General features: G+C 70.0%; 71 protein-coding genes (1 of these 71 running past the window's edge). 54 read left to right on the top strand and 17 right to left on the bottom strand.

Annotated elements, in window-relative coordinates:
* The 48 genes from QSK37_RS50300 to QSK37_RS50060 all read left to right on the top strand — a co-directional run.
* Positions 1-265 carry the 3' portion of a hypothetical protein gene (locus QSK37_RS50300; RefSeq protein WP_285636920.1) on the top strand. 221 nt of this gene lie to the left of the window's left edge, so the window shows 265 of its 486 coding nt (coding positions 222-486); its start codon lies off the left edge, out of view; the stop codon is at positions 263-265.
* Entirely contained in the window at positions 265-1,131 is an 867-nt protein-coding gene (locus QSK37_RS50290; protein WP_432705688.1) for a WhiB family transcriptional regulator, read from the top strand. Before QSK37_RS50300 ends, QSK37_RS50290 begins: the two co-directional genes overlap by 1 nt.
* Positions 1,131-1,340, top strand: coding sequence for a helix-turn-helix domain-containing protein (locus QSK37_RS50285; RefSeq protein WP_285636917.1), 210 nt, complete (start codon positions 1,131-1,133; stop codon positions 1,338-1,340). The genes QSK37_RS50290 and QSK37_RS50285 overlap by 1 nt, the downstream gene beginning before the upstream one ends.
* Complete coding sequence (locus QSK37_RS50280; protein WP_285636914.1) at positions 1,337-1,891, top strand: hypothetical protein; 555 nt, start codon at positions 1,337-1,339, stop codon at positions 1,889-1,891. The genes QSK37_RS50285 and QSK37_RS50280 overlap by 4 nt, the downstream gene beginning before the upstream one ends.
* The gene (locus QSK37_RS50275; protein ID WP_285636911.1) at positions 1,884-2,255 is read left to right on the top strand and encodes a hypothetical protein; all 372 of its coding nucleotides are present in this window, start codon (positions 1,884-1,886) and stop codon (positions 2,253-2,255) included. The genes QSK37_RS50280 and QSK37_RS50275 overlap by 8 nt, the downstream gene beginning before the upstream one ends.
* Positions 2,252-2,539: a hypothetical protein gene (locus tag QSK37_RS50270; RefSeq protein ID WP_285636907.1), complete on the top strand. Its 288-nt coding sequence runs from the start codon at positions 2,252-2,254 to the stop codon at positions 2,537-2,539. The genes QSK37_RS50275 and QSK37_RS50270 overlap by 4 nt, the downstream gene beginning before the upstream one ends.
* Before the next feature lie 93 nt (positions 2,540-2,632).
* Positions 2,633-3,013, top strand: coding sequence for a hypothetical protein (locus QSK37_RS50265; RefSeq protein WP_285636904.1), 381 nt, complete (start codon positions 2,633-2,635; stop codon positions 3,011-3,013).
* Positions 3,006-4,022, top strand: coding sequence for a hypothetical protein (locus tag QSK37_RS50260; protein ID WP_285636901.1), 1,017 nt, complete (start codon positions 3,006-3,008; stop codon positions 4,020-4,022). Before QSK37_RS50265 ends, QSK37_RS50260 begins: the two co-directional genes overlap by 8 nt.
* Positions 4,019-4,561, top strand: coding sequence for a hypothetical protein (locus QSK37_RS50255; RefSeq protein ID WP_285636898.1), 543 nt, complete (start codon positions 4,019-4,021; stop codon positions 4,559-4,561). Before QSK37_RS50260 ends, QSK37_RS50255 begins: the two co-directional genes overlap by 4 nt.
* Positions 4,558-4,806: a hypothetical protein gene (locus QSK37_RS50250; protein ID WP_285636895.1), complete on the top strand. Its 249-nt coding sequence runs from the start codon at positions 4,558-4,560 to the stop codon at positions 4,804-4,806. Before QSK37_RS50255 ends, QSK37_RS50250 begins: the two co-directional genes overlap by 4 nt.
* Positions 4,803-5,240, top strand: a complete 438-nt coding sequence (locus tag QSK37_RS50245; protein ID WP_285636893.1) for a hypothetical protein — start codon at positions 4,803-4,805, stop codon at positions 5,238-5,240. Before QSK37_RS50250 ends, QSK37_RS50245 begins: the two co-directional genes overlap by 4 nt.
* Positions 5,237-6,061: a hypothetical protein gene (locus QSK37_RS50240; RefSeq protein WP_285636892.1), complete on the top strand. Its 825-nt coding sequence runs from the start codon at positions 5,237-5,239 to the stop codon at positions 6,059-6,061. The genes QSK37_RS50245 and QSK37_RS50240 overlap by 4 nt, the downstream gene beginning before the upstream one ends.
* Positions 6,062-6,078: 17 nt before the next feature.
* A complete protein-coding gene (locus QSK37_RS50235) occupies positions 6,079-6,906 on the top strand; it encodes a hypothetical protein (RefSeq protein ID WP_285636890.1) in 828 nt (275 codons plus the stop codon).
* Positions 6,907-6,980: 74 nt separating this feature from the next.
* Positions 6,981-7,499 (top strand): hypothetical protein, encoded by a 519-nt coding sequence (locus QSK37_RS50230; RefSeq protein WP_285636888.1) that lies wholly within the window; start codon positions 6,981-6,983, stop codon positions 7,497-7,499.
* Positions 7,496-7,654: a hypothetical protein gene (locus tag QSK37_RS50225; protein WP_285636885.1), complete on the top strand. Its 159-nt coding sequence runs from the start codon at positions 7,496-7,498 to the stop codon at positions 7,652-7,654. Before QSK37_RS50230 ends, QSK37_RS50225 begins: the two co-directional genes overlap by 4 nt.
* Entirely contained in the window at positions 7,651-7,905 is a 255-nt protein-coding gene (locus QSK37_RS50220; protein ID WP_285636882.1) for a hypothetical protein, read from the top strand. Before QSK37_RS50225 ends, QSK37_RS50220 begins: the two co-directional genes overlap by 4 nt.
* Positions 7,906-7,990: 85 nt before the next feature.
* Entirely contained in the window at positions 7,991-9,823 is a 1,833-nt protein-coding gene (locus tag QSK37_RS50215) for a UvrD-helicase domain-containing protein (RefSeq protein WP_285636879.1), read from the top strand.
* Between the two features lie 56 nt (positions 9,824-9,879).
* A complete protein-coding gene (locus tag QSK37_RS50210; RefSeq protein WP_285636876.1) occupies positions 9,880-12,450 on the top strand; it encodes a phage/plasmid primase, P4 family in 2,571 nt (856 codons plus the stop codon).
* A 361-nt stretch (positions 12,451-12,811) separates the two neighbouring features.
* Complete coding sequence (locus QSK37_RS50205) at positions 12,812-13,180, top strand: hypothetical protein (RefSeq protein WP_285636873.1); 369 nt, start codon at positions 12,812-12,814, stop codon at positions 13,178-13,180.
* On the top strand, positions 13,155-14,045 hold the full coding sequence (locus tag QSK37_RS50200; RefSeq protein WP_285636870.1) for a hypothetical protein: 891 nt from the start codon (positions 13,155-13,157) through the stop codon (positions 14,043-14,045). The genes QSK37_RS50205 and QSK37_RS50200 overlap by 26 nt, the downstream gene beginning before the upstream one ends.
* Complete coding sequence (locus QSK37_RS50195) at positions 14,042-14,353, top strand: DUF6221 family protein (protein WP_285636867.1); 312 nt, start codon at positions 14,042-14,044, stop codon at positions 14,351-14,353. The genes QSK37_RS50200 and QSK37_RS50195 overlap by 4 nt, the downstream gene beginning before the upstream one ends.
* Positions 14,354-14,534: 181 nt before the next feature.
* Positions 14,535-14,684, top strand: coding sequence for a hypothetical protein (locus tag QSK37_RS50190; protein ID WP_285636864.1), 150 nt, complete (start codon positions 14,535-14,537; stop codon positions 14,682-14,684).
* A gap of 198 nt (positions 14,685-14,882) precedes the next feature.
* A complete protein-coding gene (locus QSK37_RS50185; RefSeq protein WP_285636862.1) occupies positions 14,883-15,413 on the top strand; it encodes a hypothetical protein in 531 nt (176 codons plus the stop codon).
* 158 nt (positions 15,414-15,571) lie between these two features.
* Entirely contained in the window at positions 15,572-16,537 is a 966-nt protein-coding gene (locus QSK37_RS50180; protein WP_285636859.1) for a hypothetical protein, read from the top strand.
* A gap of 340 nt (positions 16,538-16,877) precedes the next feature.
* The gene (locus tag QSK37_RS50175; RefSeq protein WP_285636856.1) at positions 16,878-17,504 is read left to right on the top strand and encodes an HNH endonuclease; all 627 of its coding nucleotides are present in this window, start codon (positions 16,878-16,880) and stop codon (positions 17,502-17,504) included.
* Entirely contained in the window at positions 17,504-18,085 is a 582-nt protein-coding gene (locus QSK37_RS50170; protein WP_285636853.1) for a P27 family phage terminase small subunit, read from the top strand. Before QSK37_RS50175 ends, QSK37_RS50170 begins: the two co-directional genes overlap by 1 nt.
* Positions 18,006-19,535, top strand: a complete 1,530-nt coding sequence (locus QSK37_RS50165; RefSeq protein ID WP_285636850.1) for a terminase TerL endonuclease subunit — start codon at positions 18,006-18,008, stop codon at positions 19,533-19,535. The genes QSK37_RS50170 and QSK37_RS50165 overlap by 80 nt, the downstream gene beginning before the upstream one ends.
* 8 nt (positions 19,536-19,543) lie before the next feature.
* Positions 19,544-19,924: a hypothetical protein gene (locus QSK37_RS50160; RefSeq protein ID WP_285636848.1), complete on the top strand. Its 381-nt coding sequence runs from the start codon at positions 19,544-19,546 to the stop codon at positions 19,922-19,924.
* Complete coding sequence (locus tag QSK37_RS50155; protein ID WP_285636845.1) at positions 19,921-21,162, top strand: phage portal protein; 1,242 nt, start codon at positions 19,921-19,923, stop codon at positions 21,160-21,162. Before QSK37_RS50160 ends, QSK37_RS50155 begins: the two co-directional genes overlap by 4 nt.
* Before the next feature lies 1 nt (position 21,163).
* A complete protein-coding gene (locus QSK37_RS50150) occupies positions 21,164-22,072 on the top strand; it encodes an HK97 family phage prohead protease (RefSeq protein WP_285636842.1) in 909 nt (302 codons plus the stop codon).
* Between the two features lie 62 nt (positions 22,073-22,134).
* A complete protein-coding gene (locus tag QSK37_RS50145) occupies positions 22,135-23,379 on the top strand; it encodes a phage major capsid protein (RefSeq protein ID WP_285636839.1) in 1,245 nt (414 codons plus the stop codon).
* A 76-nt stretch (positions 23,380-23,455) separates the two neighbouring features.
* The gene (locus tag QSK37_RS50140; RefSeq protein WP_285636836.1) at positions 23,456-23,851 is read left to right on the top strand and encodes a hypothetical protein; all 396 of its coding nucleotides are present in this window, start codon (positions 23,456-23,458) and stop codon (positions 23,849-23,851) included.
* Positions 23,851-24,141, top strand: coding sequence for a hypothetical protein (locus tag QSK37_RS50135; RefSeq protein ID WP_285636833.1), 291 nt, complete (start codon positions 23,851-23,853; stop codon positions 24,139-24,141). Before QSK37_RS50140 ends, QSK37_RS50135 begins: the two co-directional genes overlap by 1 nt.
* A 13-nt stretch (positions 24,142-24,154) precedes the next feature.
* A complete protein-coding gene (locus tag QSK37_RS50130; RefSeq protein ID WP_285636830.1) occupies positions 24,155-24,958 on the top strand; it encodes a head-tail connector protein in 804 nt (267 codons plus the stop codon).
* The gene (locus QSK37_RS50125) at positions 24,958-25,416 is read left to right on the top strand and encodes a hypothetical protein (RefSeq protein WP_285636828.1); all 459 of its coding nucleotides are present in this window, start codon (positions 24,958-24,960) and stop codon (positions 25,414-25,416) included. Before QSK37_RS50130 ends, QSK37_RS50125 begins: the two co-directional genes overlap by 1 nt.
* A 7-nt stretch (positions 25,417-25,423) precedes the next feature.
* A complete protein-coding gene (locus QSK37_RS50120; RefSeq protein WP_285636826.1) occupies positions 25,424-25,846 on the top strand; it encodes an HK97 gp10 family phage protein in 423 nt (140 codons plus the stop codon).
* Positions 25,847-25,858: 12 nt separating this feature from the next.
* Positions 25,859-26,182, top strand: coding sequence for a hypothetical protein (locus QSK37_RS50115; protein WP_285636824.1), 324 nt, complete (start codon positions 25,859-25,861; stop codon positions 26,180-26,182).
* On the top strand, positions 26,182-26,433 hold the full coding sequence (locus tag QSK37_RS50110) for a hypothetical protein (RefSeq protein WP_285636821.1): 252 nt from the start codon (positions 26,182-26,184) through the stop codon (positions 26,431-26,433). The genes QSK37_RS50115 and QSK37_RS50110 overlap by 1 nt, the downstream gene beginning before the upstream one ends.
* Positions 26,434-26,436: 3 nt before the next feature.
* Positions 26,437-26,925 carry a phage tail tube protein gene (locus tag QSK37_RS50105; RefSeq protein ID WP_285636818.1) on the top strand — a complete coding sequence of 163 codons (489 nt, stop codon included), beginning with the start codon at positions 26,437-26,439 and terminating at the stop codon, positions 26,923-26,925.
* Positions 26,922-27,425, top strand: a complete 504-nt coding sequence (locus QSK37_RS50100) for a hypothetical protein (RefSeq protein WP_285636815.1) — start codon at positions 26,922-26,924, stop codon at positions 27,423-27,425. The genes QSK37_RS50105 and QSK37_RS50100 overlap by 4 nt, the downstream gene beginning before the upstream one ends.
* Before the next feature lie 68 nt (positions 27,426-27,493).
* Entirely contained in the window at positions 27,494-27,754 is a 261-nt protein-coding gene (locus QSK37_RS50095; protein WP_285636812.1) for a hypothetical protein, read from the top strand.
* Positions 27,741-31,160: a hypothetical protein gene (locus QSK37_RS50090; protein WP_285636809.1), complete on the top strand. Its 3,420-nt coding sequence runs from the start codon at positions 27,741-27,743 to the stop codon at positions 31,158-31,160. The genes QSK37_RS50095 and QSK37_RS50090 overlap by 14 nt, the downstream gene beginning before the upstream one ends.
* Before the next feature lie 7 nt (positions 31,161-31,167).
* On the top strand, positions 31,168-32,103 hold the full coding sequence (locus tag QSK37_RS50085; protein WP_285636806.1) for a phage distal tail protein: 936 nt from the start codon (positions 31,168-31,170) through the stop codon (positions 32,101-32,103).
* Positions 32,104-32,113: 10 nt separating this feature from the next.
* On the top strand, positions 32,114-33,034 hold the full coding sequence (locus QSK37_RS50080; protein ID WP_285636803.1) for a hypothetical protein: 921 nt from the start codon (positions 32,114-32,116) through the stop codon (positions 33,032-33,034).
* The gene (locus QSK37_RS50075) at positions 33,031-34,200 is read left to right on the top strand and encodes a hypothetical protein (RefSeq protein WP_285636800.1); all 1,170 of its coding nucleotides are present in this window, start codon (positions 33,031-33,033) and stop codon (positions 34,198-34,200) included. Before QSK37_RS50080 ends, QSK37_RS50075 begins: the two co-directional genes overlap by 4 nt.
* Positions 34,197-34,823 carry a hypothetical protein gene (locus QSK37_RS50070; RefSeq protein WP_285636797.1) on the top strand — a complete coding sequence of 209 codons (627 nt, stop codon included), beginning with the start codon at positions 34,197-34,199 and terminating at the stop codon, positions 34,821-34,823. Before QSK37_RS50075 ends, QSK37_RS50070 begins: the two co-directional genes overlap by 4 nt.
* 14 nt (positions 34,824-34,837) lie before the next feature.
* Entirely contained in the window at positions 34,838-37,225 is a 2,388-nt protein-coding gene (locus tag QSK37_RS50065) for a glycosyl hydrolase family 28-related protein (RefSeq protein WP_285636795.1), read from the top strand.
* A 35-nt stretch (positions 37,226-37,260) separates the two neighbouring features.
* A complete protein-coding gene (locus QSK37_RS50060) occupies positions 37,261-37,593 on the top strand; it encodes a hypothetical protein (protein ID WP_285636792.1) in 333 nt (110 codons plus the stop codon).
* Positions 37,594-37,706: 113 nt separating this feature from the next.
* On the opposite strand, the gene QSK37_RS50055 is transcribed toward QSK37_RS50060, so the two are convergent.
* On the bottom strand, positions 37,707-38,036 hold the full coding sequence (locus QSK37_RS50055; RefSeq protein WP_285636789.1) for a hypothetical protein: 330 nt from the start codon (positions 38,034-38,036) through the stop codon (positions 37,707-37,709).
* Positions 38,037-38,042: 6 nt separating this feature from the next.
* On the opposite strand from QSK37_RS50055, the gene QSK37_RS50050 reads away from it, so the two are divergent.
* The 5 genes from QSK37_RS50050 (at position 38,043) to QSK37_RS50030 (ending at position 39,886) form a co-directional block, all read left to right on the top strand.
* Complete coding sequence (locus QSK37_RS50050) at positions 38,043-38,195, top strand: hypothetical protein (protein ID WP_285636786.1); 153 nt, start codon at positions 38,043-38,045, stop codon at positions 38,193-38,195.
* A complete protein-coding gene (locus QSK37_RS50045) occupies positions 38,195-38,938 on the top strand; it encodes a CHAP domain-containing protein (protein WP_285636783.1) in 744 nt (247 codons plus the stop codon). The genes QSK37_RS50050 and QSK37_RS50045 overlap by 1 nt, the downstream gene beginning before the upstream one ends.
* A gap of 87 nt (positions 38,939-39,025) precedes the next feature.
* Positions 39,026-39,229, top strand: a complete 204-nt coding sequence (locus QSK37_RS50040; protein ID WP_285636780.1) for a hypothetical protein — start codon at positions 39,026-39,028, stop codon at positions 39,227-39,229.
* Positions 39,230-39,326: 97 nt separating this feature from the next.
* Positions 39,327-39,545, top strand: a complete 219-nt coding sequence (locus QSK37_RS50035; protein WP_285636777.1) for a DUF8825 domain-containing protein — start codon at positions 39,327-39,329, stop codon at positions 39,543-39,545.
* Positions 39,542-39,886, top strand: coding sequence for a hypothetical protein (locus tag QSK37_RS50030; protein ID WP_285636774.1), 345 nt, complete (start codon positions 39,542-39,544; stop codon positions 39,884-39,886). Before QSK37_RS50035 ends, QSK37_RS50030 begins: the two co-directional genes overlap by 4 nt.
* A gap of 70 nt (positions 39,887-39,956) precedes the next feature.
* Here the strand turns inward: QSK37_RS50030 and QSK37_RS50025 are convergent, their stop codons facing one another.
* The 6 genes from QSK37_RS50025 to QSK37_RS50000 all read right to left on the bottom strand — a co-directional run bounded on the left by QSK37_RS50025 (position 39,957) and on the right by QSK37_RS50000 (position 43,852).
* A complete protein-coding gene (locus QSK37_RS50025) occupies positions 39,957-41,126 on the bottom strand; it encodes a methyltransferase domain-containing protein (protein ID WP_285636772.1) in 1,170 nt (389 codons plus the stop codon).
* Positions 41,123-42,097, bottom strand: coding sequence for an ATP-grasp ribosomal peptide maturase (tgmB, locus tag QSK37_RS50020; protein ID WP_285636769.1), 975 nt, complete (start codon positions 42,095-42,097; stop codon positions 41,123-41,125). The genes QSK37_RS50025 and tgmB overlap by 4 nt, the downstream gene beginning before the upstream one ends.
* A gap of 1 nt (position 42,098) precedes the next feature.
* On the bottom strand, positions 42,099-42,371 hold the full coding sequence (locus tag QSK37_RS50015; RefSeq protein WP_285636766.1) for a hypothetical protein: 273 nt from the start codon (positions 42,369-42,371) through the stop codon (positions 42,099-42,101).
* A 102-nt stretch (positions 42,372-42,473) separates the two neighbouring features.
* Entirely contained in the window at positions 42,474-42,845 is a 372-nt protein-coding gene (locus QSK37_RS50010; protein WP_285636763.1) for a helix-turn-helix domain-containing protein, read from the bottom strand.
* A gap of 213 nt (positions 42,846-43,058) precedes the next feature.
* Positions 43,059-43,286: a hypothetical protein gene (locus QSK37_RS50005; RefSeq protein ID WP_285636760.1), complete on the bottom strand. Its 228-nt coding sequence runs from the start codon at positions 43,284-43,286 to the stop codon at positions 43,059-43,061.
* Complete coding sequence (locus QSK37_RS50000) at positions 43,283-43,852, bottom strand: ATP-binding protein (protein ID WP_285636757.1); 570 nt, start codon at positions 43,850-43,852, stop codon at positions 43,283-43,285. The genes QSK37_RS50005 and QSK37_RS50000 overlap by 4 nt, the downstream gene beginning before the upstream one ends.
* A 623-nt stretch (positions 43,853-44,475) precedes the next feature.
* Between QSK37_RS50000 and QSK37_RS49995 the strand changes: the two genes are divergently transcribed.
* Entirely contained in the window at positions 44,476-45,864 is a 1,389-nt protein-coding gene (locus tag QSK37_RS49995) for an NsdA family TPR-like regulatory protein (RefSeq protein ID WP_285636755.1), read from the top strand.
* Here the strand turns inward: QSK37_RS49995 and QSK37_RS49990 are convergent.
* The 10 genes from QSK37_RS49990 to QSK37_RS49945 all read right to left on the bottom strand — a co-directional run bounded on the left by QSK37_RS49990 (position 45,806) and on the right by QSK37_RS49945 (position 53,032).
* The gene (locus tag QSK37_RS49990; protein WP_285636752.1) at positions 45,806-46,381 is read right to left on the bottom strand and encodes an NUDIX domain-containing protein; all 576 of its coding nucleotides are present in this window, start codon (positions 46,379-46,381) and stop codon (positions 45,806-45,808) included. The two genes, QSK37_RS49995 and QSK37_RS49990, sit on opposite strands and share 59 nt — an antisense overlap.
* 54 nt (positions 46,382-46,435) lie before the next feature.
* Positions 46,436-46,843 (bottom strand): sigma factor-like helix-turn-helix DNA-binding protein, encoded by a 408-nt coding sequence (locus QSK37_RS49985; RefSeq protein WP_285636749.1) that lies wholly within the window; start codon positions 46,841-46,843, stop codon positions 46,436-46,438.
* A 159-nt stretch (positions 46,844-47,002) separates the two neighbouring features.
* Positions 47,003-47,389 (bottom strand): hypothetical protein, encoded by a 387-nt coding sequence (locus QSK37_RS49980; RefSeq protein WP_285636746.1) that lies wholly within the window; start codon positions 47,387-47,389, stop codon positions 47,003-47,005.
* A 147-nt stretch (positions 47,390-47,536) separates the two neighbouring features.
* Positions 47,537-47,791 carry a hypothetical protein gene (locus QSK37_RS49975; RefSeq protein WP_285636743.1) on the bottom strand — a complete coding sequence of 85 codons (255 nt, stop codon included), beginning with the start codon at positions 47,789-47,791 and terminating at the stop codon, positions 47,537-47,539.
* A gap of 308 nt (positions 47,792-48,099) precedes the next feature.
* Positions 48,100-50,427, bottom strand: coding sequence for a DNA translocase FtsK (locus QSK37_RS49970; protein WP_285636737.1), 2,328 nt, complete (start codon positions 50,425-50,427; stop codon positions 48,100-48,102).
* The gene (locus QSK37_RS49965; RefSeq protein WP_285636734.1) at positions 50,427-50,786 is read right to left on the bottom strand and encodes a hypothetical protein; all 360 of its coding nucleotides are present in this window, start codon (positions 50,784-50,786) and stop codon (positions 50,427-50,429) included. The genes QSK37_RS49970 and QSK37_RS49965 overlap by 1 nt, the downstream gene beginning before the upstream one ends.
* Positions 50,773-51,033, bottom strand: coding sequence for a hypothetical protein (locus tag QSK37_RS49960; RefSeq protein ID WP_285636730.1), 261 nt, complete (start codon positions 51,031-51,033; stop codon positions 50,773-50,775). Before QSK37_RS49960 ends, QSK37_RS49965 begins: the two co-directional genes overlap by 14 nt.
* The gene (locus QSK37_RS49955; RefSeq protein ID WP_285636727.1) at positions 51,030-51,350 is read right to left on the bottom strand and encodes a hypothetical protein; all 321 of its coding nucleotides are present in this window, start codon (positions 51,348-51,350) and stop codon (positions 51,030-51,032) included. Before QSK37_RS49955 ends, QSK37_RS49960 begins: the two co-directional genes overlap by 4 nt.
* Positions 51,347-51,634 carry a hypothetical protein gene (locus tag QSK37_RS49950; RefSeq protein ID WP_285636726.1) on the bottom strand — a complete coding sequence of 96 codons (288 nt, stop codon included), beginning with the start codon at positions 51,632-51,634 and terminating at the stop codon, positions 51,347-51,349. The genes QSK37_RS49955 and QSK37_RS49950 overlap by 4 nt, the downstream gene beginning before the upstream one ends.
* A gap of 135 nt (positions 51,635-51,769) precedes the next feature.
* The gene (locus QSK37_RS49945; protein WP_285636724.1) at positions 51,770-53,032 is read right to left on the bottom strand and encodes a hypothetical protein; all 1,263 of its coding nucleotides are present in this window, start codon (positions 53,030-53,032) and stop codon (positions 51,770-51,772) included.
* Positions 53,033-53,162 lie beyond the last annotated feature (130 nt).

Genomic DNA, 53,162 nt, shown 5'->3' with positions numbered 1-53,162 from the left:
AATCAACGCACGCGCGGACATCGGCGTGCTCGTCGTGCGCCGTGCCGGCGTCGGCGACCCGAACGCGGGCCGCTGGTGGGCGATCATGCCGATCCACGACCTGGAGCACATTCTCGCGGCCGGCCTCGCGCGGCTGTTCGACGAGCCGCAGGAGCCGTTCGTCGTGGACAACGCCGCGCCCGTCCGCATGCTCCTGGCCGACGTTGTGCAGCTGCTCCGCGCCGCCGGCTACGGCGACCCGCTCTCGACCGATGCGGATGCGTGATGTCCGGGTGGGAGACCGAAGCCGCATGCCGGGGCATGGACCCCGAACTGTTCTTCCCCCTCGGCCCGCCGCCCGACTCGACGCTCGCGGTGTGCCGGTCGTTGTGCCGGGTCCGCGAAGCCTGCCTCGACGAGGCGCTCGCCCGGGGCCGTCACGGCGTCTGGGGCGGAACCACCAGCGGCGACCGGCGCAGCATGCGCCGGTCCGCTCTCCTCACGCTCACGTCCCGCGCGACCCCGGAGGTCACACCCATGTCTGAACCGAAGTCCGACACCCCCGAGATCACCGAGGCGCTGCTCGACGGCCGCACCGTCAAGGACGTCGCCTTCGCGTTCGACGTACCGCGCCAGCAGATCACCGCGCTCATCAGCCGCACCGAAGGGTGGAGCCTCGACGCCCGCACCGACATGGTCGTGATCGGCAGCCAGCACGGCGAGAGCCCGGTTGACCTGTCTGGGCACGACCGGCCTGACGACGACGTCGACGAGCAGGAGCCCGACGTTGACCTGTCGGGCCTGGAGAACCTGCTCCGCCGCGGCGAGGAGTCAGAGGTGCCCGCGACCCAGGCCGCCGCGAAGAAGGTCCGTGCCGCCGTCGAGGACCTCCAGCAACGGGTCGAGACCGAGGCGGCCGAGAAGCGTGTCCTCGACGAGATCGCCGAGCTGGAGGAGCAACTCGCCGCACGGCGGGCGAAGCTGAAGGAGATCCGCCCCGGCAAGTCCACCACGCGCCGCCCGGCCGGCGACGGCCCCACGCCGAAGGAAGTCCGCGCCTGGGCGGCCGAACGGGGCATCGAGTGCTCGCCGATCGGCCGGGTGCCCCAGGCCATCGTCGACCAGTACCTGGCCGCGAAAGCCGGTGCGTGATGGGCCAGCCGCATCCGCTCATCGCCGAACTCGTCGACGAGCGGCGCCGCCAGGAGCTCACCCAGGAGGCCGTCGCCGCGCTGGCTGGCCTCACCCAGGGCTGCGTCTCCGGGGTCGAGACCGGCCGCGACGCGCGCCTGTCCACTCTCCTCAGCCACGTCGACGCGCTCGGCTTCGAGCTCACCCTCGTCCGGAAGAAGGACGCGTGACGGCGATCGAGGACATGACCGTCGCCGAGCTGCGCGAGGACCTGAAGCTCGCCAGCCGGGAAGCGTACGACGCGCAGCGCACGGTCGAGTCGCTGCTGATGGACCGGGCACGGTGGGAGCGGGAGACCGCCGCGGCGATCCGCCGCCGCGAATGGGAGAACGTCGCGACCCGCGACGACCACTACGCCAAGGCCGAGATCCAAGCCCGTGTGCAGCCGCTCGACGGTGTGCTGTACCGCATCGAGCAGCTCGGCGAACGCGCCGGCGCGGCCGACATCAGGGCGCTGAAAGACGCGGCGCGTGCGGCACGCAACCGGATCGCCTGGGCTCGCGACACCGCCCCGGACACCACCCTCGCCGACGCTGCCCAGGCCGAGACGATGCGGCTGCGGCAGGTCGTCACCGAGCAGGGTCGTGCGCTACATGCCGAGCTGGCGACCGGTGCGCTGCCGTGCCGGTGCCCTGGTTGTGAGCTGATCCGGGCGATGGACGCCGACGCCCCGTCCGTGCGCGAAGTTCTCGCGGCCGCCAGTGAGGTGACCGATGGCTGAGCTGCTGTGCACCCACTGGGTCGCCGCTGAGAGGCGCCGCTGCGGCGCGACCGGCGCACGCCCGTACCTGTCCGGGCTGCGCTGCCCCGGCCACACACCCGCAGCCCTGGCCGATCGGACGGAGCCGAACGAGGCGACGCCGTGCGTGCCGAGCCGCTGCTACTGCGGCAACCCGGAATGCCCCGCGTACACCACGTACGAACTCCGCGACCGGTACGCGGCCGCCGCCGACTCCTGGGCCGCGGTCGACGCCCGCGCCATCGCGTCCGGGAAACGCCGCTCCAGCCCCACCCAGTACGCCGCCGCGAAAGCCGCCGTCGCCGACCAGCGCGACCGCGACGCACGACTCAGGAGGACCGCATGAACAAGCTGACACCGAGGGAACGGGACCTGTTGCAGGTCATCCGCGACGTCTCGCCGTGCCCCGCGGGCTGCCCGTGCCAGTCGCTGAAGCGAGGCCTCGCGGACCGGCTCCGCGCCGAACACCCCGACATCGACGACGTCACCATCGCGCGGATCCTGCTGACCGCCGTCGGGTGCATCACCGCCGCGTCGGTGCTGCACCAGCTGGACGGGCCCCGCACTGCCGCTATCGCGTCCGGCGCCGCCGTCGAGCTCGCCGCCCTGGAGCTCGACCACCCCAGCTGAACGACCCGGTTGTCCACAGGGTGTGAACACCCCAGTGACAGCGACCCCGCGAACCCGATGCAGTGCCCACAGAACCAACCGCCTGGAGAACCGATGACCACGAAGAACGACTCGACGGCCAGCCCGCCGGCGAAGGTCGTCAATCTCGACGACATCGCCGGCCTCGTCGACGCCGACCGCACCTTCACCGCCGAGATCGACCGCCTTACCGAGGCGCACAAGGCCCGTGTCGCGGAGATCGAAGAGGCCCGCGACGGGATCCGCGAGCAGATCCAGCGCCGCATGGCCGACGCCACCGAGGGCCACATCGCCGGCCGCCCCGTCATCCGCTGGGCGAAGAAGAAGCCCGGCAGCCACCTCGACCAGAAGGCCCTGAAGCGCGACCACCCGGAGATCGTCGCCAAGTACACGGTGCCGTCGAGCGCCGCCCGGCCGTACGTGCTCCTCGACCTGGAGGACGGCGACCGTGGCTGACATCGACCCGCGCGTCATCCTCGACACGCCCATGGGGCCGAACGACGCCGGCGCGGCCACTATCCGCGACTACCTGACCCGGCTGCTGGCCGAGCTGTGGAAGGACGGCGAAGGATTCAGCGGGAAGCGCCCGTTCGGGAACTCCAGTTGGGAAGGAGAGCTCCTCTCCGCTCTCGCGAGGGCCGGCCACATCACCGGCACCCTCGACGAAGACGGCTACCTCGACGACGCGGACGAGGAGACGGGGTACGCGCTCATCGCCGCGGCGATCCGGGCGCTCGGTGCGCCAACCGAAGACACCGCAGCCGCGGCCGAGGTTGCCCGGCTGCGCGCGGGCGAGGCCGACGACCCCAGCCCCGCCGACACGATGCCAACGCCCGCGCAGTGGATCCGCCGGTGGAACGACGCGACCGCCGAGCGGCGCCTGGAGGTCATCACCCGCATCTTCGGTGAGCTCGACCGCGCGAGGCGCTGTTTCGAGATGGACCACGAGAACCGCCTCGCGGAGGCCGAGCGGGTCGCCCGCCGCCTCGCCGTCGCACCGACCCGTTGGGCGTACGACCAGGCGTGCAAGGCGCTGTGGAGGCACCGCCAGCGGGCCGACGTCGCCGAGGCCGCCAACGCCCGCGTGCGGGCCATCGTGCAGGCCCTGGTCGACGACGTCCGCGCAAACACCGACGAGCCCGGCGAGCTCATCAACGCCCAGCTGCTCCTCGACGCCGTAGCCACCGCGCTCCTGCCCGCGGACGGGCTCACCACCCCACCGCAGCCGGCCACACCCGACCTGACCGACGGCGAGGTGAAGTTCCTCGCAGACCTCATCGGCGGCACCGGCGACTTCGTCTGGGGCGGCCTGGCCGTACAGCACGGCATGGACCTGCGGGACGTCGAGCAGCTCTACCGGAAGCTCGCCGGCCACACCGACCCGTCAGCCGAGGCCGCGCCGCGCGAAGGCTGCGTCGACCACATGCCCACCCCCAACCCCGACTGCGAGGCCTGCACCCGATGAACGCCTTCCGCCGCGCCCTCCGCGAGTTCTTCCACCGGCCGCCCGCCGAGGTCGACATACGGCCGCTCGACATCGCCCAGGCCCGCGCCGAAACCAAGGCCGCGCGCGCCGAGCTCGCCGCCGCCCGCGACAAACTCACCGCCGCCGAGACCGAGCTCGCGCGCCGCAGCGCCGGCCTACCCGTCGACCTCGACGTGGTCCGCCGCAGGAACGGCCGAGCGCTCCGCGAGGTCCAGGCCGTCGTCGACGGAGGCTCCGGCAGGTGGCGATGCAGCGTCCCCGGCCGGCCCGGCTACGACACCGACTCCATCGTCAACGCGGCCCTATTCGACGAGCAGTACCTCATGCGTGAGGTCGGCCGGCTCCGCGACCTCGTCACCGAGATCCTCGGCCGCTTCACCCAGCCCGGCCACCCCGGCGAGCCGTGCCGCAGTACCGGCTGGATCAGCGAGAAGCAGCTCACCGCATGGCGGCAGGCCGCTGGGCCCTCGTACGCCACCGGCGGCACCGTCAACGCACCCGCTGGAGGTAACCGATGAGCCGCGCCAAGGCGCACACCCGCGTCGGTGCCACGCTCGCCGTTACGGTCTTCGCCCTCGCAGGCTGCGGCGGCGACCGACCCGGGGAACCCGACGGGCAGCCGACCGCCCCGCACACCAACATCGACAACGGCCAGGGGCTGACGGTCGTGCACGTCAAGGTCGACGGGGGCCGCCTGGTCACCTGCGTGATCTACGACGGCACGAACCGCGGCGGCCTGTCCTGTGACTGGAGCGCCCGATGAGCGGCCAGGAGGTGGTTTCCGGGCCCGGCGCGATTGTCACGCACGGCGAGCTCCCGGTCGGGTACGTCCCGCCGTCGGCGAGTGTCCGGCCGCCGGCGTCCGAAGCGCTGGACCTGGCCGCCGTCCGCGACCGGATCAAGCGCGCGTACACGGAGGTCGGTGAGGTCTCCGCCCAGGGCGCGCACCGCCGCTGGCGGATGAGCATCCCCTCGCGGCCCGACCGCGACAGCGACCTCATCATCTCCGCCGCGCTGAACGACGCGGAGCTGCTCGCCGCCGAGGTCGAGCAGCTCCGCGCGCAGCGGGATGCCGCTCTCGCTCTGCACCAGCCGGATGACGAGGGCCGCTGCAAGAAGTGCGTCCAGTCGTGGGCGCACGAGGAGACCGAGGCGGCGCCATGCCGTACAGCCCGGGCGCTGGGAGCCGGGCAGTGACCGCGCCGACGTTCACCCAGCCCGAGGCCGGCGCCGTCGACCTCGGGCAGCCCGGCGCCGACGAGAACGACGCCGTCGCCGGCGAGCTCGCGCACATCATCCGCGACGCCTCGACGAACGCCCCCCGCTCCCGGCAGTCCCACATCGGCCCGTCGGAGGTCGGCGACACCTGCGACCGGAAGATCGCATACAAGCTGCTCGACTGGGACAAGGCGAACACCGGCAACGACCCGCTCGCGTCCATCATCGGCACCGGATTCCACGGCTGGGCCGAAGAGGCGTTCTCGCGGCCCGAGCTGGGCGGCCGGTTCATCGTCGAGCAGCGCCTCACGATCGCGCCGCCGCTCATGCCCGGCGGGTCCTGCGACCTGTACGACCGGCTCCACGACCGCGTCATCGACTGGAAGGTCGTCGGTGACTCCGTCATGCGCAAGTACAAGAGCGAGGGGCCGCGGCGCAAGTACGTCGTGCAGGCCAACGTGTACGGGCTGGGCTGGGAGTTCCTCGGCTACAAGCCGCGTGAGGTCGCCCTCGCGTTCGTGCCCCGCACCGGCTACCTGTCCGGCCTGTGGGTGTGGAAACAGCCCTACGACCGGCAGGTCGCGCTCGACGCTCTCCGCCGCATGTACACGATCCGCGACCTGATCATCGCCCTCGACCCCGAGGCGAACCCAGCGATGTGGTCGCTGATCCCCGCCGACCCGGGCTGGGACTGCAAGTACTGCCCCTACTTCAAGCCCCGCTCCACCGACCTGAGCGAAGGCTGCCCCGGCAACCTTCCGCCCAAAAACCCCACCACCGCACAGGCCAAGGCCGCATAGGAAACAGGGAGAAACACATGTCCATGCCCACCTTCGGGCAGCCCAGCTCCGGCGACTGGTTCAAGCCCGCCGACGCGTTCGGGCACCTCATCCTCGTCACCAAGGTGCACGAGATCGGCACGAAGTACGACAACCTCGCCAGCGCCGACAAGCCGCACGCGGTGTTCGACATGGTCGACCTCGACACCCCGAACCCCGTCCTGCAGCAGCACGTCAACGACTCCCACCCCGGGGTCGTCGGCAAGCTGGGCAAGGCGCTCCGGACCGGAGAGATGGTCCTCGGGCGCATCACCCAGGCGCCCGGCAAGGGCGACAACCTCGCATGGGTCCTCGGGCCGTTCACGCCCGGCCAGGACGACCACCGCGCCCAGGCGTGGCTGGCGGCGAACCCGATGAACAACTTCGGCCAGCCCGCCCAGCAGGCCGCGTCGAGGCCAGCCCCGGCGCCCCAGCCGCAGCAGTACGCCCAGCAGGGGCAGCAGTACCCGGCGCAGGGGGCCGCGCCCCAGCAGTACGCGCCGGCCGCCCCGCAGCCCCAGTACGGGCAGGCGCCTCAGCAGTACCCGGCCCAGGCCGCGGTCCCCGCGCCGCAGCCGCAGTACGGGCAGCAGGGCGTCCCGCCTCAGCAGGCCGCGCCCCAGCAGTACGCCCAGGCGCCGCAGGCCGCCGCTCCGGCACCCCAGCCGCAGCAGCAGTACGCGCCCGCCCCGCCCGCGCCCGCCGCGCCGCAGCCGCCGGCGGGCGGCCAGCCGTACGACGTCAACCAGATCACCCCGGAGGCCCAGGCACTCCTCCAGCAGCTGCAGAACGGCGGCCAGCTCCCGCCCGCGCCCCAGGGCGCCTGACCCACACCCACCAGGGGCGGGCCGCACCTTCCCCGGCGGCCCGCCCCGCCACCCACCCGACAAGGAGCACCCGAGTGCAGATCGAAGTGAAGGTCGGCGACGTCGACCTCAGCACCGCCATCCGTGGCTACTACGGACCGAACGACGAACCCGCGACGCTCGCCGACCTCGTCGTCACCGAGCTCGCCTCCCGGTTCATGCAGACCGACGACTGGTCGACGCTCCGGCGCCGAATCCGCGAGATCCGCGACGAGGAGATCCGCGCGCAGATCACCCCGATGATCGCCGAAACGATCGCCAAACCCATCCAGCGGACCGTCGCCTACGGCGACCCGATCGGAGAGCCCATCTCCATGCGCGAGGTCGTCGTCGACGAGGCCCGCAAGATCCTCCAGGGCACCCCGAAGGGCAGCTACGACCGGAACGCCCAGCCGCTCGGCCGGCAGCTCATCCACGAGATGGTCAGCAGGGAACTGAAGACCGAGCTCGCCGACGCCATCAAGGCCGAGCGGCAGAAAGTCGTCGACGCCGTCCGCGCCCAGGCCGCCGAGCTGATCACCGAGGCCGTCACGAAGGGCGTGACCGGCCGATGAGCGACGTCAGCAGCGTCCGGGACCGGCTCGTCGGTCTGCTCACCGGCGAGACCGACTTCGACACCGAGAACGTGAGCGCCATCGACGGTGAACCGGACGTCCTCGGCCTGGAGGTCGACGGCGAGCTCTACTTCCTGAAGGTCATCCCCGCATGAACGACCAAGACGTGCCACAGCCGTCGACCATCACCGTCACTGGCGTCCCGGCGTCGGTCTCGTTCGAACAGGTCCAGCAGGCCGTCCGCCTGCTCGGCATCGACCCGGCCAACGTCGCCGAAATGTCGTTTACCACGTCCGCTGTCCACGTCGAGGTCTTCAGCGACGGCAAGCCGCGTACGCCGGGCCACCGCTGGACGCACGACGGCAAGAACATCGCCACGCATCGCCTGACCATCCCCGTCACCTGATGGTCGCCCCGTCACCAGGCCCGGCCTGGCGCCCGCCCACGACGGAGACGGGGCACGAACACCACCCCGACGACAGGAGACGACCTTGACCTTCCCGTTCACGCAGCCCGCCGAACTCGACCCGGGCCCGCCGATGTTCACCCAGCCCGTTGACGAGCCCGCGCCGCCGATGTTCGCCCAGCCGGCCGAGGAACAGCCGGGAGCCAGCAGCCTGTGCCGTGACTGCCACGTGCCGCCTGGCCGCCCGCACGACGACGGCTGTGACGTCGCTCGCTGCACCGTGTGCGGCCACCAGCGAATCACCTGCAGCCACGGCCCTGAGCCCATCGGCTGGGGCGAAATCTGGAGCGGCACGCTGCCAGCACCCGCACCTCCGGCGCCGGGCCTGCCCGCGTTCCTCCAGCCCGCCGACGAGCAGCCCGCGCCGGCCGCCCCGGCGCTGAGCGGCTTCACCATCGCGCAGCTCACCGGCCGCACCCCGACCGACGAGCAGCAGGCCGTCGTCGACGCGTTCGCCGCCGGGAAGCACCTCGTCGCCGAGGCCGGCGCCGGATCCGGGAAGACATCCACGCTGGAGATGCTCGCCGCCGTCGCGACCGGCCGCCGCGGCACGTACTTCGCGTTCAACCGTGCCATCGCCGACGAGGCCCGCCGCCGCTTCGGCCCCTGGGTCACCTGCTCGACCGCGCACAGCCTCGCGTACCGAGCCCTCGGCAACCAGTTCTCCCACCGGTTGAACGGGCCTCGTGTCCCCGCTCGCGAGACCGCGCGGATGCTGAAGATCACCAAGACCATCAAGACGCCCGCCGACCGGATCCTCACCCCCGCGATGCAGGCCCGGATCGTCTCCGACACGGTCACCCGCTTCTGCTACTCCGACGCCGCGGTGATCGAGCCGTGGCACGTGCCTCGCGTGCCCGGCCTGGATGACCACGCGACCGTCACGATGCTCCGCCAGACGCTCCTGCCGTACGCCCGCCGCATGTGGGACGACGTCACCCACATCGACGGGCAGCTCCGGTTCGCCCACGACCACTACCTGAAGATGTGGCAGCTGTCCGGGCCCGTTCTGCCCGCCGACTACGTCATGCTCGACGAGGCCCAGGACGCCAACCCCGTCATCGCCGCGATCGTCGCCGCCCAGGGCCACGCGCAGCGGATCCTCGTCGGCGACCGAGCGCAGGCCATCTACGGGTGGCGGGGCGCCCGCGACGCCATGGCCGGCTTCGACGGCGAACGCCTCCGCCTGTCCCAGAGCTTCCGGTTCGGCGACCCGATCGCCCGCGAGGCGAACAAGTGGCTGAGCCTCCTCGACACCGACCTTCGCCTCACCGGCTACGACCAGATCACCTCGACCATCGGCGCCCTCGAGGAGCCGACCGCGATCCTGTGCCGCTCCAACTCCGAGACGATCCGGCAGGTCATGCTCGCGCTCGCCGCGGGGAAGCGGGTCGCGCTCGTCGGCGGCGGCCGCGAAGTCCGCAAACTCGCCGAGGCAGCCGTCACCCTCAAGGCCGGCAAGGGCTGCTCCCACCCCGAGCTGTACGCCTTCCGCACGTGGGCCGAACTCCAGGAGTACGTCGAGCAGGACAGCGACGGCTCGGACCTGAAGACGTTCGTGAAGCTCGTCGACGAGCACGGCCCCGACGTGATCATCGACGTCATCGAGCACCTCGTCATCGAGCAGCACGCCGACGTCACCGTCTCCACCGTCCACAAGGCCAAAGGCCGCGAGTGGACGACCGTGAAGATCGCGAACGACTTCCCGCGGCCCACAAAGGTCACCGGCGGCGAGGGCGACGGCGAGGAGGACCAGGGCGTGCCCGCCGAGGACGCCATGCTCGCCTACGTCGCCGTCACCCGCGCCCGCGAAGGCCTCGACCGGACCGGCCTCGCCTGGATCGACCACTACGCCTGACCCTCGCCCACCTGCATCCCTGTCCCCGACATACCGCGCACCCGCAGGAGCTCCACTTGAGCGACGACGCCGACGCCACCCAACCCGCGGACCTCACCACCGCGGCCCTCCATATCCACGACGTCGGCATCGCCGTCCTCCCCGTACGAGGAGACGGCACCAAGGCGCCCGCCGTGAACTGGCGCGACTACCAACACACCCCGCCCACCCGCCAGCAGGTCGAGGACTGGGCCCGCCGGCACCACGGCGTCGGCGTCATCACCGGCGCCGTGTCCGGCGAACTGGAGATGCTCGAACTCGAGGGCCGCGCCGTCGACGCCGGGCTACTCACCGAGCTCCTCCAGCTCGCCGGAGCGGCCGGCCTTGGCGACCTCCTGCAGCAGCTCCTCACCGGCTACCTCGAACGCACACCGTCCGGCGGCGTCCACATCCTCTACCGCGTCACCGGCGCGGCCGCCCGCCCGAACACGAAGCTCGCATCCCGGCCGGCGTACGAGCACGAACTCACCGACGACGAACGCCGCACCCGCGAACGGCAGCCCGGCAAGGTGTTCCGCCGGGTGCTCCTGGAGACCCGCGGCGAGGGCGGGTTCGTCGTCGTCGCACCCACGGCCGCGCGCTGCCACCCGACCGGCCGCCCGTGGGAACTCCTCGCCGGCGGCCCCGCGACCATCCCCACCATCACCGGTGAGCAGCGCGACGCCCTGTACGAGCTCGCGAAGGCCTTCGACCAGACACCGCCGCCGCCCGAGCCGATCCGCTTCCTACAGCCGTCCGACGACCGCGAGCACGCCGCCGGCGGCATTTCCCCGGGCGACGACTACGAAGCCCGCACCGACTGGGCGGACATCCTCGGCCCCGCCGGATGGACGCTCGTGTTCCACCGCGGCACGACCCGCTACTGGCGGCGGCCCGGGAAACGCGACGGCCTGTCCGCGACCACCGGTGCCCGCGACGACCGCGACCGGCTGTACGTCTTCACCACCTCGACCGAATTCGAGGCGGAGGTGCCGTACACGAAGTTCGGCGCGTACGCCCTGATGAACCACGCAGGGGACCACTCCGCGGCCGCCAAAGCTCTCCAGGCCGCCGGGTACGGGCAGCGCCCGCCCGAGCCCTCCCGGCCCGTCCTCGGCCCGCAGCCGATCCCCACGGGCCTCGGCGTCGACGGCAGCCTGGCCACCGTCACCGAACTGAACCCCGGCCAGGCGCAGCCGCTCACGCTCGTCGAGGAACGCACCTACGAACGCTCCGACGACGGCGCCGCCCTCGCCCTCGTCGACCGGTTCGGCGACGTCATCCGCTTCTGCCCCGACCGCGGCCGCTGGCTCACCTGGGACGGCACCCGCTGGCACTGGGAACCCAGCAGCGGCGGCCTCGTACGCGAGTACGCGAAACGCGTCGCCCGCGGCCTGCCCGAAGGCCCCGACAAGGAAGCCGAGCGGCACAAGAAGCGCGCGCTGTCCGCCGTCGGCACGAGTGCCATGCTCCTCCAGGCCGAGACCGACACCCGAGTCGTCGTCACCCTCGACGACCTCGATAACCACCCCTGGCAGCTGAACACCCCCGCCGGGATCGTCGACCTCCGCACCGGCGACCTCCTGCCCGCCGACCCCGCCATGCTCCACACCCGCATCACCGCGTGCGCTCCCGACCCGAACGCCGACACCAGCCTGTGGAACGCGTTCCTCGGCACCACGTTCAACGCCGACGCCGACCTCACCGGGTACCTCCAGCGGCTCGTCGGATACTCCGCCACCGGCGCCGTCACGAAGCACGTACTGCCGTTCGCGTTCGGCTCCGGAGGTAACGGCAAGGGCGTCTTCCTGGAGAGCCTCACGAGCGTCCTGGGCGACTACGCCACCACCGCGCCGTCCGGCTTCCTCATGGCCAAGGCGCACGCCGCCCACGAGACCGAGATCGCCCGTCTCGCCGGCGTCCGCATGGTCGTCTGCTCCGAGGTCGACGAAGCCGACCGGTTCGACGAGGCGAAGGTGAAACAGCTCACCGGCGGCGACACGTTGACCGCGAGGTTCATGAGGGCCGACCACTTCAGCTTCCAACCCACACACCACCTCTGGCTGATGGGCAACCACCGGCCCGTCGTACGCTCTGGCGGCCGCGCGTTCTGGCGCCGCCTTCGCCTCATCCCGTTCGTGCATGAGGTGCCCAAGGACCAGATCATCGACGACCTCCAGGGCATCCTTTCCCGCGAACACGGCCCCGCCATTCTCGCGTGGATAATTCGCGGCGCCGTCGAATTCGCCAAAGGTGGACTCAACGAACCGGAGTCGGTCAAGGCCGCTACGGCGGAATACGAATCCGACCAGGATTCCATCGGTCAATTCGTGCAGGAATATTGCAACGTCGGCGGCGGAGACCTTGTCCGCACACGGGTGTCGAAGTTCCGCGAGGAATACGAACGGTTCTGCTTCACCGAGGGCGAGGACCCCAAGTCGGCGAAGGCCCTCACGACCGCCCTCGCGCGCTACGGCGTCGCCTCCACCAAGGGCGCCAAGGGCGCTCGGTTCTACACCAACATCTGCCTCCTGGTGCCCGAGGACGGGCCGGACGACACGCCACCCGACGACGATCCGCCACCCGCCGAACAGCTGGGATGGAGGTGACCACGGTGATGGGTGGCGGATTCCCCGGTGGCGAAAGCGCCACCCGCCCCCCGCGTCATCCACAGGTACGATCCGCCACCCGTGCGGCATGGATCGATACGGAAGGATCCGCCACCTGGCGCGCGATCGCTGCAGCGCAGAGGCAAGGATGCGGCGAAGGATCGGCCACCCGAACCATCGTCAACAGGCCGTGGAAAACCGCCACCGAAACGAGTTATCCACATGCCGTAGGTGGCAGGTGGCAGTTTTCCCCCAGTTATCGCCTATGCGCGCGCGTGCGTATACGCGCATCGTGCTCAACAGGAGCACCTGCCACATCCGCCACCCCGGCCGCTGAGACCCCGGCAGCGGAGTCGGCCGCATGAGCGCGTTGCAGAACCCCGCCCGCGCCCTCCAGGCCGTGCTCGTCGCCTGCGGCCGCTGCCGCTGCGCCGTCATCCACGCCCTCGACGCCCCGGTCTGCGCCTTCGAGGTCCGCCTTGACCCCGAACCACTCACCGAGATCGAAGAACTCCAGGCGCTCATGTCCGGGCGAATGACATACGACCTCATCCGCGTCGGCCACCACCACGAAATCGCCTACCGCGACCAATGGCGAATACGGAAACGTAAATACCCAGTGCTCGTCACCCACCAATGCCCCGGCCGAATCCCCGCCACCGTCGCAACACGAATCACGACCTCGACCACGAAAGGCGACCGGAATGCACCACAGCGACCGCCGTTCTGAAGAAACACCGGCCGAGGCCCTCGCCCGACTCGTCGGCGAACTCGTCGACACCGTGCAGACCACCGCCGAGGTCACCCGCTACCGACGCGTCCGCCGCGGCCCCGACCGCACCATCGCCGTCATCGACCTCACCACCCACCGCACCCGCGCACCCGGCATCATCGACCAGCTCCACGCCATCCAGGCCGCCGCCAAGACCGTCGCCGTCGACCGGTACCGGTGGGTCCGCAACGACGACGACCCCTGCCCGTCCGGGACGGTGTGCGCCCACGGCCGCTGGGTGTACCTCCGCACCGAACGCCGCCCGGCCGCGCCCTACGGCATCGTCACCATCGGCGACGCCATACCCCAGGGCAGCCCCGGATGGGACGCCGACGGCGCCCTGTCGCCCATGCCCAGCGGCAAGAGCTTTGAGTCCCGGTCGCCGGCGACCGCCGCCCTCGAGCTCCTCCTCGACATCCGCGCAGGCGTCACCGAGCTCCGCGAACAGCTCGGCGCGACCACACCGCAGCCGTCCACCAAGCGCGGGCTCCGCGAGCTCGTCGGCCTCGTCCTGGCCGTCCACGAGGACGACGCGCACCGGGTCGCCGGCCGCGTCCGCTCCTGGGTGTCCACCGCGAAGATCCTGCTCGGCTATGAGGCGCCCATCGTCGCCCTGCGCGACATGTACTGCCGGTACTGCGGCGGACAGCTCATGGTCCGCGCCGACGCCTCCAGCGCCGTCTGGTGCGACGGGTACGTGCCAATCCACGGCCCTGCCCGCGAAGGCGGGACGTGGCCCATCGACTGGGTCCGCTGTGGTGCTTCCTGGCCCCGCGGCTCCTGGGTCGCGCTCCTCGACGAGATGAAAGGCTTGAGCGCATGAGCGATCTGGCGGAGTTCCTGCGGGCCCGCCTCGACGAAGACGAGCGTGACGCGCAGGAGACGGAGCGCCTCGTTGAGAGCGGCATGGAGGTACCGGGTGCCGTGACCTACAGCCCGGAACGCGTGCTGCGCGAGGTCGAAGCCAAACGGCAGCTTGTGCGCGAGATCAGCACCCTGACCGAGTTCGACTGGGGTGAGCCGGACGGCTCGATGCGGAGCGACTACGTCGAGGCTTTCCGCCGCGTGCTGCGCATACACGCCCTGCCGTACGCCGACCACCCGGACTACCGCGAGGAGTGGCGGCCATGAGCGAGCCGTGGATCCCCGTCGTCGCTTGGTCGGCCGAGCCGAGCCGGAATGCCGTACGTCTGGAGATTGTCCACGATCCGGACGTCGGGACCCTGGCCGAGCTCACCGCGCCCGACGGTCGGCGCTTCTACGGCTGCGATCCAGGGCCCACTTGTCGGTGGCCTGCGCGACAATGATCGGCATGTACCCGCGGCCCAACCCGATCTGGGACGGCGTCCGCGACGACGCCCTCACCGCCCTTGAGACCGCCGTCGCCGCCGGCTCCCACGTCGACCCTGCCCGCCTCGCCCGCATCCTCGCCCAGGTGACCCAGCGGGCAGGCCAGGGTTGACCCGCCCGCCGATCCTCGTCGACGTCGCCCAGGCCGTCGAGTGGACCGGACGCCCCGCCGGCACCCTCCGCCGCTGGGTCCACGAGAAGCGCATCACCCGGTACGGCACGGCCCGCCGGATGCTCCTTGACCTCCGCGAACTACCCGAGAGGGCAACGCAATGTAACGCACCGCTGCGAACCGGCGGATGATGAAACCGTGAGCGTACTTCAGTTCATCGATTCCCTCGTCGGCCGCCTTGCATGGCCGATCGTCGCACTGGCGCTCGGGCTGGTGTTTCGTCGGCCGCTTTCGAACCTCATTGGCCGATTAAACAAGCTGCGCTGGGGCGAAAAAGAAGCAGTACTGGAGCTGGCTGGAGCAACCAGCGAAGTTGAAGAGGCGGTGAAGGATGCCGCAAAACCGTTGATCGAAGGCCATCCCGAGAACGAAGAAGAGCGACTCCAAAGTATCGAGCGCCTTGTACAAGAAGCCGCGTCCCTTGGCTTTCGGTACGGCACGGCGGGCGTGAAGGCGATGCCAACAATTGGGATCCAGTGGTACGACGGGGAGCCCGTGGTCACTATCGCTGGCGTGGACGCTGTCCACATGGAGCGAATTATGAACGACACGGAGGATATGCTGGACAGACTCGCAGAGGTCCACGGCGGCGTGTATCGGGAGAGTCTCCAGATGCTTCGATCTATGAAGCCGAAGCGGAGACCGGTGCCTCCCAACAAGCGGGGATAGCAACGCAAGATAACGCATCGTGACGACGAGCTTGACGCTGTGACCAGCAGCGAACGATAATTGCCACCGGGCGAACTATGCCCACACTCCGAAACCCGGCCCTCGCGCCGGGTTTTCGCATGTCGGACCTCATCACGGACGGGCGGAGGGTGTGGCACATGGCCGCTGTCGGCTACACCAAGGGAGACCCCAGCAAGGTCGACGTCGTCACCGTCGGTGAGATCGGCGGACCCGCCGGCCCGCTCGACGCAGACGGCCTCATCCCCGCCGGCCAGATCCCCGGCGGCGGCGGAGGAGGCGGCGGGGGAGTGTCCATCGGTGGCGACCTCGGTGGCACCACCAGCAGCCCCCAGGTCATCGCCACCCACCTGTCCAGCCCCCTCCCACTCATCCAGGGCGGCACCGGCGGCGGCTCCGCCTCAGCCGCACGCACCAGCCTCGGACTCGGCGGCGCAGCCCTCCTCGACGTCGGCACCGCCACCGGCACCGTCGCCGCCGGCGACGACAGCCGCCTGACCAACGCCCGCACCCCCACCGCCCACGCCTCCAGCCACGCCGCCGGCGGATCCGACGCCGTCACCCCCGCGTCGATCGGCGCAGCCACAGACCACGGGTACAACCCCGCCGACTACGGCCTGCTCGCCTGGGTGGGTGACCCGGGCTACCTCGCAGGTGCCGTCGCCGTGCCAGCCGGGATCGTGCACCTGATGAAGATCAAGATTCCTAAGGCCATGACCATCACCAACCTGGTGTTCTACATGGCTAACTCGATCACCCTGACCAGCGGACAGAACTTCGCCGCCGTCTTCGACACCAGCGGAACCAGGCTCGGCATCACCGCTGACCAGTCCAGCAACTGGGCCACGGCCGGATCAAAGGTATGCGCGCTGACGTCGCCGGCCGCTGTCTCGGCGGGGTTCGTCTACGCCGCCATCCTGTTCAACGGAAGTTCGCCCCCTCAGATGGGTCGATACGGGCAGAACACGATCTACGACAACGCCAGCATCGGCTCGCTCGTCCGCTTCGGCCAGTACGGCAGCGGGCTCACCGCCATGCCGACCAGCCTCACGATGGGCAGCATGACTGCAAACAGCACGGCCGCGTTCTGGGCTGGGGCGTCGTGACGGTGCGTGAGTCGCATCGCGCTCCGTGTTTCCGCAGGTCAGAGGCCTGATCGTCGCGCTGCGCTATTTCTGCAGGTCAGGGGGCATGATCAAATCTTCAGGGCCCGCGACCTGGAGACCTCGGCCGCAGGGGATTTTTTTCGCGTACGGGTCTGGAGCTCACGGAGCGTGATCCGGGGGTGCCATGGGTCAGCCGATGCCCCGCATTTGCCCAGGATGCCGGCAGCGTGTCGTCGGTGAGTGCAAGCCGTGCGCGGCCGCGCGCCGCGTCGAGCCGAAGCGTCGATCGCGCGCCGGGTACGGCCGGAACGAGCGACGGCGGCGCGCTGATCACGTCCGCGTGCACGTCGAGCAGTACGGGTGGGTGTGCCCCGGCTGGCGGCGTGACCCGCACCCGGCGACGGACCTCACCGCGGACCACGTCAACCCGCGCGCGGCGGGCGGGCGGATCGACGGGCAGCTGCGCGTGCTGTGCCGGTCCTGCAACTCGAGCAGGCAGGCCGAGCTCGACACCCCGGTCGTTCCCGGCCTCGCGCTGACCCTCGTCGCTGGGCCGCCGGCGGCCGGCAAGAACGCGTACGTCCGGGAGCACGCGGCCAAAGGTGATCTGGTCATCGACTACGACGCCATCGCGGTCGCCCTGCAGCTCGATGGGACCGGCCTGTACGAGCACATCGACGCGCATGGACCGTTCGTAGCCGAGGCCCGCGACGCCGTGCTGGACCGGCTGGTGCTCGGCAACCACGACGTGCGGCGCGCCTGGGTGATCAGCACCGCCGCGAAGCGGACCGTCCGGGACTCCTACCGGCGCCGGTACGGCGCGCGCGTCGTCGTGGTCCTGGCCGCCGAGGAGCTCTGCCTCCGGCGGGCGATGGCCGAGCGGCCCGAGCAGTGGCGCCGGTATGTCCGGGAGTGGTTCGACGCGTACGAACCCGACGAGCGTGACGAGATCGTCAGGGGGACGTGATGGGCGGTCGCGGCCCGAGCCGGAAGGACCCCGAGAAGCGGCAGCGCCGCAACGAGCCGGTGTTGCTCGTGCCCGCCGACGACGACCAAGAACTCGAGGTACTCCCGGTCGAGCCAGCCCCACCGCCCGCGCCGGCCGGGCTGCTGAAACTGACCCGCGACCGGTGGGTCGAGTTCTGGGCGTCGCCGGTGGCGAAACTCGCCGACCGGGTATCCGACCTCCCCGCGCTCGAGCGGCTTTTCGGCCTGTACGACGACCTGGAGCGCTGCGCCCGGACCGTACGGAAAGCCGGCCACATGATCGAGGGCAGCAAAGGGCAGCTGGTGATGAACCCGCTGCTGCGGCACATGCAGACCCAGGCCGCCGAGATCCGCCAGCTCGAAGACCGCTTCGGCCTGTCCCCGCGCGCCCGCCTCGGCTTGAACTTCACGCTGGGGCAGACCGCGAAGACCCTCGCCGACCTCAACTCCGAGTTCGTGGGGGGCGGTGACGTCGACGACGATGACGACCCGCGCCTCGACGACGCCCTCCCGGGGGAAGTCGTCACCGACGACGGCCCGTCCGCTCAGCGCTCCGCGTAGTCTCGGCTGGCCCTCGTACGGCCGGATCGTCTGCGCGTGGATCGAGAAGAACTGCGTCTACGGCGACGGCGACTACTTCGGCCAGCCCGTACGGCTCCAGCGGTGGCAACGCCAGTTCATCTACTGGCTGTACGAGTACAACCCGGTCACCGGTGAGCGCCGGTTCCGCCGCGCGCTCCTGGAGATCTCCAAGGGCAACGGCAAGACGCCGATGTCCGGCTGGATCATGCTCTTTGAGCTCCTCGGTCCGCCGCTGTTCGGCCCCAAGGGCTCACCGATCATCCCCGTCGCGGCCGCCTCGTTCGAGCAGGCCGACCTGCTGTTCGGCGACATGCGGGACGCATGCCGGGAGTCGCCGACGCTGAAGCAGTTCACCGAGGCGTACGACACCGAGATCCTCGTCAAGGGCGGCCCGGGCCGCGCGTACCGGGTCGCCGCGGTGGCCGGCACGAACGACGGTCAGCGTCCGTCGCTGTTCGCGGCGGACGAGATCCACGAGTGGACAGGCAACAAGGAACGCGTCCACCTGGTCATCGCGAACGGCCTGTCCAAGCGCCGCAACTCGCTGGTCCTCAACACCACGACGGCCGGCAGCGACCTGGAGAGCCTCGCCGGCCGCATGCACCTCGACGGCTACCGCGTCAACGCTGGTGAGATCGACGACGACGAGTTCCTGTTCGTGCACTACGGCGCCGCCGAGATCTACGACCTCGACGACGAGGAGCAGCTGCTCGCCGCGATCCTCGCCGCGAACCCGGCGGCCGGCACGTTCCTGCACACCACCGATGTCCTCGCGCGAGCCCGACAGATCCCGCGGTTCGAATTCGAGCGCTACCACCTGGGCCGCTGGACACGCGCTGAGGAGTGCTGGCTCCCGCCGGGCGCATGGGAGGGCTGCGCCGGCGTCGTCGACCTCGACCCGATGCTGCCGGCGTACGCCGCGGTGGACATGGCCCTCAAGCACGACCACGTCGCCGTCGTCATTGCCCAGCCGCAACCCGACGGCCGAGTCGCCGTATCGGCCAAGACGTGGGACCCGGCCGACTCGGGCGGCATCGTCGACACACACGCGGTGGAGAACCATCTCCGCCAGGTACACCGCGACCTGAACATCCGAACGATCGCGTACGACCCGGCGTACTTCCAGCGGTCCGCGGAGGTCCTCCTCGACGAGGGCATGCCGATGGCCGAGTTCTCCCAGGGCGCCGCGTCGATGGTCCCGGCCTGCCAAGACGCCTACCGGCTCATCACCGGCGGAATGGTCGTGCACGGCGACGACCCGGTGCTCACCGACCACGTCCTGGCGGCCGCTGTACGGGAGACCGATTCGGGCTGGCGGCTGAGCAAGGGCCGGTCGAAGCGGAAGATCGACGCGGCCATCGCGATGGTGATGGCCCTGTTCCTGTCCGGTGTCCCGGTCGAAGAGCCCGCGGTCCCGAACCTGTGGTGAGGAGTTCGATGAGTGCCGATGTGGCCGCCCAGGACGTCTGCGCATGGATCGACGAGCACGTCGAAGGTGTCCGGCTGACTCCGTGGCAACGCCGGCTTCTGCGCCGCTGGTTCGGGCCGCGTAAGCCGAACGGTGGGGGGGAGAGCTTGATGAGCAGGCAGCGGGCCAGCGAGGTCACCCGCGCGGCCGCGGCCGCGGTGTGGGGTGCGCGGCTGGAGCTCATCGAGGTCGTGTTCCTCGCGGCGTTCGTCGTCGGCGTGTGGCTGATCTACATGCCGGCCGGCTGGATGATGACCGGCGTCCTTGGCGTGCTGTGGTGCGAACGCGCCGCCCCACGGGCGAAGGTCACGGCGACGCGGCCGCGCGCGGTGGGTGAGCGCGCCGCATGAGCCTGTTCGGGCTGTTCGAGCAGCGCGCGTCCGTTGAGAACCCGGATACGGACCTGACCGCGGCCGAGCTCATGACCCTGTTCGGCGGCAGCGCCACAGACTCGGGCGTCCCTGTTTCCGAGCGGTCCGCGCTCGCCATGGCGGCGGTGTGGCGGTCCGTCGCGCTGATCTCCGGCGTGTCGGCCGCCCTGCCGCTCGTGCCGTACCTGCGGGGTACCAAGCAGCCGGCGAGCGCCCCGATCCTCGCTGGCCCGCACCCGGACATGACGCCGTATGAGCTGTGGCGCCTGACGTACGCGCACCGTCTGCTGTGGGGTAACGCCTTCGTGCAGAAGCTCAGGAACGGCGCCGGCCAGATCAAAGAGCTCTGGCCGATCACCCCGGACAAGGTCCGCGTGTACGCCTACCGGCCCACCGAGGCGAACCCGTCCGGCAAGGTGTTCTGGGTCGAGACCGGCACCCGCGACGAGCCGGGCCCGGTCATCCCGCTCACGAGCCGCGACATCCTGCACCTGCCTGGCCTCGGCTACGACGGCGTCGTCGGTCTGTCCGTCGTGCAGATGGCCCGTCAGACCATCGGCCTCGGCCTGGCCGCTGAGCGGTACGGCGCCCGGTTCTTCGGCTCCGGCAACCTCATGGGCGGCATCCTCCAGACCGACGCGCGGCTGGAGCCGGGACAGGCCGACGCGCTGAAGGAACGCTGGAAAGCGAAGATGAGCGGCATCGATCGCTCCCACGAGATCGCCGTGCTGGACAGCGGCGCGAAGTTTCAGACGCTGACCATGCCGCACGACGACGCCCAGTTCCTGGAGTCCCGGAACTTCGAGGTCGAGGAAGTCGCCCGCTGGTTCGGCGTCCCGCCCTTCCTGCTGATGCTGACCGAACGGTCGACGTCGTGGGGAACCGGTCTGGAGCAGCAGGCGCTCGGCTGGGTGATGTTCGACCTGCACCCGCAGTGGCTCGCGCCGACTGAGCAGCGCATCACCAAGGAAGTCCTGCTCAACCCCAAGGTGGAAGCCCGCTACCGCGTCAACGAGCTCCTGCGCGGCGACTCGACCGCGCGCAGCAGCTTCTACCGCACGATGCGCGAGCTCGGCGCGTTCAACGCGGACGAGATCCGCGACGCCGAAGACCTGCCGCCGCTGCCGGACGGCCAGGGCCAGACGTACTGGCAGCCCACGACCATGACGCCGATCGGCGAACAGCCGCCGCCGGCCGCAGAACCCCAGGGAGCGTGACATGCAGCTCGACCGCGAGCGGCGCGGGACGGACGCGTCGCACTCCGATCTCCCCGACGCCCAGGACGCGCGGCCGCGGCGCCGGCGCACCGCCAGCACTGCCGCGGTGGAACGCCGCGAACTGTCCCTCGACGACGCCAGCGTCCGCCTGGTCCGCGCCGCGGCCGCAGCCGATGACGAGGGCGACGGCGCGGCGGCCGCCGACGACGGAGACGGCGTGCGGTTCCGCGGCTACGCCAGCATGTTCAACACCCGCTACGCCGTCGGGAACCCGCTCACGTGGGGGTTCTACGAGGAAGTCGCGCCCGGGTCGTACACCAAGACCCTGAGCGAGGGCGACCAGCGGTTCCTGATCGATCACGACACCTACTACGTCGTCTCCCGGGTTTCGGCGAACAGCCTGGCGCTCGCTCAGGACCGGACCGGCCTGGCGGTCGACTCGGCCCTCGACCAGCGCTTGTCCTACGTCTCCGATCTGATCGTGAACCTCGACAACCGCAACATCACCGGCATGTCGATCGGCTTCTACGTGATGAAGGCCGACTGGTCCACGGTCGAGATCGAGACCGTCGACGGCGAGACCGTCGACGCCGACCTGCGGACCATCCGCGAGATCCGTCTCCTCGAGGTGAGCGCCGTGACGTTCCCGGCATGCGAGGAGACCGAAGCGGAGCTGAACTCCGTGGCGTCCGCGCTGATGCAGCGCGGTGACGCCGCGGCGATCGAAAGGCGGGCCGCGTACCGGCCCGAACTGCGTGACCTGCTGGAAACGATCGACCGCGAGCCGCGTGAGAGCACTCGCGGAGACGAAGACGTCGAGCCGCGTGAGGGCACTCGACGGCACGTCGACCAGGTCGGCCTGGCAATGCGGGGCCTGGCCGCGCGCTACGCGCTGCCACTGTCCCGGTAACCACCACCCGATCACGACCCCGCCACACGCGGGGCCGTCGGCATGCCCGAAGGAGGGCACACGTGAGCGAGAGGCTCAAGACGCTCATCGAGGAGCAGAACCGGGTCTGGACCCGGATGCAGGAGATCACGGGCGCGGCTGAGACCGAGGGCCGCGACATGACCGCCGAGGAGCGCACCAACTGGGACGAGGCCGAGGCGCGGCTGACCGAGGTGTCGGGCGACATCGAGCGCCTTAACCGCATGGCCACCCTGGACAAGGTCGACCGCAGCCAGCTCGTCGCCCCGCCGACCTTCGACGAGCCGGACGAGCGCCGCGACGTCAACGAGGACGTCGAGGCCCGGTACGCCGAGGCCTTCGGGCAGTACATGCGTCGCGGCATGACCCGGCTGTCCGGCGAGCAGCAGGACCTCCTGTCGACGCGCTTCGAGGCCCGCGCCGGCGCGACGCAGGACGACACCCTCGGCGGCTACCTCGTCCCCGAGGGCTACCGTGCGGTCCTCACGGAGACGATGAAGGCGTTCGGCGGCATCCTGCAGCTGGCCACCGTCATCACCACGGCGACCGGCCAGGACCTGCCGTGGCCGACGAACGACGACACGGGCAACGAGGGCGAGTTCCTCGGCGAGAACCAGCCGGTCAACGAGCAGAATGTGACGTTCGGCCAGCGGAAGCTCTCGGCCTACACCGTCAACTCCAAGATGGTGCGGCTGCCCGTGCAGCTCCTGCAGGACTCGGCGTTCGACCTGAACACCTGGCTGCCCCGCAAGCAGGGCGAGCGGATCGGCCGACGCGCCGCCCGCGCGTTCGCGACCGGCTCGGGAGCGGAGCAGCCGGAGGGCATCCTCACCAACTGCACCGTCGGCAAGCAGGGCGCTTCCGGGCAGACCACGAGCATCACCTACGACGACCTGGTCGACCTGGAGCACAGCATCGACCCGGCGTACCGCAACACCGCGCAGTACGTCATGGCCGACGGGATGCTCAAGGCGATCCGGAAGCTCAAGGACAGCCAGGGCCGGCCGCTGTGGGTGCCGATTCCGGCGCCCGGCTTCCCGGCCACGATCAACGGCTTCACCTACGCGATCGACAACTCGTTCCCCGCGCCGGCCGCGTCCGCCAAGACGGTCCTGTTCGGCGACATCCGCGCCGGCTACATCATCCGCCAGGTCCTCGCGGTCCAGGCGCTGCGCCTCACCGAGCGGTACGCCGACTACCTCCAGGTCGGCTTCCTGGCGTTCAGCCGTCTCGACGGCAAGCCGGACGACCCGGCGGCGATCCGCTGCTACCAGCACGCCGCGAGCTGACCGTACGCCGGCGGGCCGCCCCGCCGTGGCCCGCCGGCGTCGCGCCTCTGCCCGCCCGATCACAGGAAGGCAACCCGTGAAGGACCTGTACAACAACATCAAGACCGTCGCGTCGATCCCGAACGCGGCGCGCACCGCCACCGCGACCGGCACGGCCGTCGACCGCGCCGGCTACATGTCCGCGATGGTCGTCGTACACACCGGCACCATGACCGACGGCACGCACACCCTCACCATCGAGGAGTCCGACGACAACTCGACATGGTCGAGTGTGCCCGCAGGTTCCCTGCAGGGCACCCCGCCGGCGCTAGGGGCGTCCGACGACGACAAGGTCGTCGAGATCGGCTACCTCGGCGGCAAGCGGTACATCCGGGCCAAGTCCACCGTGTCCGGGTCCCCAGCTACCGGCGGGATTTACGACGCCCTGGTCGTGCTCGGCGACCCGCGGAACGCCCCGGTGGTGCGTCCCTGATGCCCCGCGTCCGCTTCCTCCAGGCCGTCGCCGGCGACGACTTCGCCCATGTCGCCGGTGACGTCGTGGAGATGTCCGGTGAGCAGGCCGAGGCCTGGGCCGACGGTGTACGCGCCGAGCTCGTCCGCAGCGAGGCACCGGAGACGCCCGAGCGTGCCGCACCCGCGCCCGAAACCACCAGCACCGCCACCACGGCGGAGAAGAAGGACGCGTCCTCGGCCGCGGAGAAGCCGTCGGCCGCGCGCCGTCGGACCCGCTCGACCGGCGGCAAGCCGTCCACGAATAAGTGAACGGAGGCACCCGGTGAGCTGGAACCTCGGCGCAACCGTGTCCCTGACGACCACCGTCACCGACGACGCCGGGGTCCCGGCCGACGCCGGAACGATGGCCATCAGCATCACGCTGCCCGACGGCACCACGGACGGCGGCCCCGTCACCTCCAGCTCGCCGGGCGTCTACTGCTACGACTACGCGACGACCCAGCCCGGCCGGCACGTCTACCGCTGGATCGCCACCGGCCAGAATTCCAGCGGCTACCCGGCCGGCGACATGTTCGAGGTTCTCCCCGCCGACCCTGGGCAGCTTGTCTCTCTCGCCGAGGCGAAGGAGCAGCTGAACATCACCGGATCGCAGGACGACGCAGAAATCATGCGGAAGATGCAGGCGGTCACCGGCCCGGTGGAGAGGATCGTCGGCGCGGTCGGGCGGCGGGCCTGGACCGAGACGTACGACGGTGGGACACCGAGGATCGCGCTGCTGCACTTCCCCGTCTTGGCGGTCACGCAAGTCGTCGAGAGCGGCACGGTGCTCGCCTCATCCGCGTACACCCTCAAGCCGACCGCCGGTGTCCTGACACGGCTGGCCGGTGGCGTGGCAAGCCGGTGGCGGCCCGGAGACGTCACCGTGCTCTACGAGGCCGGCCGGATCATCACCGGCGAACACATCCGCCAGGCCGTCCTGATCATCCTGCAGCACCTGTGGGAGACCCAGCGCGGAGGTTTCTCTGCCAGCCCGCGCGACTCCGACACCTACGACCCGCGCTTCGGCTACTCGATCCCTCGCCGCGCCCTGGAGCTCCTCGGCGAGCCGATCCCCGGATTCGCCTGATGCCCGCCGCGAGCCTCCTCCCGGACACCCTCGACGCGCTCGTCGCCGCCTCACGGCTCGTCCTGCCCGAGTCCGTGCAGCTGCTCGACGGGCCGCCACCGACCAGCACCACGCCGCCCGACGTCGTCATGCTGGGGTTCAACGGGGAGCAGGGAACCGAAGCGGTCACCGTCAGCCGGCGCCGCGCCGACCGCGGTGGCCGCAGCGACCGCGAGGCGTACGACATCTCCTGTCTCTCCTCGTCCTGGCGCGGCGACAACAATCAGAAGATGGTCCGCGACCTGGCGTTTTCGTTCATCGACCTGATCGCAGGAGAGCTGGCCCGGGACCGGACCCTCGGCCTGGATCTGGTCTCGAACAGCTACCTCAGCATCGCCGGCGTCGCCCCGGTCATGGACAGCAAGGGGGCGATGTGCACCGTGCACTTCGTGATCCACGTGGACGCGTACACCCCGTAGGGCTGCGATGAGCGTCGACCGGCGGGAGCTCCAGCAGCTCATCCGGGACCTCGAACAGGTTCCGCCTGCCATTCGCCGCGAGTTCCGCTCCGGTGGGATGCTCCGCGCCGCCCGGCCGGCGCTGCAGGAGGTCCGCCACCGGGCGAGTTGGTCCACGCGGATCCCAGGTGCGACCACGATGTCGCTCGCGACCGGCTCCCGCGCCGGCGTACGGATCCGCGTCAGCGCTGCGAGAGCGCCGCACGCCCGGCCGTACGAGCACGGCGGGTCACCGGGCACCTTCCGCCACCCCGTCTACGGCAACCGGCGCAACTGGCAGCCCCAGGCCGCCCGCCCGTTCCTGCGACCCGGCGTCGAGGCGGCACGGCCGCAGGTCGCCGAGGCCATGGCCGACGTCGTGATGGACGTCGCTCACCAGCACGGACTGTAACGAGAGGATCCCATGGGGAATCTGCCCACGCAGGTGATCGGCCAGGCCGGCACCACGATCAACTTCAGCAACGCCTCGGCGGGCGGCGACACGTGCGCGACCGGCGAGGACGTGAAGCTCCTGATCAAGAACGGAGCCGTCTCCAGCATCACCGCCACGATCGCCACCCCGGGCAAGGTCGACGGAGACCTCGATATCCAGGACCGAGTCGTCACCGTCGCCGCCGGCGCCACGGAGGGTGTCCGGGTCACCGATCGGTACCGCGATCCGGCGACCGGCCTCGCCTCGATCGCCTGGTCGTCGGCGACGTCGGTGACGGCGGCGGTGATCCGCTGATGGACCGCAAGAAGGTCAAGATCGTCCACCCGACCGCCGGGGAGTCCGAGGTCTTCGAGCTCGCGGTCCCCGCCTGGCGGGGAGCGGGCTGGGTCCCCGCCGACGAGGTCGAGGACCAGGAGCCCGCCGACGCCGGTCAGTCCAGCGGCGAGGGGTCCCCGCCGCCGGACCCCGGCGGACAGCAGGCCGCACCGCAGGAACCGAAGTCGGGCGCGCGGCCGCGCCGACGCACCAACGAGGAAGGTAAGTGATCGATGTCGGCTACGCCCATTCCCAGGACCAAGAGGTTCTTCGCTCCGGGGATCACCAAGATCGTCATCTGCACTGTGTTGAACGACTACAAGAACCCGACCCGCAGCGAGATCGACGGCGGCAAGGAGGTCTCGGGGGAGGTCTCCGCCGTCAACGGTTTCAACGTCACCAGCAACATGATCGACGCTCCGGACTACGGCGGGACGTTCACGTCGCAGAACTCGGGCCGCACGCAAGCCGCAGACAGCAGCCTGACGTTCTACCAGGACAAGTTCACCGACGACGCCCGCCGGTGGCTGTCCCGGGGCACGACCGGCTTCGTCATCTTCATGTGGGGTGGTGACGTCCCCGATCAGCTCTGCGACGTCTTCCCCTTCGAGGTCGCGTCGGTCGGCAAGCAGATCCCCGAGAACGCCGACGCGGACATGGTCGTCGCCATGCCGGTCACGGCGGAGCCGGCCGAGGACGTCGCGATCCCGGCGGCGGCATGAGCAACACGAAGAAGGCGGCCCGGCGTAAGCGTCTGCTGGGCCGCCAGCGCCCCAGCCTGCCTTACCAGCTCAAGATCGAGGACGACACAGCTGCGGTCGCCGAGCTCGCGGCCGCCAAGGACGCCGTCGATACCGCGCGGTTCCGCGATGACGACCGTGCGGAGCAGGCGGTCGTCGAGGCCGAGGCGCGGTTGGAGACGGCCCGTGAGGCGGTGGCGGCCTGCTACGAGACGATCCCGTTGACGGCGATGGAACCGAAGGCGTTCGAGGCGCTCGCGGCCCAGCCCGAGCACGCACCGCGCGAGGGCAAGGACGAACGCTGGAACGCCACGACGTTTCCCCGCGCGGTGTTCTTGGAGTGCGCGCCGGATGACCTGTCCCGCGAGGAGTGGGAGACGTTCGTCGACGAGCGCCTGGCCCAAGGCGAGCGCGAGGCGCTGTTCTTGGCGGCGGTCGGGATCAACGCGCGCTGGCCGTCGGGGAGCATCCCAAACGTCTGAAGGCAGACCCGGAACTCGAGGTCGAGCTCCGGGTCTGCCACTACTACCGCATCAGCCACTCCGCGTTCTTGTCGTGGAGCCAGGACGACCGTGACAAGGCCATCTGGACCTGGCTGCGGGAGCGGCAGACCTGCTCCAGCTGCGGCACCCGCCCCGACGAGTGGGACCCGAAACGCGGCGGCGACCGACGCGCGTACGTCGCGCAGGTCGAGATCTGCCGCGGCTGCCAGGCGGTCCAAGCACGCAACGCCGGCCTGACCGAGGACCAACGCCACGGCGGCGCGCACGTCGTCCTGAGACCGAGGGAGGTCGCACATGCCGGGTCGTGACCTGACCATCGGGATCGACGGCGACAGCCACGGCGTCGAGGACGCCTTCGAGAGGTCCACCGACAAGGCGCGCGAGTACGACCGGGAACTCGCGCGCCTTGAGCGTCAGCAGGCCGCCCAGGAGCGCGTCACCGCCTCCGCGGCCGCCGCCGTACGCGAGTACGGCAGCACCATGTCCCGGTCGGCTCTGGCCGCCAAGAAGCTCGGCGACGAGAGCGAGCGCGCCGCACAGAAGGCAGAGAAGGCACTCATCCGGGCGGACGCTGCGGCCAAGGCCGCCGAGGAGGGCATCCTGGATGAGGCGCGGGCTGCGCGCATCGCAGAGCAGGCCGAGCAGGCGCTCGCGCGCGCCTCGCTCAAAGCTGCTGAGGCACACCGTGCGCAGGCCCGCGCTGCGGACGAGGCGGCCGACCAGGAACGGCAACTCGCCCGGGACGCCGAGCTGGCCGCCGCCGCGCAGCGCCTCGGTGCACTGAAGGCGTCCGGGGCGGTCAAGGAACACAACAAGCTGGTCACTGACCTGCGGCAGAAGTATGGCGACCTGGAGAAGGTCGGCGGCGAGGCTTTCCAGCTCATCAGCAAGCAAGGCAACGCCGCCACCAAGGCGCTCAACTCGAGCCTCTCCAGCTTCGCCGAGTCCGGCCCCGGCATGATCGCGATCGTCGTCGGTGCACTGGCGGCGGTGCCGTTCGCGGCGAACCTCGCCGAGGGCGCGATCTCTCTCGGCGTCGGCGGCGCGCTGGCCGGCCTCGGCCTGAAGGCCACCTACGGCGACAAGCAGGTCCAGCGCGCCCTCGGCAACATGACGACGCACGTCAAGAGCGAGACCAAGAAGATCGCGGCGCCGTTCGAGCAGACCTGGCTAGAGATCGCCAAGACCGGTGAGGAGGCATTCGACAAGCTCGAGCCGACCCTCAAGAAGGACTTCGCGGTGCTGGCCCCGGCCGTCTCCAAGTTCGCCAGCGACGCCGGCGTGGCCGCGCAGCGTCTCGCGCCGGCGTTCGACGCCTCGTCCCGCGCGGCCGACCGGCTGCTCGCCGCGCTGGGCGGCCGGCTGCCGGACATCACCGGGAACCTGGGCCGCGCGATCGAGATCATGGCGGACTCGGCCGGGAAGAACGCCGGCGGGTTCGCTGACCTCGTCACCAATATCACCGCGCTCCTGCCGCCGCTCGCCCACGCGATCGACCTGGCCTCGCGCTTCGGCGGCGTGTTCAGCCCGATGTATGACGCGCTCACCCACGGCGCGCTGTCGATGGACGCGATGCACGACGGGCTGTCCAAGCTGTCCGGTGGACTGATCAAAACCGACGACAGCCTCCACATGGCGACGGGTACCTTCCCGTCGTTTTCGGAGCAGGCGACGATCGCCGCCGCGAAGTCGAACCAGTTGGTGACCGCGCAGGAGGCCGCCGCGCTGGCCGCCGACAAGCTCGAGGCCGCGATGACCGACCTGACCGGCAAGGCCCTCGGCGAGCGTGAGGCGCTGGGGCAGTACCGCCAGGCGATCACCGCGATGACGCAGTCGCTGAAGGACAACGGCCACGCGCATGGCTTCGCGACGCAAAAGGGCGCCGCGAATGAGCTGGCCTTGGACAAGGTGGCGACGCAGGCGCAGAAGGTCGCGGTGACGCTGAAGGCCGTCGGTAAGGACCCGGCCCCGTTCCTGGAGAAGGCCCGCAATCAGATCGTCGCGATGGCCGAGCAAATGCACTACTCGGCCGCGCAGGCGAACATCTTGGCCAACAGGCTGCTCGGCATCACCCCGGTCAAGCTGAACGTCGATGACACCGACTTCATGGACAAGCTGCACCGGGCCCAGGGCCTGACGCTTGACCCGAAGACGGGCCTGCTCAAGGGCGACAACTCCGACTACTTCAACAAGTGGTTGCAGGGCCACAACCTGAAGCTCGACCCGAAAACGGGCCTGTTCCGCGGCGACAACGCCGACTACTACAACAAGTGGCTCAAGGCGAACGGCTTGAAGATCAACCCGAAGACGGGCGTGATCACGGGCAACACGACCAAGTTCTGGGCGGCGGTCCACGCCATCCCCAGCTCGGTGGGCAGCCGCTACCTCGACATCTACCAGCGGATGCACATCACCAAGACGGTCGCCTACCAGAATCAGCGCGAGGCGATTTCGGGGTACCGGCCCAAGGCCACCGGCGGTCCCATCCACCGAGCCACCGGCGGGCCCGTGCAGCACCTGGCCGGCGGTGGACCGTCCGGGCCGGTCGTCGGCCCCGGTTCCGGCACATCCGACGACATCCCCGTGTGGCTGTCGAACGGGGAGTACGTCGTCCGCGCGTCGCAGGCCAAGAAGTACGGCGGCCTGCTGGAGGCGATCAACCAGGGCAAGAACGGGTTCGCCAGCGGCGGTGTCGTCGGCTACGCGGGCGGCGGCGACGTGTCCCCGCTGTCGCTGTCGGACGTCCTCCAGTTCTGGGAAGACGCGGTCAAGCCGGCCACCAAGAAGGACTACGACGCGGCGGTCAAGGCCCGCAAGACGCAGATCAACCAGCTCAAGAACGCCGAGGATGCCCTCTATCGGGCACGCAAGAGGCACGACCCGCGTGCCATCGCGGCGGCCGAACGCAGGATCGCAACCGAACGCGAGGACGTCGCGGCGGCCACCAAGAAGCTGACCGACGTCGAGAACCGGTACAAGTACGCCAAGTACAGCCCGGCCAAGCAACTCGACGTCGCCCTCGCGCTCGGCATCAAGGACAACGCCAGCTTCATCAAGAACCTCCAGACGTTGGCCGACCGCGGCGCCGGCGACCTCGCCAACAAGCTGCTGGCGATGGGAGGCGCGCAGGCGGAGAAGATCGCCGCCGATGCCGTCAAGCTCAACACCAAGGGACTGGCCAGCCTTCAGGGCAAGGTCACGCAGGAACAGGCGCAGCAGAACACCCTCGCGGCGCTGCCGAACATCCTGACTGTCCGCTCCGCCCTGAAGACCAGCGGCGTCACCTCGTGGGTTGCACTGCTGAACGCTACGGGCCTGGATCCGGCGTCGCTGGCCACGGCGGTCACTTTGATGGCGTCCGACCTGGGCAAGACTGCCTCGGGCGCGGCGCTGATCGCGGACATGCACGCGCACGGTTACGCCCGCGGTGGCCCGATCGTCGGCCCGGCCGGCACCGACCGCGTGCCGCTGTGGGGGACCGCCGGCGAGTACGTCGTACGGAAGCAGCCGGCCGCCGAGAACCGGCAGCTCCTCGACGCCATCAACCGCGGCGCCCGCATCCCCGCGTTGACCATCCCGGTGCGCGGCGGAGACGGCGCGGCCGCGGACCGGCCCGCCCCGCAGATCAACAACACGTACCTGACCCAGGAGATGGACGTCCACCAGCTCGCCAACGAGTCGGCGCGTCTGACGGCGTGGCGGCTGAGGAAGTGAGGCGCCGGTGAGCATCCCCGCGATCGAGCCACCGGCGCACGAGGGACCATCCGGTCTCCCCCCGGGGTTCCGGTTCGGTGGCTACTCCGGCGCCATCGACGACTCGGCTGGCTCCGGCATCGTCATCCCCCTCGGCCAGGTCGACGACGAGTACGTGCACTGGCGCGTCACCGACATCAGCGGCTGGGCGGCCGCCACCCTCGACGAGGGCGCGGAGAACATCGTCGGCGAGGACGGCGCGTTCGACGCTGAGAACTACTACGGCGCGCGGACCGTCGGGCTGAAGGGGCAGATCCGGGCACCGGATCGAGCGGCCCTGGAAGCTGCACGGGACCGGCTCATGCAGGTGCTGCCGCCACGCCGGCTGGTGAAGGTGCGCCTGGACGAGGCCGTCCCGAAGTTCGTGATGGCGCGTCGTACGGGCGAACCCCTCGTCGACCTCGTCACGGACACGCTCGCCGAGTACGACGTGACGGTCCTTGCGCCGGACCCCCGTAAATACGCCGACGACGGCTTGTTCGCGCAGATGAGCATCGCTGTGTCCGCGCCCGGCCTGGCGCCTCCCTGGACACCGCCGATCCGGTTCCCGGCCCGGCCGCCCGGTTCGGAGCGGGCCACCGTGACGAACGCAGGCACCTACGAGACCCAGCCGTTCATCCGCCTCGACGGGCCCGGCCGCGACCTCCAGGTCCTCAACGACACCACCGGCCTCCACCTGGCGTACGACGTCGAGCTCGGTGTCGGCGACTTCCTCGACATCGATTGCCGGGTCGGCTCCGCGCTGCTCAACGGCGTCGCGAACCGCTCGCCGGTCGTCGGCAGCGCGATCACGACCCAGTTCGTTCTCGTGCGCGGCCCGAATCGCCTGCGGTTCCTCGGCACGGCCACCGACCCCGACCTGGTCGCCATCGCGACCATCCGAGCCAACTCCGCGTGGGACTGAGGAGACGATAGTGGCCACCAGCGTTACCGCACGGAACCCCGCCTGGCTCGACGACGTGCCCGCCACCGCCGCCGAGATGCGGTCAGCCGTCCTCGGCTCGCTCTACCCCTACGCCGGCATCGTGCGCGGCCTGGCCCTTCAGGCGCTGCCCACTCCCGACATGAAGGTCCGGCTGCCCGCTGGTCTCTGCGCGATCGACGACGGCCAGAACGGCTACATCCCGCTGGAGAACTCCGCCCAGGTCGACCTGGACATCCAGGCAAGCTCGTCGACGCAGACCCGGCTGGACGCGGTGATCGCCGAGGTCGTCGACAACGGCACTGACGCAGCCACGATCCGGCGCTTCCGGGTCCTGACCGGAACGCCCTCCAGCGGGACGCCCACCGCGCCGGCGCTCCCGCCCGCCGACCAGCCCACAGCGAAGACGCTCCTCGTCGGCACAGCGTTCGTGCAGGCCAACGCGGAGACGAACGGGAAGATCCGTACCCAGGATGTGAAGGTCGTCGCGCCGCAGATCCGACAGGTCCCGCTGCCGAAGCAGACCCTGCAGGTTGGCGGCCTCGACAATCCCACCCCGGCTGCCGGCGTGTGGACGGACTTCACCGCAGGGCAGTGGCCGCCGATCAGCTACGTCGTCCCGGCCTCCGGTGCGGTACACGTCACGATCGGCGCGGAGTGCCACAACGACCAGACCGACACTGCGACCACTCGCTGTGGTTACCGGATCTCCGGCGGGTTCACCTTGCCCGCCGCGTTCGGGCACGAGGTCGGCGGCCACTCGTTCACCACCGGGTCCCGCCGGTTCCTGGTCGATGGCATGACCCCCGGTGCCGTCATCACCATCACCCCGGTCTACCGGATGACCTCGATCGCGACGACTCCGCACAGCGCGTTCGTGCATGGCGGCAACCTCCTCGTCGAGCCGGTATGACCGAGTTCCGGTACGGCCTGCACGACCTCCTGACCGGCGTCCAGGTGGCCGAGCACATGCCGTTCACGCTGCAGCCGTTCGCCCGTTCCCTGCCGGAGGCCGGCGAGCTCAGCGCGTCTCTCAACGTCGGGAACCGCCGCGTCCAGCAGCTCGACCCCTGGGGGAAGGCCGTGCCCCGGCGCACGACCCTGGTGGTGTTCGCCGACGACGTCCCGATCTCGGAGTACGTGATCTGGAACCGGCCCTCATACCGGGCCAGCAAGAAGGTCATGGAGCTGTCCTGCAGCGAGCTGCGGTCGGTGCTCGACCAGCACCGGATCCTCCGGCCGACCGCCGGCTACGGCTCCCGCAAGCTGCTGGAGTTCACCGAGGCTGACGCGTTCGACGTCTTCCGCGCCATCCTCCAGGACGCCCAGGACGTCACCTGGATGGGCTACCCCGTCGGCGACCTCAGCATCGAGATGGACCCGACTGTCATGTCCGGGCAGCTCATCGACCGCCGCGACACCGAAACAGACGCCGGCGGCTACCACGGGTACGAGTTCCCCTTCTACGGGCAGCTCCTGGACGACCTGGCGACGTCCGTCGGCTTCGAATGGCGCATCGACACCTGGCTCGACGGCACCCGGATCCGCCGCCGCCTGGTGCTCGGCTACCCACACGTCGGCCGGCCCGCCGACGACGACAGCCTCTCGCTGGAGTACCCCGCCGGACCAAAGCCAGGGCCCACCAGCATCATCGACTACGCGTGGCCCGAGGACGGCGAGAGCTCCGCGAACTACGCCGCGGCGATCGGCCAGGGCGAAGAAGAGGCCATGGTCTGGGGGGAGGCGTACGCGGCCGACGAGCTCGTCGCCGGCTACCCGCTGCTGGAGACGATCGTCAGCTACAAAAACGACGCCACGCCAGCCATCGCCGCGCAGCACGCCGCCGCTGAGATCGAGCGTCGGCGCGGCGACATCGTCGTCCCCGAGTTCATCGTCCACGGCATCCCGAACTGCGCCCCGGGCGACTACATCCGCGCCCGCATCAGCGACGAGGCACGCTTCCCCGGCAGCTCCATCAACCCGATGGAAGTGAACGCCCGGGTCATCACCATGACGATCACACCTGCACCCGTCGTGAAGACCACCCTCAGCATCGAGAACCCGAGGGGCACCACATGACCGCGCAGAACCTGCCCCGTAACGAGAGCAGCCTCGCCCGCGAGCTCGCCGACATCAAGCGGCGCCTCCGCGCCCTCGAAACCGCACCGCGCGCCGCGAAGACGTCCTTCAGCAACGGCAAGCTCGTCGTCGGAGACCCTTCCTCCGAGACCCGCATCGAGATCAGCGCTGCCGACTCCCGGATCCGGTTCTACAACCCCGACGGGCCCGCAGACATCTACTCGCCCGGTGGTAACGCCGGAACGATGCTCCGCACCGAGGAGGCCGCCGGCGGCACATTCCCCGACTTCGGCGCCGAGGGCTACGTGTGGAACGGCAGCTATTTCCAATCCCTGCAGGTGTCCCGGATCGACGGTGACACGACCACGGTGCAGGCCTCCGTCGACGTGCGCATGCACGACAGCGGCAGCGGCCACTCGGCGGGCCAAGTCAGCCTTAACGCCACCAACACCGGCGCCCCCAACGAAGCCCTCATCAATCTCGTCAGCGACGGCGGCATGTTGATCACCAACAACGGTCGTACGACCGACCCGCCCACCCCACCGGCCGATTGTGTCGTGCTCTACGTCAAGAGCAACCGGCTCTATTACAAGGACGCTGGCGGCACGCCGCACCCGCTGTGATCAGGAGGAATTAGTTGACGACCACGGTGCTTCAGGGCGCGACCACGACCCTGCTCGGTCTGTTCGCCGAGTACCCCGGCGGCCCGGCCGAGGACCTGGACGATGTGACGATCACCATCGTCTCCGCCGACGGCACGACCACCGTCCTGCCGGGGACCTCCAGCGGCATCGCCCACCCGGCCGCCGGCATGTACAGCTACGTGTGGGACGTCGACGCCGGCCAAGCCCCGGGCGGCTACGTCGTCACGTGGACCGGCACCGTCGACGGCGACCCGGTCAGCGCCGCCGAGCTCGTCCTCGTCAGCGCGGTTCCCACGTACGTCGACCAGCTCGCGTCAGCGCGTCGCTACGACCGTGTCCCGTATCAGGCGACCAACGCCAACGGCGACCCGATCCCCGGCGCGCACGGCACGCTGTGGGACGGCGTGCTCGGCGGGAACGGCGCCGCCCAGGTCACGAACATCACCACCCTGGCCGGAGCGCCGATCCCCGGAGGCATCCTCGTCGCCGACGCCCGCGGCTACTACCCCGGTTTCCTCGACCTCGACAAGCACCCCAGCATCTACATCATCGGCAGCGAGACCGGCGTCATCGACGGCGTCGACCCGGTGCTCATCGAGCCGAGCGACACGGACGACCGCGTGATCGCGATCGAGGGCTACGTCACCGGCCCGGGTGGCCTGTCCGACCGCCTGGACGCCATGGAGACCAGCCGTGGGGAGGCCGGCGGTCTCGCGACGCTCGGCGCCGACGGCCGCGTCCGCCCCGACCAGCTGCCCGGGCAGATCGCTGGCGCGACAGGCTATGCCGTCACCGACTACGGCGCCCTGGGCGACGGCGTCAACGACGACGCGGCTGCCATCCAAGCCGTGCTCGACCTGGTCGCCTCCACCGCGCCGGGTGGCCGCGTCATCGTCCCGCCCGGCACGTACCTCCTCGAGGAGGAGCTGGAGATCAAGAGCGCGGTCCACCTCGACGTGATGCCGGGCGCGACGCTGAAACGCGGCAGCAGCTCGATGCAGTACATGATCCGGAACTTCGACGACACGTATGCGCCCACGGCGTACGGCGGCCGCGGTGGCATCCGGATCTCCGGTGGGGTCTGGGACGCGGCCGGGGACGCGCTCACCGGGTCGGTGACGGCGATCATCTTCGCGCACGCCAAGGGCGTCATGGTGGAGGGCGTGACCGTACGGAACGTCCGCGACTGGCACGCGGTCGAGCTGAACAGCACGCAGGACGCGATCGTCGACGGCTGCATCTTCGAGGGCTTCAACCCTGTCGCCAGCGGTCGGCAGATCTCCGAGGCCGTACAAATCGACCTCGCCAAGGACTCCGGCGTCTTGCCGGGCATCGGCTCCGGAGCGTACGACGGCACGCCCTGCGACAACGTCCTGGTCCGCGGGTGCACCGCCCGCGCGTACGGTGCGCTCGGCTCCTTCGGACGGCTCGTCGGCTCGCACTCCTTCACCGACAACGTCTTCCACAAGAAGATCCGGATCTCCGGCTGCCACGGCCAGGCCCTCAACGACTACCTCGTCCGGGGCTACAACTGGATCGACGCCACGGTGTCCGGCAACACCTGCACCAGCTCGAACGGAGGCATCCGGTTCGAGGTGCCCAGCGCCGCGACCGTCGGAGGCGAGAGCATCGACGTCACCGGCAACACCTTCCGCGACATGGGCACGCAGAACAACGGCGCGTCCGTCGTGTCCGCCGTGATCAGCGTTGCCGGACTGACCACACCGTCGAGCGTGCCGATCCGCGAGTCGGTGATCTCCGGGAACGTGATCAAGAACTACGCGAACGCCGCGGCGATCGAGGTCATCAACACCGCCGACGCCATCACCACCGGCAACGTCATCAAGTCCGGCACCGCGGCGAGCGCGAAGGGTATCGACTCGGTGTCCTCGGCGAACGCGGTCATCACCGGCAACAAGATCGACACCGTCGTGACCGGCGTGCACGTCCGTGACGTCAACTCCGTGAGCGGCGCCGGCGTGGCCGTCGAGGGCAACAGCTTCGCGTCCTGCTCGGGCACGGCCGCGCAGCTCGACTCGACTGCGGCCGCGTTCCGCGACAACCGTGTCCGCGCATGCGGCAGTGCATCACTGGCGTCCGTGGAAATCACCGGGACGTACTGGATCTGTACCGGCAACTACATCTGGAAGAGCTCCGGGTCCGGCAAGGCCGGCCTGCACAGCTCCTCGGCCGCGGGGGGCGGGTTCGTCGCGGCGAACACCTGGCGCGGGTGGCTGTCGTCCACCGGCGGCAGCGGCGGCACCTACCCGACCTCGGCGCAGTTCCAGGCCGCCGTTCACCTGGACGACAACACCGGGACGAACGACCTGGCCACCGGCTACAGCTCGACCGAAAAGTACATCAGCTCGACCAACAACTAACGCACGCCCGTGTGTGCTTCACGACGGGGGCCCGAGTGAGTGAACCAACCCCGCCGGATATCCGCTGGCTCGTCGAGCGGATCGACCGCAACCACGCCGAGACGGCCGGTGACATCGCCGAGTTGAAGGTGCAGGTCGCGGCGATCCCCGCAGCCATGGACCGGTACGTCCTCGCCGAGGTGTACCGGGCGGACGAGCGCCGCCGCGACGCAGAACGCGACGCCGATCGTGCACAGATCAAGGCACTGCAGGCCACCGACAGCAGCCAGGCCGCGAGCGGCAAGGCGTGGGTTCTCGGCATCGCCCTGATGGTCGGCGGTGCCGTACTCGGCTACATCGGCCAGATCATGCAGGCGAAAGGCCACTGAATGAGAACCACCACCGCACTCAAGGCCACCGCGACGTATGGCGGGCCGACCGTCTTCGGCGTTGGCATCGGCGCCATGCTCGCGGCCGCCCTCGTCGCATCGGGCACTGCCCGTCACGAGGCCGCGGGGCCGCAGCCGAGCGTGACCGCGTCGCCCAGCTCGTCGACGGCACGGCCGGGCGGCCATCGCTCGCCGCACCCGTCCCCGTCGAGTTCGGCCCCGGACGCCCACGGCACGGTGCTCGCTGCGGGAAAGCCGTCGCGCACGTCCGGCGGCGGCACTGCGGACCGCGTCGGCGCCAGCTCGACCGGCCGCCCGAGTTCGCCCGTGCGGCCGTCACCGTCCCCCCAGCCGTCGGCGTCGGGCGGCGCCAGCGTGTCCGTGCGACTGCCGCTGGGCGTCCTGCCGACCCTCGGCGTGGACGTGACCGTAGGAGGAGGCAACAGCAGATGACCGAACCGAATGACCCGGCTTGGACCGATGAGGAGATCGACGCTCGCCGCAACGAGGTCCAGCCGACCCAGCCGACCGTCATCGACGGCATCGGCCCCGTCAGCCAGGACCCCGACGCGTTCCCGCTCGATGACGAGGAGACCGACTGATGCCCGGGGCCACCGCGCAGATCAAGGCCGCACGGGCGCTTCTGGGCACCAGCGAGCACCCGCCCGGCTCCAACCACAACAACATCACCGTCTGGTACAACGCGCACATCGCCCGGATCGGCGACGGCGCGTGGTGCGACATGTCCGTGACCAAGGAGGCGTACGACTCCGGCAACGAGGTCGCCGTCGTCGGCGGGGCCGGCAAGGGCTTCGCGTACGTCCCCGCGCACGCCGCCTGGTTCAAGTCCAAGGGCCGCTTCCACACCGGCACCAGCGGGATCCGCGCTGGTGACGTCGTGTTCTTCAACTGGTCCCGGAAGAAGGGCACCACGAGCTGCGACCACGTCGGCCTGGTGGAGAAGGTCTTCAGCGACGGGACCTTCTACTCGCTGGAGGGCAACACGAGCGACGCGTTCCGCCGCCAGCACCGCGACTCGACATACGTCTCCGGGTACGGCCGCCCGGCCTACTCGGCCACATCGAAGGAGGATCCGTTGATCGGACTCAAGAAGGGTGACAAGGGTGAGGCGGTCACCGGACTGCAGGTGCTCCTCACCTACGCCGGCCAGGAGAAGGTGCTGGGAAAGGTCGACGGGGAGTACGGCACGTCGACGGCCGAGGCGCTGCGGCTGGCCCGCCAGAGCGTCGGCTCGGAGGCGAAGGCCGGCTACGGCGACAAGGTGACCGGGTGGGCGTACGCGCAGCTCATGTGCGCGGTGGCCCGCCAGCAGGGCCACGCCTGATCTCGCGCGCCTGACCGCCCAGCCATCAACCCTCTTTTTACAGTTCGCCCCGCCAGCGTGCGGGGCTTCGTCATTCCTGGAGGGAACATGAGCAAATACCGCAAGGCCATCGCGGCCGCGCTCGCCGCCGCCGGCGTTTTCGCCTCGTCGGGTCTGCTGCACGGCACGGCCGAGCTCGTACTGAACACGGTCATCGCCGCGGCCGGCGCCGCGCTGGTCCTGGTCCTGCCCAACGAGGAGGCGAAGACCGCCGCCTCGACGGCCGAACCGTACCACCGGCCCGGCATCTGAACCCGCGCCCCTGCGGGGTCCCCGCTGGCCGCCCGGTTCCTCTTCGGAGGGGCCGGGCGGTCTTCGCCGTGTCCGCGTCGCGGCGCATACTGAGCGCATGACCTTCGATATCCCTGATGACCTGGTGCAACTGCGCCGTAACTTCGTGAAAGCGGACGCGGCCCGCGCCAGCGATGACCGGGATATGGCGGAGCAGGCGCACCGGGAGGCGCAGGACCTCGCCGAGGCGATCCTGGACCATCCCTGGTGGGCAGAGTGCGGAGGCAACAAGTTCGAGGCCCGCCAGGCGCTCATCGAAGCCGCCCGCGCATCGTGACCACCGCCAGCCGCGACCGGATGACCGTGAGCGCGCTGCACACCATCGCGACCCGCACCTGGGAGCCACCCACGGGGCCGGAGCGGGATGCGATGCTCGCCCGCCTGCGCGAGCGCGCCGACGGCCGTACGGACCTCCTCGTCGAGGCGGCCGGGGTCCTCCTCGGCGTACGGCCCGACGACGAGCACGACCCGCGGCACCGCCAGGGCACCGCCGGCGCCGCGATGCTCCTGGAGGTCGCCGGCGTCGATGAGGACGACGAACGGGTCCAGCGGTGGGTGCCGGTCGGGCGCGAACGGCGTGACCGATGGCGGCGGCCGGAGGCTCCTCGAGGTTGGTAGCCAGCCGCAGGAAGCCGCCCGGTTTCTTCGGAGGGCCGGGCGGCTACCTGGGGTCACTCGGTCGGCGGTCCTATCGCGACGCCCGCGCGGCCGCCCCATCATCACGCGCATTTCGGCCGACTGGCCCGATCTCCTTGGCGGGCTCATCGAGCCACAGCGTCTGCCCGTCGGCCGCGACGGTGAGGCCGAAGCGCTCGACGTTCGGCCGGCCCAGCTGGACCCAGCGGGTGTGCGCCGCGGTGTACTCATCCCACAGCCGGCGCGGTCCGTACTGGGTCACCTCGAACTCGACGTCGCCGGGTACGTAGTCGCACGCTGCCCAGGAGCCTTCAGGGTGCCCCACCTCGTACATCAGCAGCGAAAACGATCCGTCGGCGTCGCGGTTGCGGAAGACACCCACCTCGGGCGCGAGCGCCGTGGCGAGTAGGGCCAGGCCATCGCCGGCCTGGTCGACCTCCCGCGGGTCGGTCGCCGTGGCGCTGATGACGGCCTGGTCGGTGTGGTGCGCCTTCCATCGGACCTCGGCGCGGTCACCGCGGAGCATCATGTAGCTGCACCGGCCGTGGAACCGGCCGAACGCTGCCCCTCCGGACCGGGTGAGGCGGACGCGGAAGCCGTCCCCACGGCCGGGCTGCCACGGCGCGACGATGACCCCACCGTGCCGGGTCTGCTCGACCCAGGCGTACGGGATCTCCGCGACACCACATGTCGCGTGGACGCGGGTGAACGGGGCTCGCTCCGGGCACCCGGCCGCCCCATCACCGACGAAGACGTGCGGTGCGAACCCGGCCTTCGTGAGGTTGACGACGGCCTGGGCCGAGACGTCGGGGTCGACGTCGACCGTGGTGACGTTCTCCTCGCCGACCCGCGCCGCCAGGACCGCCGAGGTGTAGCCGGTGCCCGTGCCGACGTCCAGCACTCTGTCCCCGGGGTTGACTGGGGACAGCAGCGACAAGAACGCGAACGCGACGCCGGGAGCGGACAGGCTGGAGGACGCCGGGCCGGCTGCCTCGTCGGCCGGGTCGCTCCGCCCGTCCGCGCGCTGGGTGATGATCGCGGCATCGGAGAAGACCGCGTCCTTCCACTCGTCTGGCCGGGCCTGCCGATCGATTGGGTACGGGTCCGATCCTTCGGGACATGCGAGGCCCGTGTCAGGGACGAACGCCTCGCGAGGCACCGTCAGCATGGCGTCCCGCCAGTCAGTGAGCCCCAGCAGGTCCGCGAGCGCTTCGTTGCTCATGCGACGCCCTTCTCCAGCAGGTCCGCGACCGTCTCGGCGATCGGCGCCCCGGTCTCGGCCGTAAGCCATCCCCACTCGCCGTTCTGGTTCGTCTCCAAGAACACCCAGCGCCCGGCCGTGTCGTGGATCAGGTCGACGGCACCGAAGACGAGCCCGAGCCGCTCGTGCAACTCCACCAGCGCCGAGCATAGATCCGGTGGCAGCTCCAGGTCCGAATAGCTGAGCGCGTCATAGTCGGACCGCCAGTCACCGCGAGCGGACTCGGACCCGGCGTCGATCCGGACGGCGAACACCTCCTGGCCGACGACCACGGCCCGCGCCTCGAACTCCTTGGGCACCTTCTCCTGGAACATCTGCGCGGTCCGGGCAAGGCCCGGCTCGAGGAGTTCCTGAAGGTCGGTGACCTCGGCGGTGTAGAGCATGCGGAGCTGGTTCTCGTCCGCGTGCCAGACGCTGCCCATGGGTTTGTAAATGATCGGCTGCCCCAGGTTCGTTGCCCAGTTGTACGCACGCTGAGGATCGGAGGTGATGAGTGTCTCCGGGATGGTCAGCCCGCAGGCACTCGCCGCCTCCAGCTGCACCGGCTTGTATTCGGTCCGCGCCGCGGCGATCGGATCGTTGAGCCACAGGCAGTGGCGGAGGGCTTGGAGGACGCCGCCGAACCCGCGGCGGGCCTCGCGGTAGGCGAAGACCTGTTCCGGGCCGGACATGCCTTCGGGTAGTCGGAACTGGGTGGGCCTCCGGTAGTAGACGGCGCGGACGTCGTCGAGCTGGACGAGGTCCCGGCCGGCCTCACGGTCCACGATCGATCCGGACCAGCTCCAGGCGGTGCCGATCCCGGCGGTGAGGCTGACCCGCGTGGGGAAGTCCGCGGGGTCGAGCCTCACCGCCGGAACGCCCCGCCCGGCGAGCTCGACGGCGACGCGATCGCCGGTCCAGTCGCGCTCGTCGGTGAGGATGAGGACGGTCATCTCAGTCCGAGCCCATCTCTTCCGCGCTCTGTCCGTCGCCCTGGGAACTGGTGACCGACGAGGCACCCTCGTGTTTGCCGGCGCGCGGAGTCAGCGGCCGCAGGTACCGAAGGCCCCACGGGCGTACGCCGGAAGCGGCCTCGCCGCGGGCCTGGAGGAGATGCTCACGCGGAGAGAGCGGGAACAGATCGCCGGCGCGGAACGGGAGTCCGCGCGATTCGCCGTCGGGTGACCGGGTCAGCAGGTCCGGTTTCGTCATGGACGTCGTGGACATGTGTCTACCTTTCTGGGCGCCTCACGGGCCGGGTGCCGTCATCGTGGCGCGCGCCTCGACCGTGGGACCATTCACTTGTCGAAACGAAGGGGTAGCGTGCGGCTAGACCCTTCTGTCCTGAGAATGTGCTCCTTTCGGCCGTAGAGTGGTGTGCCGTTGGATGGCCTGCCGTGTCGTGCCATAGCTCAAAGTGAACTTCTCAGCCACCTGCCGGATCGACCAGCCCTGCTTGTAGAGGCGGACCATCTCGTCGATGGAAGGCGGCAGCGCCGCCGGCGGACCCTGCGCAGCCCGTTCGGCACGGACGCGCTCAACTTCCTCGGGGCTGTAGCGGCGGTGACCTCCAGGCGTCGTCACCGCCACGGCGATCTGTTTCGTACGTGCGAGGTACGCCAGGCGTCCCAGGGAGATGTTGAGGATCTGGGCCGCCTCTACGGGCTTGAGAAGATCGGCTTCGGGGTCCTGGGGTGTCACAGCGGGTCGAGTTCTTTTCTAAGGGGACCCCGTGGTCCCGGCTGTCGTGCGGACCGGAGCCACGGGGCTGGGTATCTACGAACGTGGCATCGGCATCAGCCGAACATCCGCCAGTAGTCGCCTCCCATGCGCCCCCTCCCCTCTCCTGGTTGCGGATGATGGCCGCGGGCCCGGCATCCGTCCCTCGAAAACGGAGCACCGGACCCGCGGGGCTTAGGAGCCGCCGGGCGCGACGGACAGTCGGGGGCTGAGGTGCGCCTCGCCCGGCGGCTGGGACTGATCGCGGTCAGCGCGTCCGCGTGTCAGTCCGTCCCCCCGCTTCCCGCCCGGCACGGGGGTCGCCGGCGCGGGGGTCTCGGTGGTGACGCTTCGGCCGAGGATCGCCATCGCGCGGGCGTACTCCTCGGCGGTGACGCCACCGTGCGTGCCGGAGTTGTTCATGGCTGGCAGGCCAGTGCGATCGCCCTGTCCAGCTCGTCTCGCTCCTCGGCTGTCAGGTCACCGACCTTGACCCCCGACCGCAGGATCAGGGCATGCGCCGTTTTGCTTTTGCGGGCGCTGATGAACCCCGACGCGACGGATAGCTCCCGGACGATCGGCCATCCTCGGCCCCTCGTGAGCAGCCCGCTGTTGATGTCGTCGTCAACGGTCTGCTCTCCCGACGGCAGGGGGAGCGTCGGATCGGGATCCTGGACGAGTACGTGCGTCCACAGCCGATGCACCGCGATGCCGACGTGAACGTGGCCGAGTTCCTCTGATCCCGCCGCGTGCAGGATGACGTTCGTGACGAGCTCGGAGACGACGAGAGCGACATCGTCGGCGTGGTCCGCGTCCATGGCCGCGACGGCGGCGAGCGTCGAGACCGCGAATCGACGCGCCTCCCTGACCGGTTGGCCGCTGGACAGAGTCCGCCACGTAACACCGTTCGGCGCACCGATGACCAGATGACCCGCCTCGATCGCCAGGGTGAGCTGCGACTGCGGCTGCCTCGTGCATGCTTCGGCCATGGTGACCGCCTCCGGGGGGAGGGGCGCAGCCTGGTCGGAGCGCCGCGCACCCTCCCTTCCGGGGCGGGCGGCGACGCGGGTTCCCGGGGAGGGAACAACCTGTCCAGCGCCGCCGCCGGTCCATAGGCCACAGCTAGTTGACAACGTGGAGGCAAGACCGGACACGAGGGGTGATGGGGGTACTTGCTTACCGTGACGTGTCATTACCGGTCACCCCCTACTCGCAAGTAATCAGGGTTTTTCACGATGTTCGCCGGGCCTTTTTCCATTGGGAGTCAGCGGACTGCCGACTCGGGATGGGCCTAGGCACGCCGCGTGAGGGCTGTGTCTGGCTACCTGATCGCTGTCGTCGCCGGAGCACGGTCGACCTTCGGCCGCGGCGTGTTTTCGCCGGGCCAACGCGACATTCGCTGCCTCGGCGGCTGCGGCCCGCAGTTGGGCCGCCAGGCCGCCGGCGTTTGCCAGCTCCGTTGCCATGGCCGATAGAGAACACGAACCGTGCCTGCCGTCGTCAGGCGCGCGTAGGGGGCGGGTGCGTGCACGGGGGGGCGTGCACTGCACGTCGACCATGGAACTCCCAGTGGTGCCCGTGCCACACTGCGTACACCGAGAAAGGGCGGGCCATGGGGCGACGACCTAAGCAACCGAACAACGCGCTCGACGCGCTCCTGCTCGAATCGAAGATGTCGCACAAGGGTCTCGCCGCCCGAGTCGTAAGGCTCGGCGAGACCCGGGGCCTCGACCTCCGGTACAACCACAGTTCCGTCAGCCGATGGCTACGCGGTGAGACGCCACGCCAGCGGACGGCGCAGCTGATCGCCGACGTCCTGAGCGATGCGTTGGGCCGAAGGGTGACCGTCTCCGACACCGGGATGGAGCCGCGGCAGAAGGCCGACGCGGACGGGGCGTTGCGTTTAACCCTCGACCCCGTCGACACGACCCGGCGCCTCGCGATCCTCGCCCACGATGACCTGGAGCATCGTCGCGCGCTGCTCGACGCCGGCTTCGACTTGGCCGCGTACTCCTCCGCCGCGCTGCGCTGGCTCGTAGCCCCACGAACGGCCCTATCCGCGGCGGACGGTGCCCGAGCGATCGGGATGGCGGACGTTGAGGACATCAGGGAAGCCACACGCGCGTTCAAGGTCCTCGACAACCGCATGGGTGGCGGGCGTATCCGCGCGACGGTGGTCGACTACCTGGACGGAAACCTCGTGCCCCTGCTGCACGGTGCCCGTTGTACCGAAGACGTCCGGCGGGAGCTGTTCTCAGCGGCCGCGGAGGTCGCGCAGCTGGCGGGCTGGCAGGCGTACGACTTGGAGCAGCAAGGCGTCGCCCAGCGGTATCTCGTGCAGGCGCTGTCCATGGCGCGGTTCGCCGGCGACGACGGTCTGGGCGGAGAGATCCTCGCCGCGATGAGTCACCAGGCGCTCTGGGTATCCCAGCCCAGCCAGGCGATCGACATGGCGCACGCCGCGCAGGAAGCGGGCACCCGCGCTGGCCTACCCATTCTGGAAACCGAGGCGCTGGTGCTGGAGGCCAACGCTCACGCCCTCCTCGACGACCCGGCCGCGTGCTCACAGGCGCTGAAGCGCGCCAGCGTCACGTTCGAGAGAGGCGGCGGGAACACACCTCCATGGCTGGGGTACTTCGACCAGGCGTACCTCGCGGCCCGTATCGCCCACTGCTTCCGTGCGCTCGGGCAGGGGCACACCACCGCCAAGTACGCGCTCCAGTCGCTCGACATGGACGAGCGGTACCTCCGTGGGAAGGCGTTCAACGTTGCCCTCTTGGCGCGTGGCTATGCGGTCCAGGGCGAAGTCGAGCAGGCGTGCGCGACCGGCCGGGAAGCGGTCGATCGGGTCGTCATGCTGCACTCGGCGCGTGCCGTTACCTACGTCCGGAGCCTGCTCGCCGATCTGTCGGACTACGAGGGCGTCGCGGAGTGCCAGGAGTTCAGGGCGTACGCCGAGACCCGTTTGCCTGCTCTGCGACGGCGTGCATCACTCCGATGACCGTGGCGGCGCCGATGATCTCGCCGCGAGCGATCATGGCCTGCGCTTCCGCGATGGGCACCCAGCGCACGAGCTCGGCCTCGTCGATCTCTGGGTCGCCGACGTGTTCGGCGCCGTAGCTGACGTAAATGTCCTGCGCGGCATCGGCTGACCCGACCATCGGCTGGTAGGACAGCAGGAACTTCGGTTCCCGGGGGCGCCAGCCGGTTTCCTCTTCGGCTTCACGGGCTGCAGCGGCCGCGCCGTCCTCCCCGGGGTCGACGTACCCGCCCGGCACCTCCCAGTCCCACTGATCAACGATGAAGCGATGCCGCCAGATCAGCAGGATGTTCTCCCCGGCGTCGTCGAGGACCACGGCCATCACGCACCGGCGCATGCGGAAGACGTACTGTTCGAACGTCACGCCGTTGGGGAGTTCGACGCTAGCCATCGAGACCTTGACGTGCGGGCTGTCGTCGATCAGCCGTTCGCCGTGGATGGTCCATCGGGAACGCGCGGGGAAGATGTCATCGGTCACGTGGTGACGGTACCTGCCGGTCCTTGCCCGAGATGCGAGGTTGTGCCGACCGGGCTACTGGTCGTCGGCGGCGTTGCGCTGATATCGGCGCCGACCGGTCATGGCGGCGTCGATCGTCTTCCGCTTCCACAGCTTCACGCCGTCCCGCTCGTCGTCGTGCCGTGGTAGCCGGCCGCGTGAGATGTCGCTGCGGACGGTTGACTCACTCAGGCCGGTGTACGCGGCGATGTCCGCGACGGTGAGCTCATCTTCCGGGTCCCCTTGCTCTGCGAGCGGGGCACGGCGGAACAGGCGCCGAACGGCCTCTTCGACCGCGGCGGCGTCGTACTCGGCCCACCGGCCGCGCTTCCCGATCGGGGCCGGCCACTGGGGGTGAACCTTCCACTGGCGCTGAACCGTCGACAGCGGCGCGCCGAAGCGTTCAGCGATCTCGGGGGCGATGATGCCAGGGCGTCGTACCATGATGATGAGTCTCCTTTGTGGAGAGTCAGCCTTCACGGGACCGGCGGGTTCCCATTGACGCTCTTCGGGGCGCGCCCGCCGGTCCCGTTCTGTGTGTTCGAAGGTTGGGTCAGGAGGAGAGGGTGGCCGCCCCCGCTGGTTGCGAGGGCGGCCGGGCGATCACTCCTCCGAGTCACCTCGGAGGTTGTGGATCGTTTCGAGCGCCAGATCCGCCTCGGCGAGCGTCCGCGCCACCGTGTACTCGAAGAGTTCTTCTCGCCACGGCTTCGGGCTTGCGAGTTGGATGGCCGTGAGATCCATCGCGTTCAGCCAGTCCAGCAGGACCTGGCGGAGAAGCGTGTGGATCAGGTCGTCCAAGGGCTGCTCCTGAATCAGGGTCAGCGTCCGGACGATTGCGGCCTGAGCGTCCCGGATGAACGTCGCGTCAACGAGGTTCATCGGGAGCTGGATCGGAAGGTCCAGGCTGGCCAGGGCCTTCGCGATCTGGAAGTAGGCGACGAGGATGTCGTCACCCCATCCCATCAGGTGCTCTTCGTGGTCTTCCACGAATTTCTCCTCTCTGGAGTTGTCAACCTTCGTGTCGGTTCGGGGTCCCACCCCCTTGCCGACAACTCATAATCTACAGCACTAGCCTCATCATTTGCAACATGATTGGGAGAAGAAAACCCGCCGGGCGTACGGCCCGGGCCTCTCCTACACGCGCGGGTCGTCGACCAGACGGAAGTCCTGGAACCCATCGCCGCGCCGCACGGCCGTGAAGCGGCGCCCGGGCAGCTCGCCGGCGGGCAGGCCCGCGTCACGCGCGATGTCCGCCGCCGGCACCCGCAGAGGCGCCTCCGCCGAGTGCTCCAGCGTGACGAGCTCGGCGTCGTCGCCGACCGTCAAGAGCACACGCACCTCAACCCGCTCGTCCTCGGCCATGACCTGCCCCTTGTCGTCGTGCACCATTGTCGTTTCCTTCCATGAGGGTGTCATCCAGCCGCCCGAAGTGCGGGCGGCCACGGTCGAACCGCGTGCGCGCCCGGCCCTCGGGTGCCCGCGCGCGGACGCGCGGGCGTGTGCGCACGGCTGCGCGTGGGAATGGCGCGCGCGAGCGTAAATGATCATGAATGTGAGCGCGCGGGCGCACGCGCGGACGTACGTCACGCCTGCATCACGTGACGCGTCACAGCGGGCGTCACGGGCGCCGTCACGGCCGTGACACCCACGATGACCTGTAACTCTCCCCCCGCCCCCGCTCGGAAGCGTCACAGGCGTCACGGCGCCCCCACGAGCGCGCTGTCGTCGACGTCGATCGGCACACCGGTGAAGTAGTACACCGGCTTCACCGGGTCGCGGCGGAGGATCCCGTCGCGGGCCGCCAGATCGAGCATCTTCTTGCCCCAGCCACGCGAGGACATCCCGGTGCGCTCGCGGAGGGGTTTCAGGTCCGGCCCTTCGATCTTGTCCTTGCCGGCGCGCTTCCACTCGCGCAGCTGGTCGATGAACGCGGCCCGGGCGTCCGCCGGCGACATCCGCCGCGTCGGCTCTGGGGCGCTCCGCCATCCGAAGTCGTCCTCATCGGCGGGCGGCGCGACCGCGTCATCGTCGTCGAGGTCCACGGTCAGGTCCGGTGACGGGTCGGGGGTGGTGACCGCGGCGTCGAACGTGTGCTGGTCGTCGACGTCCGCGTCGGCCAGGCCCGCGACGGTCGCCTCCATCTCGGCCGGTGCGATGAGGACGTCGCGGGTCTCATCCGCGTCGGCCTGGCCGACGACGCCGCGGTCCTCCAGGAGGTCGAGGAGCCGTTCGGCGTACCCGAGTTCGATTCGCAGTTTCCGGGCGAGCATCTGCGGCGAGGCGTACTGCGAGGAGATGACGAGCTCGGCCGCGTGGCAGATCGGCCGGGTACGGTCCCCGCGCGCGACCGGCTCGTCCTGGCCCGGGGCGTCGTCCTCCGGCTCGCTTGCGGGCTCGTCGGCCGAGCCGGGAACGACCGCGCCGGCCTGCTGTCGGATGAGCTGTACGGCCTGCTGAGAGGGCGCGCGTTTGGCGTACGCGTCGCCGAAGGCCCGCGCCGTGACCTCATCCAGCGGGCGCGCGGAGGCGGGGAACCGGGCAGCCAGGTCGCTCATCTGCTTCGGCTCGATGAAGTACGTCCGGATCGGCATGATGCGCTTGGCCATCGGGATGCCGGGCGCGGCCAGATAGCACATGCCGGGGTAGTCCACGCCCCAGTCCTCGGGGCTGGCGCCGGCCTCGCGGACCTTGTCCGGCAGCCCGAACGCCGCGTCGTCGCTGGACGCGACACCGAAGCACATCATCGCGCCGAACTGCCCGCGGACGATGGTGGGGACCTGGGTGTAGTCCGAGCGCTGCAGCGACAGGATCAGATACACGCCGGCGGAGCGAGCCGCCTTGGCCAACTGAACGAAGTCGTCCTCGTCGACGACACGCAGCACGTCCGGGCACTCCTCGAGGAGGACGTACACGGCCTGCAGCCCACACCCGCGCTCCCACTTCTTGTAGCCGTGCGCGGACAGCCACGCCGTACGGGCCGGCACCGCGCGCTGCAGCCCGTCCATCAGGGCGTTCGCCTGGGCCTTGGTGAACACGAGCCAGTCGATCGCCTCCGCGGCGTCGCCCAGGGACTGGTCGGCCTTGGTCAGGTCCGCGGCGATGATCGTCGCGTCGGGCCGGGACATGATCGACGCGAGCAGGTTCCACCCGCCGCCGAACGACTTCCCCGACCCGGACATGCCGTTGATCATCAGGTGGAAGTTCAGGAACACCAGGTCGACCGGGCTCATGTCCTGGTAGAGGCCGAGCCGGTAGGCGTCGGCCGCGGAGCCGCCGGCGTGCAGCGGCCCGGGGTAGGGCAGGGTCCGCTGCAGGATCCGCGGGTCGGAGATCGACATGGCGGCCAGGTCCGCGCGGTTTTGGTCGGCGGAGATCGTCAGCGAGCCCGGCGGCAGCCCCATCGCGGTCTCCATGTTCAGGGTCTTCTTCTGCAGGTCCTCGACGGTTTTGTCGCCGCCGTCGATCTTGATCTGCGAGTCGATGTTGTGCTCTTCGACCTTGATCACCTTGGCGGTGGTGCCGTCGAAACCGGACACCTCGCGGGCCCGTTCCCACAGGTGGGTGAGCGGGTCCCGGATCCCGGACTCGCCGTCGACGCCGCTGCGGATGACGAACCGCAGGTTCCAGGTCAACGCGACCGTTGACCCGAAGACGAGCTCGAAGAACACCACGACCGGCTGACCGACGCCCGCGATCGTCGCGATCATCACGTACAAGCAGGCCAGGAACACCGTGACTGGGCTGTGGATCCGGAAGATGCCGCGGCGCTGATGCGAGGCCAGCCACGTCACGCCGGTGAGCACGATCGTCGACACCCACATGCCCAGGACCGCCCAGGCCGTCGTCGAGCCCGCGTGTTCCCCGCCCCACAGGTAGTGGAACAGCGCCGCGGCGGCGACGACCATGAGCCCGCAGATCCACGGGGGCGCGTGCACGGCGACCTTGGAGATGCCCTTGGCGACGAGCCGTTCGAGGCTGGTGTCCTCCAGGACCTCGACGGTCGACCGGGACGTACGGCGGCTCATCACAGCTCCCAGGGGCGTTTGGTCTTGGTCTTCGCCTTGGCCGCGGCCGCCGGGGCGACGAACTGCCGCTTGTACTCGGCGTTCAGCTTGACCAGTGCGGCGGCGACACCGACCTGCCCCTCGGCGGCTCGCCTGAGATGCGCGGCGACGCGGCGGGCCCGGATCTTCACGTCCAGGCCGAGGAGCAGCGGGTGGCCTTTCTGCGCGGACAGGATGGCCTGGAGCTCATCGGCGGACGAGTGTAGCTCCCAGGCGAAGTCGCGGGCCAGGTCACGGCCCGTGCGGGAGTAGTCCGCGACGCTCTTCGACCCCTTCCACTCGATGGACTCCAGCTCGGGGATGCGGCTACGGTGCGACATCGTCGGTGTCCTCCTCGCCGACGACGTCGGCTTCGCGTGCGTCCAGGTACGCCATCCGCCACCGGTCGGCGATCACCGCGCGCATCCGAGCCCACGGGCCCGCGAGCGGCGTGATCCCGAGGGCAGCGGTGATCAGCGCGTCGGCTGCCCCGATGAACAGGCAGATCACAGCCCAGGTCGCATGGAGGGCAGCCGTGAGCGGGTTACGCCGCGGTGGCAGGGATCCGGGGCGGGGCATGGCCGTCACCAGTCCTCCTCGCCGGGGCGGTCGTCGTTGAAGTCCCAGGCCGCTGCGGGAGCGGGCGGCGCCGGCGCCTTCGTCACAGGGGGCATCGGGATGGCCGTCGACGTCGCCGCGGCCGCGGGCGCCTGGACCGGCTCGTCGGCGAACAGGCCCGCCGGCGGCCGCCGGTGCCCAACCGCGACCAGGAAGAGGATCACGCCGATCAGCAGGACAGGGACCGCGAGCGGGAGCCGCACGGTGATGTGCGCGGACAGCCACAGCACGGCGACGCCGCCGGCGACGAACGCGATGAGCCGGGCGGCCCGGCGTACGGCGCTCACTCGGCCGGCTCCTTCGTCGTCGCCTTGTCCGCCGGGCGCGTGCTCCGGCGCGGCGCGGGGCGGCCGACGGGCACGATGCGTACCCCGAACCGGCGGGCGAGCCGGTCGGCCCACGGCCGCAGGTACGCGCCGATGAGTACACCGCCGAGGAACGCCGCGCCGTACCCGGCTGCCGCACCGGATGTACCTGCGGCGTACCGGAGCACGAGGTACGTCACTGCGGCGACGACAGCGACGGACAGGAGCTCGTCGACAACCTTGAGCTTCCGGGTGCGGCGGGCCATCACCGGTCACCGCCGCGATTCGGGGTACGCGTATCTGGCGCGTACCTGTGCAGGTGAGACATGCTGGACTCCTCCAATGGAGACCTGGCCCCGGGGATCGTCTTGGTCGGTGAACCCGGGGCCAGGTACGGGGAATTAGGCGTTGACGAGCGCTTCGAGGTACGCCCGTACCTCTTGCGCCTTCGGCTGGGCGACGCCGAGCTGCTTCTTGATCGGGCGGATGCCAGGGACCTTGCCGCGCTGCACGTGGTCAGCGAAGATCCGCGCGGCCTTCAGTTGGTGTTCGTCGGCCTCAGGAAACGCGGGAGGTACGGGCCCGTCCTCGTCGAGTACGGGCACGTCCTCGACAGGTACACGGTCCTCGTCGAGCCATGCGGACAGATCGTCCGGCGTTTCGAAGGGCAGATTGAGGTCCGCGTACAGCTCGGCCGTCGCGCGCTGCAGCTCCGGGTCGGGTGCCACCCGGTAGGACCGGCTCACGCGCTTCGCGGTCCGTGTGGCCGAGGACGCCAGCTGGCCCCACGGCGCCGCCGGCTCAATCTCGGCCAGAGCGCGAGCGTGGGACAGCATGGCGATCTGGGCCAGGAGCGTCTCTTGGCGGTCGGCGTCGGTGGCGAGGTCCGCGTACCGTACGGCCGCGCGGGTCGCGGAGTTCAGCCGCCACTCGGCCAGGCGCAGCAGCCGGCCCTTGCCGCCTGAGCGGTCGAGGGCCCGGACACGTTGTACGGCCAGGGCGACCCGGGTCAACCGACGCTGCGCGTCGACCTGATCGGTGGTCTGCCCTGTCGCCTCCGCCACGCCCAGCCACACCAGGATCCTTTCGGGGCTGATGCGCCAGTTGAGACTACGGCGTTTGCCCGCTGCCTCCCGTTCCTCCGACAGGCCGCGCTCCCACAAGAACGCGGCGACCAAAGGAGCGGCGAGGCGGGCAAGGCCGGCGCCGAAGCCTTGTTCGTCCGTCGCGGCCAGAGATCCCGACAGCCCGGCCAGCGCCCAGACGGCCTTGCCCTCGACACCTGCCTGACCTGAGCGTTTGACTGCACGCCGGGCACGCAAGGCGCAGACGAGCATCGCGGCCTCGTACATGCTGAACATCACGGCGCGCATGTAGACGTTCTCGACGCCGAGCTTGTCCCCGAAGAAGTGCCACATCGCCTGCGAGCTGGTCGCGGTCGCCATGCCCGCCACGACGAACGTCAGGACGCTTTCGGGGCGGCTCTTCGCGAGCGTCTGCCGCAGGATGTGAGAGGCGGCCCGGGTCGTACGCCAGAGGATGACGACGATGATGATCGTCGCGGGGACCGCGACGATCGCGGCGATGACGGGGTGGTCGGCGGCGTATGACGCGACGTCGCCGGGGTTCACGTGAGGACGGGCGATGCCCGTAGGCTCTGCCATGGGTTGGACTCCCTGTAGTCCGATCAAGTCCCCCAGGCGCGATTGCCGTCGTGCCTGCGGGGGCGTTTTCAGTTGTAGGTGGGGTGTTCGGGCAGGTCAGCGCGTTGTGTGCTTAGAGTGAATCGTCGAA

Source organism: Actinoallomurus iriomotensis, assembly GCF_030269445.1.
Lineage (GTDB): Bacteria > Actinomycetota > Actinomycetes > Streptosporangiales > Streptosporangiaceae > Actinoallomurus > Actinoallomurus iriomotensis.
This window is presented reverse-complemented; position numbering and strand designations above follow the sequence as displayed.

Excerpts from the sequence above, each read along its gene's own strand:
- QSK37_RS50110 (WP_285636821.1), top strand. The coding sequence starts at position 26,182 with ATGGACCGCAAGAAGGTCAAGATCGTCCACCCGACCGCCGGGGAGTCC.
- QSK37_RS50075 (WP_285636800.1), top strand. The coding sequence starts at position 33,031 with ATGACCGAGTTCCGGTACGGCCTGCACGACCTCCTGACCGGCGTCCAG.
- QSK37_RS49965 (WP_285636734.1), bottom strand. The coding sequence starts at position 50,786 with ATGTCGCACCGTAGCCGCATCCCCGAGCTGGAGTCCATCGAGTGGAAG.
- QSK37_RS49970 (WP_285636737.1), bottom strand. The coding sequence starts at position 50,427 with ATGAGCCGCCGTACGTCCCGGTCGACCGTCGAGGTCCTGGAGGACACC.
- QSK37_RS50220 (WP_285636882.1), top strand. The coding sequence starts at position 7,651 with ATGAACGACCAAGACGTGCCACAGCCGTCGACCATCACCGTCACTGGC.
- QSK37_RS50165 (WP_285636850.1), top strand. The coding sequence starts at position 18,006 with ATGACGACCCGCGCCTCGACGACGCCCTCCCGGGGGAAGTCGTCACCG.
- QSK37_RS50250 (WP_285636895.1), top strand. The coding sequence starts at position 4,558 with ATGAGCCGCGCCAAGGCGCACACCCGCGTCGGTGCCACGCTCGCCGTT.
- tgmB (WP_285636769.1), bottom strand. The coding sequence starts at position 42,097 with ATGACCGTCCTCATCCTCACCGACGAGCGCGACTGGACCGGCGATCGC.
- QSK37_RS50100 (WP_285636815.1), top strand. The coding sequence starts at position 26,922 with ATGAGCAACACGAAGAAGGCGGCCCGGCGTAAGCGTCTGCTGGGCCGC.
- QSK37_RS50115 (WP_285636824.1), top strand. The coding sequence starts at position 25,859 with ATGGGGAATCTGCCCACGCAGGTGATCGGCCAGGCCGGCACCACGATC.
- QSK37_RS50155 (WP_285636845.1), top strand. The coding sequence starts at position 19,921 with ATGAGCCTGTTCGGGCTGTTCGAGCAGCGCGCGTCCGTTGAGAACCCG.
- QSK37_RS50225 (WP_285636885.1), top strand. The coding sequence starts at position 7,496 with ATGAGCGACGTCAGCAGCGTCCGGGACCGGCTCGTCGGTCTGCTCACC.
- QSK37_RS50015 (WP_285636766.1), bottom strand. The coding sequence starts at position 42,371 with ATGTCCACGACGTCCATGACGAAACCGGACCTGCTGACCCGGTCACCC.
- QSK37_RS49985 (WP_285636749.1), bottom strand. The coding sequence starts at position 46,843 with ATGGTACGACGCCCTGGCATCATCGCCCCCGAGATCGCTGAACGCTTC.
- QSK37_RS50005 (WP_285636760.1), bottom strand. The coding sequence starts at position 43,286 with ATGAACAACTCCGGCACGCACGGTGGCGTCACCGCCGAGGAGTACGCC.
- QSK37_RS50235 (WP_285636890.1), top strand. The coding sequence starts at position 6,079 with ATGTCCATGCCCACCTTCGGGCAGCCCAGCTCCGGCGACTGGTTCAAG.
- QSK37_RS50245 (WP_285636893.1), top strand. The coding sequence starts at position 4,803 with ATGAGCGGCCAGGAGGTGGTTTCCGGGCCCGGCGCGATTGTCACGCAC.
- QSK37_RS50170 (WP_285636853.1), top strand. The coding sequence starts at position 17,504 with ATGGGCGGTCGCGGCCCGAGCCGGAAGGACCCCGAGAAGCGGCAGCGC.
- QSK37_RS49950 (WP_285636726.1), bottom strand. The coding sequence starts at position 51,634 with ATGGCCCGCCGCACCCGGAAGCTCAAGGTTGTCGACGAGCTCCTGTCC.
- QSK37_RS50105 (WP_285636818.1), top strand. The coding sequence starts at position 26,437 with ATGTCGGCTACGCCCATTCCCAGGACCAAGAGGTTCTTCGCTCCGGGG.
- QSK37_RS50150 (WP_285636842.1), top strand. The coding sequence starts at position 21,164 with ATGCAGCTCGACCGCGAGCGGCGCGGGACGGACGCGTCGCACTCCGAT.
- QSK37_RS50045 (WP_285636783.1), top strand. The coding sequence starts at position 38,195 with ATGCCCGGGGCCACCGCGCAGATCAAGGCCGCACGGGCGCTTCTGGGC.
- QSK37_RS50190 (WP_285636864.1), top strand. The coding sequence starts at position 14,535 with ATGTACCCGCGGCCCAACCCGATCTGGGACGGCGTCCGCGACGACGCC.
- QSK37_RS50200 (WP_285636870.1), top strand. The coding sequence starts at position 13,155 with ATGCACCACAGCGACCGCCGTTCTGAAGAAACACCGGCCGAGGCCCTC.
- QSK37_RS50265 (WP_285636904.1), top strand. The coding sequence starts at position 2,633 with ATGACCACGAAGAACGACTCGACGGCCAGCCCGCCGGCGAAGGTCGTC.
- QSK37_RS50000 (WP_285636757.1), bottom strand. The coding sequence starts at position 43,852 with ATGGCCGAAGCATGCACGAGGCAGCCGCAGTCGCAGCTCACCCTGGCG.
- QSK37_RS50125 (WP_285636828.1), top strand. The coding sequence starts at position 24,958 with ATGCCCGCCGCGAGCCTCCTCCCGGACACCCTCGACGCGCTCGTCGCC.
- QSK37_RS50285 (WP_285636917.1), top strand. The coding sequence starts at position 1,131 with ATGGGCCAGCCGCATCCGCTCATCGCCGAACTCGTCGACGAGCGGCGC.
- QSK37_RS50160 (WP_285636848.1), top strand. The coding sequence starts at position 19,544 with ATGAGTGCCGATGTGGCCGCCCAGGACGTCTGCGCATGGATCGACGAG.
- QSK37_RS49995 (WP_285636755.1), top strand. The coding sequence starts at position 44,476 with ATGGGGCGACGACCTAAGCAACCGAACAACGCGCTCGACGCGCTCCTG.
- QSK37_RS50195 (WP_285636867.1), top strand. The coding sequence starts at position 14,042 with ATGAGCGATCTGGCGGAGTTCCTGCGGGCCCGCCTCGACGAAGACGAG.
- QSK37_RS50270 (WP_285636907.1), top strand. The coding sequence starts at position 2,252 with ATGAACAAGCTGACACCGAGGGAACGGGACCTGTTGCAGGTCATCCGC.
- QSK37_RS50040 (WP_285636780.1), top strand. The coding sequence starts at position 39,026 with ATGAGCAAATACCGCAAGGCCATCGCGGCCGCGCTCGCCGCCGCCGGC.
- QSK37_RS50255 (WP_285636898.1), top strand. The coding sequence starts at position 4,019 with ATGAACGCCTTCCGCCGCGCCCTCCGCGAGTTCTTCCACCGGCCGCCC.
- QSK37_RS50275 (WP_285636911.1), top strand. The coding sequence starts at position 1,884 with ATGGCTGAGCTGCTGTGCACCCACTGGGTCGCCGCTGAGAGGCGCCGC.
- QSK37_RS50090 (WP_285636809.1), top strand. The coding sequence starts at position 27,741 with ATGCCGGGTCGTGACCTGACCATCGGGATCGACGGCGACAGCCACGGC.
- QSK37_RS50135 (WP_285636833.1), top strand. The coding sequence starts at position 23,851 with ATGCCCCGCGTCCGCTTCCTCCAGGCCGTCGCCGGCGACGACTTCGCC.
- QSK37_RS50205 (WP_285636873.1), top strand. The coding sequence starts at position 12,812 with ATGAGCGCGTTGCAGAACCCCGCCCGCGCCCTCCAGGCCGTGCTCGTC.
- QSK37_RS50180 (WP_285636859.1), top strand. The coding sequence starts at position 15,572 with ATGGCCGCTGTCGGCTACACCAAGGGAGACCCCAGCAAGGTCGACGTC.
- QSK37_RS50120 (WP_285636826.1), top strand. The coding sequence starts at position 25,424 with ATGAGCGTCGACCGGCGGGAGCTCCAGCAGCTCATCCGGGACCTCGAA.
- QSK37_RS49945 (WP_285636724.1), bottom strand. The coding sequence starts at position 53,032 with ATGGCAGAGCCTACGGGCATCGCCCGTCCTCACGTGAACCCCGGCGAC.
- QSK37_RS50290 (WP_432705688.1), top strand. The coding sequence starts at position 265 with ATGTCCGGGTGGGAGACCGAAGCCGCATGCCGGGGCATGGACCCCGAA.
- QSK37_RS50070 (WP_285636797.1), top strand. The coding sequence starts at position 34,197 with ATGACCGCGCAGAACCTGCCCCGTAACGAGAGCAGCCTCGCCCGCGAG.
- QSK37_RS50035 (WP_285636777.1), top strand. The coding sequence starts at position 39,327 with ATGACCTTCGATATCCCTGATGACCTGGTGCAACTGCGCCGTAACTTC.
- QSK37_RS49975 (WP_285636743.1), bottom strand. The coding sequence starts at position 47,791 with ATGGTGCACGACGACAAGGGGCAGGTCATGGCCGAGGACGAGCGGGTT.
- QSK37_RS50025 (WP_285636772.1), bottom strand. The coding sequence starts at position 41,126 with ATGAGCAACGAAGCGCTCGCGGACCTGCTGGGGCTCACTGACTGGCGG.
- QSK37_RS50050 (WP_285636786.1), top strand. The coding sequence starts at position 38,043 with ATGACCGAACCGAATGACCCGGCTTGGACCGATGAGGAGATCGACGCT.